The sequence below is a fragment of the Sphaerimonospora mesophila genome, from assembly GCF_001417795.1.
GTDB classification, from domain to species: Bacteria; Actinomycetota; Actinomycetes; order Streptosporangiales; family Streptosporangiaceae; genus Sphaerimonospora; species Sphaerimonospora mesophila.
Genome location: NZ_BCBX01000031.1, coordinates 169,925 through 225,293, shown reverse-complemented (window position 1 = coordinate 225,293; position 55,369 = coordinate 169,925). Strand labels below are relative to the sequence as shown.

Here is a 55,369-nt window from a genome sequence, read left to right as displayed (position 1 = left end):
GGCCCAGGACGTTGAGGTGTGCGTGGCCGAACGCCGAACCCGTCCTTGTTCGTCTCATTCGATCTGCGGCACCGCAGGTGAGAGATGCCACAGGCGTCAGATCAAACGAGACGGGACAACCGGGTTATGGTTGGGGGCGCCGACCGATCCGGCGCATCCGATCCGGCACGAGTCCCCTGGAGCGCGTCCCGCATGAGCAACGTGGAATCCGTACCAGCCGAGCTGCGCTGCCGGGCCGGCTCCCCCGCTGGCGAAGACGGCGCCGCGGCCGGCGTGGAGGTCCTGACACCGCGGCGGGTCCCCCTGGGCGGGCCCCGGGCGATGAACGTCCACCGGACCCTCCCGCAGCGGCGCCGATCACTGATCGGGGCGTGGTGCTTCGCCGACCATTACGGCCCGGACGACGTGGCCACTACCGGCGGCATGGACGTACCACCTCATCCGCACACCGGTCTCCAGACGGTCAGCTGGCTGTTCGCCGGGGAGATCGAGCATCGCGACAGCCTGGGCGTGCACGCCCGTGTACGTCCAGGCGAGCTGAACCTGATGACCGCAGGTCACGGGATCTCGCATTCGGAGGTCTCCGTGCCCTCGGTCACGACCCTGCACGGCGTCCAGCTGTGGGTGGCGCTGCCGGACGCCGCACGGGACACGGCACGGGATTTCCGGCATCACGCTCCCGAACCCGTCCAGACGGACGAGTACCTGATGCGGGTCTTCCTCGGGTCACTGGCCGGGCAGGTGTCCCCCGTTCCGACCTTCACGCCCTTGCTGGGGGCCGAGCTCACCCTCCGGCCCGGAGGCCGGGCGGAACTGGAGGTGGATCCTCGCTTCGAGCACGGGATCCTGGTCGACACCGGAACCGTGTGCGCCCGAGGCACCGAGCTGGCCCACCGCGATCTGGGCTACCTGGCGGCGGGAGCGTCGACTCTCGTGCTGCACAACACCGGTGACCGGCCGACCCGGCTGCTCCTGCTGGGCGGTGAGCCGTTCACCGAGGAGATCGTGATGTGGTGGAACTTCGTGGGGCGCAGCCACGAGGAGATCGTCGAGTTCCGCCAAGCGTGGGAGGACGGCTCCGACCGGTTCGGCGAGGTGCGCGGGTACACGGGACGGACGTCTCGTCTGCCCGCGCCCGCCCTGCCGAACGCCCGGCTGCAGCCGCGCCGGCACTCCCCCGGCTGAGCCCGATCGGGCCGTCCGGCGGGCCACCGCTTCGGAGCCGGTCCGGGCCGTGGAGGTCCGAGAACAAGGGCAAGGCCGGCTCAAGGCTGGGTGCCGAGCCACTCCTGGAAGGTGGGTCCGGCGAGCTTGGCGTGCGGGCCGGGCAGGAAGGCGCCATTGGCGGCGAGCTCGGCTACGTCACCGGCGCCTACCATGTGCGTAATCCCGAGAAGCTGTCGCGCGTGGAACGGGAGACCGCCGTGACCCGCTGAGCTTGGGCCGAACCCACACAGCCCGTGCTCCTCCTATGCCGTCGCGGTCCGGGCCGTTGCCTGTGCCGTGACCGGGTCCGACCACCGACCCCGCGTCTCTCCGCATGGATCGCCGACCGGCTGTTGCGTACGCTCAAGGACATTCCTGTAGCGGCCCGAATGAAGCGTCCGAGCGCGGGGAGGGCGAGATGTCTCGTACAGGAAAACCGAATGGGCGAGTGACGCCGAGCCTGGCGGTGACCGCGCATATCGCGGCCGGCTTCAGCCTGTTCGTGTTCTGGTTCAACTTCGTCCTGGCCGGCCTCATCGCCGTGATCGGGCTGGTTCTCGCGGGCATGGCGGCCAAGAAGAAAACTGACCGAACCGGCGTCTCCAATCGCGGGGTGGCGGCGGTCTGCGTGATTGTTCTCGTGGCTGTCGCGATTCGCTGGTACCTGTCGACGCCAGTGGAATACGTCATCGACAACACCCCGCGGCCGGGTGATCCGATTCCATAGCCCGCGAATGGCAGGCCCGGTCCGGCATCTGCCGTCACGCCCCGCCGGGTCAGGGGCAGCACTCACCCATGCACGTGGTTTTGCCATGTTGGCAATAGAGTTTGCCGCGGCGGGCGACTGGGGTGCATGGTTGCGGTGCTCGGCCACAGAGGGGAGACGAACCGTCATGTCAGCGGAATTCGGCAAGGCGTACTGGGAAGAGCGTTACCGCGGCCACACCGCGCTCCACCGGAGCGGGCCCAACCCGCAACTGGTGGCGGAGGTCGGGGATCTACGGCCGGGCACGGCACTCGACGCGGGCTGTGGTGAGGGGGCCAACGCGATCTGGCTCGCCTCACACGGCTGGCGCGTGACGGCGGTGGACATCGCCTCGACCGCGCTGCGCCATGCGCGGGAGTACGCCGAAACCTTCGGTGACGACGTCGTGAGCCGGATCGACTGGGCCGAGGCGGATCTGACCGCCTGGACGCCCGCCGAGGAACACTTCGACCTGGTCTGTGCCCACTATGTGCACCCGGCGGCATCCCGCCAGATCGTGTTCCGCCGGCTGGCGGCGGCGGTCGCACCGGGCGGCACGCTGCTCATCGTCGATCACCATCCGTCACACGAGCCGGCCCTCTCGCACGCCACGGTGCCGGCGGTGCACATCACGCCCGCGGAGCTCGCGGCCGGCCTCGACTCCGACCGATGGGACATCGCCGTCGCCGAGGCCAGGACCCGGCCGGCCACCGACTCCGACGGATGCGAGATCACCCTTCACGATGCCGTCCTTCGAGCACGCAAGCGTCCCTGACCGACGAGTGGAACACGCTTCAGCCGCGCGGGACGTCCTTCCCGGTGGGCCGGTATTCCACCAGCAGCACCCGTCCATCGAGGGTCCGGTGCTCGACCAACTCGAGGTCGGCGGAGGCGATGTCGGCGAACGCCGCCTGGCGGCCCGCGTCACCGGCGAACAGCGGGAAGATCATCAACCGGAGGCGATCCACCAGGCCGGCACCGACGAGCTGCCGGGCCAGTGACATGCTTCCCATGGTGCGCAGCGGCACGTCGCTCTGCGCCTTCAACCGCCCGATCTCCTGGATCAGGTCGTCGCTGACCCGGGTGTTGGGCCACCTGGTCTCCGTCAACGTCCTGGAGAAGACGACCTTCTCCAGCCGGGTCATCCGGTGCCACGACTCGTCCTTGGCCGCATCGGGCAGGGCCTCCAACGTCTCGTAGGTCCGCCGTCCCATGATCACCAGCTGTGGCGCGGCGCTCTCGGTCTTGATCCATTCCTCGAGTTCGGGTCCCAGATAACCGAAGTAGCCGGGCAGTCCGTCGCTTCCCGCCCACCCGTCGACCGAGAGAAAGATGTCGACGATCACGTTGCTCACCATGTTCCGCTCCCCCGTCTCGCTCGTAACTTGCCATATGCAAGCATGATTGCTACGAGCAAGTCAAAGGTAGGGTGGGACCATGCGCAGTCGTGAATATGGCCAGTTCTGCGGGTTGGCCCGCGCCGCGGAAGTCCTTGGGCAACGCTGGACGATGCTGATCCTGCGCGACCTCCTCGTAGGCCCACGCCGGTACTCTGACCTGCTGGCCGGGCTGCCCGGCATCGCCACGAACGTCCTTGCCGCCCGGCTCAAGGAGCTCGAAGCCGACGGCCTGGTGACCTGCGAACTGCAGACCGGGAACGGCGGCCGTTCCGTCATCTATCGGGCGACTCCCCGGGCCGAGGAGCTCGCGCCCGCCCTTGACGCACTCGGCCGTTGGGGGGCGGCCACGATGCGCGAGCCGCGCGAGGGAGAGGTGGTGACCGACGCCGCCCTGGTGGCCGGATTGCGGGTCGCCGCCGGTGGACGGGCTCGTCGTCCAGGCCGAGACGTCGTCTACGTCATCAGATCCGGTGCGGCGGTCGCACATGCGACGATGCGCGGCACCACCGTCGAGGTCGAGGCAGGTGAGCACCCTGAGCCCGACCTGGTCGTCGTCGCCGGTCCGGGCTTCCGCGACCTGCTCGCAGGCGTTCTCGATGCCGACGCGGCCATCGAGTCGGGGGCGGTCGAGCTCACCGGCGACGCCTCCCTGCTCACCGAGTTCACGGCGACATTCCGGGTCCCCTACAGCGAGACGGTCACCTTCTGACTGACCACGGATCGAGCACTCTGCGGCCGGGAGCGCTCGAAGCCTGAGCCCTGTGCCTGCTTCCCACCGATCCGGCCGGTGAGAGAGATCACGACTCGGCGAGGACGCTTTTGCCGTGTCAGCGCCCCTCTCATAGGGTGGCAGATGACGCATGTCGCCACGGAGGGACGCCTTTCCATGCACCGCAGCCGCACCACCCGAATGGTGCCGACGCCTGCGGTGCTGAGGCTCTCCGCGCCGGCATTGGTGCTCGTGCTGCTCGCCTTCGCGGCCTTCGCCTGCGGACTGATCTCCACGGTGAGCGTCACCGCCGGGCCCGAGCAGGCCGCGCCGCCCGTCGCCGTGACCGTCCAGGCATCGCCTGACTCGGCCGGCCTCCTCGTCGCGCACGCCACCCCGGACGACGGCGGCGATGGCGCTCCGGGCCGTGGCTGCTCGAAGAGACCGAGTGCGACCGAGGGATCGACGCCCTCCCTCCGGACCGACTCGTACGGGACGGGCCTGCTGAGCAACGCCAGGCCGCCGGCCGCAGGCCGGCTTCCGGCGGACCGGCACAGGACCGATTGCGCCGGCCCGGCCCCTCGAGCCCCCGCACCGACCCTTCTGCCCATTCTGCGGATCTAGACATGCCGGCGCCGATCACGGCGCCCATGACAGAACGTTCGACGCCGGCCGCGCCGCGGCCCCGGGGCGGCGCCCGCTCGACGGTTCACCACCCGTCCGGCCAAGCGGACCGTACGGCACAGCCGACGCCGCCTGCCGTACCGACGCCGTTCACCGGTCCCGATCAGCAGTGAACGGCGACCGATCCACCGCTTTCCTCTCGTCTCATCAGGAGCATCCCGTGTCCAGCACCACCTCCGGCGGCGGCAGAACCCGCGGAACCATCGTCGCCGCGGTCGTCATCTTCGCCGTCCTCATCCTTGGTCTAGCCTCACTCACCGCGACCCCCGGCGGTCCCTCGAACGCGCCGGTCGCCACCCCTTCCACCTCGGCGACCGACGGTGCGCAGACGCAGATGTCGCCGGAGTTGGAAAGGGCGTTGCTCGCCCTGGCCCGGCGTGACGCCGACGACGGCAGCGCCGTGGGGCGCGCGGACGCGCCCGTCGTCATGATCGAGTACGCCGACTTCCAGTGTGCGTACTGCGGAAAGTTCGCGCGAGACACCCACCCTCGGCTGATGAAGTACGTGCAGGACGGCACGCTTCGCATCGAATGGCGCAGTTTCCCGATCTTCGGTGAGGAATCGACGGCCGCCGCCCGTGCCGGATACGCCGCCGCCCAGCAGGGCAGGTTCTGGGAGTTCTACGGCATCGCCTTCGCGAAGGAGCGCAAGCTCAACAGCGGCGCCTTCGCCCCCGGCAAGCTGGAGAAGATGGCTCGCGAGGCGGGCGTGCCCGATCTCGGCCGCTTCCGCACGGACATGGAGAGCAAGGCGGCCAAGGACGCCATCGACCGCGACAGCCAGGAGGGATACGCGATCGGGGTGACCAGCACCCCGGCGTTCCTGGTCAACACGCAGCCCATCTTGGGCGCCCAGCCGCTGGAGGTCTTCGAGGCCGCCATCGAGCAGGCCAGGTCGACCGCCGGCAAGCCCACGGTGACGTCGGCGCCGGAGGCGACGGGGCAATGACCGACATCGGGTATCTGGCCGCGTTCCTCGGTGGGCTGCTCGCGCTGCTCAGTCCGTGCAGCGCTCTCCTGCTGCCCGCCTTCTTCGCCTACGCCTTCGGCACCCCGGCAAGGCTGCTCGGCCGTACGCTGCTCTTCTATGCCGGGCTGTGCACCACCCTGGTGCCCCTCGGCGCGGCCGGATCGCTGGCCGGGCGGCTGTTCTACGGCCACCGCGACCTGCTCGTGGCCATCGGCGGCTGGACGGTCATCGCCCTGGGCGTCGCCCAGGTGCTGGGGCTCGGCTTCGCCTCGCGCCGCATGCAGGAGAAGGCGGCCGGCATCCGACCCGGATCGGCGGGGTCGGTCTACGTGCTCGGCACGGTGTACGGCCTGGCCGGGTTCTGTGCCGGGCCCGTCCTCGGCAGCGTGCTGGCCGTGTCCGCGATCGGCGGCGACCCGGTGTACGGCGGGGCGCTGCTGGCCGTCTACGCGCTCGGCATGGCCTTCCCGATGTTCCTGCTCGCGCTGATGTGGGACCGGTTCCACCTGGGCGGCAGGCGCTGGCTCCGGGGGCGGGGCTTCCGCCTGGGGCCGCTGCACCTGCACACCAACTCGCTGCTGTCCGGGGTCTTCTTCATCCTCCTCGGAGTGCTGTTCTTGCTCTTCGACGGGGCCTCGGCCCTCCCCGGGCTCCTGGGGGTGGACGCGGAGTACGCCGCCGAGCAGTGGGTGAGCCGGATCTCCTCCGGTGTCTCCGACGCAGCGGTCCTCCTGCTCGCCGCCGCCGTCATCGCCGCGGTGATCCTGGTCGTCCGCTTCCGCCGCTCCGCCCCCTCGTCGGGCGGAACGGACGAGGTGACCGAGCCGGGCGAGAAATCCTCACGGTGAATCTCCTCCCCCGCTGACCGACCTGCCGGTCGGCGGGGCAGTGGTCAGAAGTCGCGCGCGGCGTACGACGAAGCCATCGAGCCGGCGGGCGACACGGCCGAGACCGGCTACCTGATCGGCCGTCGCCGTCAGCGTCGAGTTCCGCGTCCTCATTGCGGGTCGGCGCGAGCCTTGCCGATCCTCGCGTGAGCCATTGACAAAATGCTTTTTTACGTACAAGCTTGTTTTTGCGATGAGAGACGTCCTGTACCTGGAACAGATCGAGCAGGCCGAGGCACTGCTCAAGCCGCAGCGCATCGAGGTGCTGCGGCAGCTGGCCGAGCCACGCACCTGCACAGAGGTCGCGGCCCGGCTGGATCAGACGCCGCAGCGCGTCTACTACCACGTCAAACGCCTGGTCGAGGCGGGACTGGTCGAGCAGGTGTCCGAGCGGCGGGTGCGCGGCATCCACGAGGGCATCTATCGGGCCTGCGCCCGCTCGTACTGGCTGTCGCCCCGGCTGGTCGGCCGGGTCGGCGGGCTGCGCCGGCCCCAGGACGAGCTGAGCCTGGGCTACCTGCTCGACCTGGTGGAGGAGGTCCAGTCCGACATCGCGGCGCTCGACCGCGACGCGCCGGAGCTGCCCTCCATCGGCGTGTCCGGCGAGATCCGCGTCCCGGCCGAGCGCCGCCAGGAGTTCCTGGCCGACCTGAGGTCCGCACTACAGACGATCTTCACCCGTTACGGCGGAGCCGAGGGCGACGCCTTCAAACTCGCCGTGGCCTGCTACCCGAAGCCCCATCCCCAAGGAGAGACCGATGACTGAGCCGATGACGCTCCACGCCCGCCTGGCCGCCCCGGTCAAGGACGTCCACCAGGCACTCACCGACCCGGCGGCGCTGCGCGTCTGGCTGGCCGAGCACGCCGAGGTGGACCTGCCGGAGCGGTACGAGTTCTGGGGGCGCTACACCCCCGAGGGCGACGCGCCCCACCAGCGGCTGCTGCACGCCGACGACCGAACGCTGCGGCTGGCCTGGTCACTCGACGGCGTGGAGACCACCGTGGAGATCACCCTGGCGGAGGACGGTCCGGAGTCGACCATCCTGACCCTCTCGCAGAGCCACTTCGACTACCAGGAGATGATCAGCGGAAGCAGCATCCGCGGGGTCCTGCAGACCTTCTGGTGCCAGGCGCTCGCCAACCTGGCCGACTACGTGGAGGGCCGCGAGATCGGCCCCCGCTGCGACTTCACCGACCCGGTGCTGCGGGGCGAGGTCGTCATCGCCGCCCCCGTCGAGAAGGTGTACCACTCCTTGATCGACTCCGCCGAGGTCAGCGCGTGGTTCGGCTTCCCGATCGAGATCGAGCCGCAGGTCGGCGGCCGCTTCGCGATGGGCGGCATCGACAACGACCCGCAGCCCGCCAAGATCATCGATCTCGACCCCGGCCGTTCGATCTCCGTCGACTGGGGCTCCGCGGGTGTCATGTCCTGGGAGCTGGAGGGCTCGGAGGGCCACACCAGGCTCACGTTCGTGTCGAGTGGCTTCGACGAGACCCGTCCGCCGTACGCCGGCTGGGGTGGCTGGCTGGCCGGCGTGGCCGAGCTGCGCCGCTTCCACGAGCTGGACGACTGGCGCCCGATCCTGCTGGCAGAGGCGCCCTGATCCGGGCTGAACGCATAAAGACGAGCGAGAGGACCGATCACCTGGGTCCGGGGGCTCCGATTCGCGTCTCCGGCCCAGGACGTCGAAGAGCACGTGACCATCATCCGCGACGACCGCCGCTCCCTGCGGGAACGGGCCCTGTGGCGGCCGCCCGGCCCGGGCCCGCACCACGGCCGGCGGCACGGGCAACGTAGGATTTCGGGCGATCAAGGAATCTCGCCCCCAGGAGTTTCGGCTTGCCCGCTTTCTCACGTGAACGGCTCCGCACCGTGGTGGATGCTCCGGCGTTCCAACGCACCGTCATCGCCGTGATCACGCTGAACGGGATCACCCTCGGGTTGGAGTCCTCCGCCGACCCGACGGGCCGATACTCGACGGCCTTCTTCCTGATCGACCACGCCATCACGGCGATCTTCGTGGTGGAGATGGTCCTGCGGATCTCCGCGAAGGGGAAGGCGTTCTTCCGCGACCCGTGGAGCTGGTTCGACCTGATCGTCGTCGGGGCGGCGCTCGTCCCGGCCTCGCAGTCGATGTCGATCCTGCGGCTGTTCCGGTTCCTGCGCGTCCTGCGGCTGGTCTCCGTGGTCCCCAACATGCGCCGCGTGGTCTCGGCGCTGTTCACCGCGATTCCGGGGCTGGCCTCCATCCTGGTCCTGCTGCTGCTGTTGCTGTACGTCGCCGCCGTCATCGGCGAACGGCTCTTCCGTGAGGCGGCGCCGCAGCACTTCGGGAACCTCGGAAAGTCGCTGTTCACGATGTTCACGGTGCTCACCGTGGAGAACTGGCCGCAGGTCGCCGAGGACGTGATGGCCACCGAGCCGCTGGCCTGGGTCTTCTTCGCCGGCTTCATCGTGGTCTCGGCGTTCTTCGTCCTCAACCTGCTCATCGGCGTGATCGTCTCCGCGATGGAGCAGGAGGTCAACGCCGTCCGGTGGGAGGAGGACCAGGCGCTGGAGCTGGAGCAGCACATCGCGGTGATGAAAGAGATCCGGGCGCTCAACGAGAAGATCGACCGGCTGGCCGCGGTCCTGCCGGACCCCGCCGACCACGCGCGCGGGGATTGACCGGAGACCGCTGCCGGTGGACATGGCCGCGATGGCGTGCAGGTAAGGCGATCACGCCCTTGCGCGTCATCCGGAGCCGGGTTACGGTGACGCCGTCCGACGCGGGAGCCCGGTGTGACCGGGCTGAGAGGACGGCTATCGATCAGCCGCCGACCGCCAGAACCTGCTCCGGGTAATGCCGGCGAAGGGAGTTGCGCAGATGAGCGACGCGCGTTCTTCCAGGTCTCGTCCTTCCGAAGGCCGTCCTTCCGGGCCCCGTTTCGCCAAGGTCCACGTGGGTGATCTGCGGGTGCCGATGCGCGAGGTCCTGCTGTCCAACGGCGAACGGGTACGGCTCTACGACACCTCCGGGCCGTACACCGACCCGGCCGTCACCACCGACCTCGGCCGGGGACTGCCACGGCTACGCGAGGAGTGGATCCGCGAACGCGGCGACGTCGCCCCGGGCGGCCCGGGCCGGGCGCTGCGCGCGACCGGCGCGCCGGTGACCCAGCTCGCCTACGCTCGGCGCGGCGTGATCACCCGGGAGATGGAGTTCGTCGCGGTCAGGGAGGGGGTGAGCCCCGAGTTCGTCCGGGAGAAGGTGGCCGCGGGACGGGCCATCATCCCGGCCAACGTCAACCACCCCGAAAGCGAACCGATGATCATCGGCCGCGACTTCCTCGTGAAGATCAACGCCAACATCGGCAACTCGGCGGTCACCTCCTCCATCGAGGAGGAGGTGGAGAAGATGACCTGGGCCACCCGCTGGGGCGCCGACACGGTCATGGACCTGTCCACCGGCCGGGACATCCACACCACCCGCGAGTGGATCATCCGTAACTCCCCCGTGCCGATCGGGACCGTACCCATCTACCAGGCACTGGAGAAGGTGGGCGGGGTGGCCGCCGACCTGTCGTGGGAGGTGTACCGCGACACCCTGATCGAGCAGTGCGAGCAGGGCGTCGACTACATGACCGTGCACGCCGGGGTCCGCCTGGCGTACGTGCCGCTGACCACCCGCCGCAAGACCGGCATCGTCTCGCGCGGCGGGTCGATCATGGCGGCGTGGTGCCTGGCACATCACCGGGAGAGCTTCCTGTACGAGCACTTCGCGGAGATGTGCGAGATCCTCGCCGCCTACGACGTGGCGTTCTCCCTCGGCGACGGGCTGCGGCCGGGCTCGATCGCCGACGCCAACGACGAGGCCCAGTTCGCCGAGCTGCGCACACTGGGTGAACTGACCGCGATCGCCCGGGAGCACGACGTGCAGGTGATGATCGAGGGCCCCGGTCACGTGCCGATGCACAAGATCAAGGAGAATGTGGAGCTGCAGCGCGAGCTGTGCGACGACGCCCCCTTCTACACGCTCGGGCCGCTGGTCACCGACATCGCCCCCGGCTACGACCACATCACCTCCGGCATCGGCGCCGCCATGATCGGCTGGTACGGCACGGCCATGCTGTGCTACGTCACTCCCAAGGAGCACCTCGGCCTGCCCGACAGGGACGACGTGAAGACCGGCGTGATCACCTACAAGATCGCGGCGCACGCCGCCGACCTGGCCAAGGGCCATCCGCTGGCCCAGGCGTGGGACGACGCGCTGTCGGAGGCGAGGTTCGAGTTCCGCTGGGAGGACCAGTTCGACCTGTCGCTCGACCCCGACACGGCCCGGTCGTTCCACGACGAGACGCTCCCGGCCGCACCCGCCAAGACCGCGCACTTCTGCTCCATGTGCGGTCCGAAGTTCTGCTCCATGAAGATCAGCCATGACCTTCGGCGGTTCGCCGCCGAGCGGGGGCTGACGGAGTCGGAGGCGCTCACGGCGGGGATGGCCGAGAAGTCCGCCCAGTTCCGCGACCAGGGCGGCGCCGTTTACGTCCCGATCACCGATCGGCCCTGAACCGGTCGCCGTTGCCCGTCGTACGGCCCGCCGAGCCGTATGACGGGCCGTACGACGGGCCGGCCGCCGGGGGCCGTGACCGCCTCTGATAGCGTTTGCGCCTCGCAAGTGATCGTCCCGAGGAGGTGAGCCCCATTTCCGTCAGATCGGGTCGGGTGCTCCCCTCCCCTCGCCCCGCGTAGGCGATCGGAGCCCCACGGCATTCCGAAAGGCGCCCTATGTCGGGTTCCTCTTCTCCCCTGCTCCCCATGTCCGAGATCGTGGCCAGGCTCCGGTCGGCCGGCTGTGTCTTCGCCGAGGACGAGGCGGGTCTGCTCGTCCGCGCCGCGCGTACACCGGACGAGCTGGCCGCGATGGTGGCGCGGCGAGCGTCCGGTCTCCCCCTCGAACACGTCGTGGGCTGGGCGGAGTTCTGCGGCCTGCGGATGGCGGTGGAGCCAGGGGTGTTCGTCCCCCGCCGCCGCACCGAGTTCCTCGCACGCCAGGCGATCGCGCTCATCCGCGGCCTGCCCGCCCGCACCCGGCCCGTGGTGGTCGACCTGTGCTGCGGCTCCGGCGCCATAGGGGCCGCGCTGGCAGCGGCGGCGGGCACGGCTCACCCGGTCGAGTTGCACCTCGCCGACATCGATCCGGCGGCGGTGCGGTGCGCCCGCCGCAACGTCGACGGCGTGGGCGGCCGGGTGCATCGGGGCGACCTGTACGACGCGCTGCCCGGCACGCTGCGCGGCCGGGTCGACGTCCTGGTCGCCAGCGCGCCCTACGTGCCCACCGAGGCGATCGGGCTGCTGCCGCCGGAGGCCCGCCTGCACGAACCGCAGGTGGCGCTGGACGGCGGAGCCGACGGGCTGGACATCGTGCGGCGAGTGATCGCCGAGGCGCCGGACTGGCTCGCGCCGGGCGGCCACCTGCTGGTCGAGACGGGCCGGAACCAGGCGCGACCGGCCGTCGAAGCGGTGGTCGGCGGCGGGCTGACCGCGCGCCTGACCGGGTCGGACGACCTGGACGCCACCGCGGTCATCGGCACCAGGCCCGCCCCTCGCGGCTGACGCCGAGGCCGGCCGCCGTGGCCGCTGATCGTGCGGCGGTCCCGGCGCAACCGGCATGACCTGCGATCATCCATGAACCGATATCAATCGCATCTTCATTACGTATTAGACATGAGGCGGTCGATCTGTTTTGCTGCTGCCTTTCGGACGGCAGCAGCAGAACAGGAAAGAAACGGGGCGTTTCATGTCTGGACGGCGCGAGGGCCGCTCGGGGGCCGCGTCGAAGATCGTGCGCCTGGCCGCGCTGGGGACGGCGGCGGGCACGGTGCTGGCGGCGATCGCATTACCCGCCGTCGGGGGTGTGGGCTTCGGCATCGCCTTCGCGACCGACGAGCTGCAGCTCAAGCCGGTGGACCTGGCGGAGCCTCCCCCGGCCGAGGTCACGATCGTGCAGGACGCCAGGGGCCGGGAGATCGCGAGGTTCTACGAGGAGTATCGCGAGGTCGTCCCCCTCGACCGGGTCGCCGACATCATGAAGACCGCGATCATCTCGATCGAGGACTACCGGTTCTATGAGCACGGGCCGATCGACATCGAGGGGACGATCCGCGCGTTCGCGAGGAACCTGCAGGCGGGCGGGGTGAGCCAGGGCGGCTCCAGCATCACCCAGCAGTACGTCAAGCAGGTGCTGCTCAACTCCGCCGTCACCGAGAAGGAGAAGGCCAGGGCGCTGGAGGCCAGCTACGCGCGTAAGCTCACCGAGCTGCGGCACGCGATGGCGGTCGAGAAGAAGTACACCAAGGACGAGATCCTGGAGAAGTACCTCAACATCGCCTACTTCGGGGCGAGCGCCTACGGCGTGGAGGCGGCGGCCAAGCGGTTCTTCGGCGTCCCGGCGTCCCGCCTCACCCTGCCGCAGGCCGCGACGCTGGCCGGTGCCGTACAGGATCCCAACGCCACCGATCCCAACCTGGGCCGCAAGCACCGCGAACGGCTGCTGAAGCGGCGCAACGTCGTGCTGGACCGGATGGCACAGCTCGGCAAGATCACCCAGGCAGAGGCGGAGAAGGCCAAGGCCACCAGGCTCGGCTACAAGGGAACGCCGCTGCCCGGCGGCTGCGAAACCAGCGTCTATCCGTACTTCTGCCTCTATGTCCGCAACGAGATCCTGCGCAATCCCGACTTCGGCCGTACGGCCAAGGCCCGCCTCCAGCTGCTCAACCGCGGCGGCCTGACGATCAGGACCACGATCGACCCGCGCATGCAGGCGGCGGCCGACCGGGCCATCAGGAAGTGGGTCCGCCCCTCCGACGCCCCGGTCGCGGCCGAGGCACTGGTCCAGCCGGGCACCGGAGCGATCAAGGCGATGGCGGCCAGCCGCCGGTACGGCCGAGACGCGAAGAAGAACGAGATCTCCTACAACCTCGTCGCCGACGCCGCACACGGAGGCGGCATCGGCTTCCAGGCCGGCTCCACCTTCAAGGTCTTCACCCTGCTGAACGCGCTGGCCAAGGGCATGAAGACGGATGACGGCCTCACCGCGGGCGCCGGCTATCGCGCCCCCGCCTATGCCACGTTCAAGAACTGCGCCGGCGACAACATCGGCGACCCGACCCACACCGTCACCAACGACGAGGGCAGCCCCGGCTGGCAGACCCTGCGTACCGGCACCTGGCACTCGGTGAACACGTTCTTCATGGAGTTGGAGCAGCGGGTCGGTCTCTGCGACACGGTCAAGACCGCCAAGTCGCTCGGCATCCACCGATCCGACGGCCAGCCGCTGCGCGAGTACGAGACGTTCACGCTCGGCATCAACGAGATGGACCCGGTCACCGTCGCCAATGCCTACGCGGCGATCGCCGCCCGCGGCAGATACTGCGCGCCGATGGCGATCACCTCGATCAAGGACAGGAACGGCAAGGTCACCACCTACAAACCCCGGTGCCGCCAGGCACTCGACCCGGCGGTCGCCGACGCGGCGGCCGACGTGCTGTCGGGTGTGCTGACCAAGGGCACGATGCGGGGGGTCGGCGGCATCGGCCGCGACGCCGCAGGCAAGACCGGCACCACCGACGGGTACGCCGCCGCGTGGTTCGCCGGATTCACCCCGGACCTCGCCGGAGCCGTCGGCATCGGCGACCCCCGCGGCTCGCGCGACCACAAGCTGACCGGCGTCACGATCGGCGGGCGCTACTACGGCGCGGTGCTCGGCGCCGGCATCCCGGGCCCGATCTGGCGCGACACGATGCTGGGCGCGCTGCGCGGCGTCGAGCCGACCCGGTTCACCCCGATCGACACGGCCCGCTTCGGCGGCTGCGACCGCAACTGCCGCCCGGCCGACCGCCGCACCGGCCACCGGACCGGCTCGCCCGACGACACCGGCGCGGCCCGGGAGGAGGGCGCCGAATGACGGCCCCGGCCGTACGCGCCTTCGCGCAGTGACCGGCCTAGCGGGCGGCGGCGGGAGGCGCCAGGCGTCCGGCGCGTTCGCGCACCGCCTCGATCGCCTCCCAGTCGCCCGTGCTCAGACCGGCCAGCGCGGCGGGGAACACCCCGTCCTGCTCCTTGAGTATGTGCCGGCGCAGGACGTCGAGGACGTCCAGGAGCCGCCGCGGCCAGGCCGGATCCGTCGGGACGCCGTCGGCGGCGTCGACGGCCTCGCCGAGCACCGCCTCGACCAGCCGGTGCTCGGCCTCCAGCGCCGCGATCTGGTCGGGGAAGTCGCCGGCGAGCGCCGGGAACAGGCCGTGCTCCTCCACCTTGGTGTGCGGTTCCAGCACGGCCGCGATCCTGCGGGCCAGTTCGGCCATGAGACGCACGTCGCCGTGCCGGTTCGCGGTCCGCACAGCACCGATCAGGTCGACGACCGCGTCGTGCTCGCGGGTCAGCTCGTCGATGGTCGCCAGCGCCTGGCAGCCACAGTATTCGCACATCCGCACTCCCTGGACGGCGTCCGTCCGGCGGGACGCCCACCTCAGTCTCCGCCGCGACCACCGGCAGGTGGCAGGGACCTTCGTCATCGGCGACCGGGCCGTCGGTCATCGGACCATCTCGGAACGGCGTACGTACGACCAGGCCGCCCAGGAGCCGCTCGAGACGGGACCGGTGACCACGGCCGTGCTCGACGGCACCCGCGGCGACCTCGTCCAGATCGCCCGACAGCACGAGCGGTGATCAGCCGCGGTACCGCAACTGCCGCAGGGTGTAACCGCCGCACGCCGGGCGACATCGACACCGAACTGTTCACCACCTGGCTCCGCCAGGCACGCGATCTCGAAGCACCGGCCGCGTGAGCCGGCCGATCCTATGGCGACGGGCCGCCGCCGCGTTCGCGGGCGCAGAGATAGGCGTCCAGGTCGGCGGCGCCCCTGAGCATGGCGCGGCCCCGGGCGGACAGGCGGCCCCGCCACTCGCGCAGGGCCGACTCCAGCGGGGCGACGCCTCCGGCGGAGCGGACCTGATCGATCAGCGGGGCGATCTGCTCCAGCAGGTGGCCGCCGCGCCTGAGCTGGTGGACCAGCCGGGCGTCCCGTACGTCTGCCGCGCCGTAGATCCGGTAACCGGTCCGCGGATCGCGGCGCGGCCGGACCAGCCCGGCGTCCTCCCATTTGCGCAGCGTGGCGGGGCGGATGCCGAGCCTCCCGGCCAGGGGGCCGATGAAGGTGTCGCCACGCTCGGCCGCCACGGGCGCCAGATCGCGGAGTGCGACTTCGACGGCCTGGAGGGTGCGGCGGTCGTCGAGAAGTTGGCCGTGGCTTTCGTCGATGAGCCGCAGCGCGTCCTCGGTTGCGCCCCGGTTGACCGCCCGCATGATCGATGTGGCCGTCCGGTGACCATGCCCGGGCACGAGGGCGAGGAACGCGCGCAGGGCCTGCGCGTGCAGCGGCGTATAGGTGCGGTAGCCGTGGACGGTGCGCTCGGCGGCGGGCAGGATGCCGGCGTCCTCGTAGTTCCTGATCGCCTGGGTGGACAGGCCGTGCTCCCGCGCCAGATCCACCGGCCTCATGGATGTATCACCGTTTGTAGGTCCATCGCGCTGAATACGGGAATTTCCCGGAAAAGTTTACACCGAAGGTTCAACGATAGCGTTGAATGCATGGACATCAAGGACACGTCCCGTCCGCTCGACGGCCCGGGCGTCTCGGCTTTCCTGCGGTCGCTTCCCGCCGAGCCCCTGCTGCTCGGCCTGGGGGAGGCGAGACACTTCGTGGGGAAGCTGGGCGAGGTGCGCAACGAGATCTTCCGGCATCTGGTCGAGCGCGAGGGCTACCGGTCGTTCGCCATCGAGAGCGACTGCCTCAGGGGCCTGGTGGTGGACGACCACATCACGACGGGCGCCGGCACGCTCGACGACGTCATGGAACACGGCTTCAGCCACGGCTTCGGCGCCGTGCCGGCCAACCGCGAGCTCGTACGCTGGATGCGGGCCTACAACGAGGAGCATGACGAGAAGCTCCGGTTCTTCGGGTTCGACGGCCCGCTGGAGTATTGGGCCGAGAGCCCGCGTCAGGCGCTCACCTCCCTGTACGCACTCCTGGGCGGCCCGCTCCCCTGCACGGCGGAGAGCCTCGACACGCTGCTCGGCCCGGACGACCGGTGGACGAACGAGGCCACGGTCATGGACCCGTCGCAGTCGATCGGCCGATCGGCCGAGGCCCAGCGGCTGCGGCTGATCGCCGACGACCTGGTGGCGCTGCTCGACACGCAGGCGCCGCGGCTGAGCGCGCAGGACAGGGAGCGGGCGGCACTGTACGGGCGGACCGCCGTCGGCCTGCTCCGCTACCACCACTGGATGGCCGACACGTCCCCGGCGCGGATAGCGCGGCTGTCGGCCCTGCGGGACGCGATGATGGCCGCCAACCTGCGTGCCGCCGCCGAGCACGGCCCGGCCCTGGTCTTCGCCCACAACCTTCACCTGCAGCGGACCATGAGCCTCATGTCGCTCGGCGACCAGCGGCTGGAGTGGTGGAGCGCCGGGGCGATCACGGCGACGCACCTGGGCGACCGGTACGCCTTCCTGGCCTCGGCCCTCGGCACGGTCGGCGACGACGTCCCGCCCCCGGACACCGTCGAGGGCATCCTGTCCACGCTCCCGTGGGACGACTCTCTCGTCGACGCCCGTCGCCTGGCCGAGGCCATCACGGAGCCCGCCCGGCGCGTCTCCCGCGATTTCGCCTATTTCCCGCTTGACCCGCACCAGCTCGGCATGATCGACGGCGTCGTATTCCTCAAGCAGGTCACCAGAATCGACTGACACGCAGATATATCGATGCGAACGTCGCGATAAATCCGTACGAAAATCGCCAAGACATCGTTCTCCTGCTATTCCGTGAGACCCCTTCTCCGTACTTCTTCGCAGGTAGAAGTGCTTAACAAGTCCCACGGAAGGGGTTTACAGCAATCGCATCCCATGTAAGTCTCTTCCAGGTGGAGAGAAGCGACAACGAACCCGGAAGGTATTCCCCGTTCTCCTGAGACGGCTTTCAGGAGTGCTTCGGCTCCCGTGATCACCATTGGTCCCATAAGAGAGAAAGGGCTGCCGATGCGCTTCCCTCGCCCCGCTTCCGTCGTCGCCGCACTCGTCTCCGTCGCGGCCTGCGTCGCCGTCCTGCCGCTGATGCGGGCACCCGCCTCGGCCGGTGTGGCCGCCCCCTCGGCGGTGCTGCCTCTCGGCAACGCCCCGAGCTGCATCGCGGTCTGGCAGCGGACCGGCAACGTCACCAAGACGGGCTACGCCCGAAACGACTGCGGCAGCCGCATGAACATCAAAATCGTCTGGTCACACGGGGCCGACGGCCCCTGCCGCAGCGTCGCCCCGGGACAGACCCTCAAGCACCGGATCCCCAGGGGACCGCGCAATTTCGACGGTGCGAGCACCTGCTGACCCCAGCGGAGCACGACCGGAGCCGGCACCGGCTGTCGGGCGGGATCGATACCGTGTAGATCATGTTGCCCGCCCAGGTGAATCGGCTGACCGTGCAGGAGGCCGCCGACCGCTATGTGGAGCTGGTCCGGGCCAGGACGCTGACCGGCGCCCTCTCCCCCGCCACCGCCGAGGTGTACGCCCGCGACGTCGCCACGTTCGTACGGCTGGCCGGCCCGGATCGGGTGCTCGACGACCTGACCGGTGAGGACGTCGACGCCGTGCTGCTGGCCTTCGCCCGCAAGCCGGATGAACGGCGCACCAGGTCGGCCGCGCGTGAGACACCCGGGAGGTCCACGCAGAGCGCGGCCTCGCAGGCGAGGTTCCGCCGGTCGGTGTCGGCACTGTTCAAGCACGCGGCGGTCGCGGGATGGGTGCACCTCAACCCGATGGCGGCGTCCTCGGTGACGGCCAGGGAGCGGGGCGGCCTGCGGCCCGAGCGCCGGGCGCTGACCAGGGAGCAGGCCGAGGGGCTGATCCAGGCGGCCCGATCCCCGCAGGCCGGAACAGAACGCGCCGCCACCGGGCCGGGTACGGCTAAGCCGCAGCGGCGGGACCAGCGGACCGAGGTACGCGACGCGCTGATCGTGCTGCTGCTGGTCACTCTCGGGCCGAGGGTGTCGGAACTGGTGCGGGCCAACGTCGAGGACTTCTACACCAACGACGGGGTGCGCTACTGGCGGATCTTCGGCAAGGGCGGACGGACCCGCGACGTCCCCCTTCCCCGCGACGTCGCCCGGCTGCTCGACGCCTACCTGAGCGTACGGACCCCCGGTGGGGAGGAGAAGGCGCTGCTGCTGTCGTGGCGTGGCCGCAGGCTGGCGCGCGGCGACGTGCAGGCGGTGATCGACCGGGTGCAGCGGCGGGTGGAGCCCGGACAGCGGCGTGACGTCACCCCGCACGGCTTACGGCACACCACGGCCACCCACCTGCTGGCAGACGGCACCGACATGGACGCGGTACGCCGGGTGCTCGGCCACGGCGACCTGTCGACCCTCGGCCGCTACCGCGACGAGCTGCCCGGCGAGCTGGAGGCCGCCATGAACTTCCACCCCCTGCTCAGGCGGGACGCCGCCCCGCGCGACCCGGACGACGCCGGACAGAGCTGAAAACGGCGTACGGATCACCCCTGGAGGCGCGCCCGCCCCGCCGGGAGGATGACCCGGCATGAGCACTTCTCCGGCTCTGCTGTCGTTCGCCGCCGTCGCCGGATAGGTCACGGTCTCGACACGACGCCGGCGCTCACGGTGCCGACGACACAGCGGAACATTCGTTCAAGACCCCTCGGCCCTGAGCCTGCGATGGTCGACCTCCAGAGCTCCAGGCGACAGGAGAGGTGAGACGACGACCGTGGACAGCGCGCCAGAGGTTCAGGTGGCGAGTGGTCGGCTGCGGGGGCGGATGGACCGGGGAGTGGCGGCGTTCCTCGGGATCCCGTACGCCGCTGCACCCTTCGGAGCGCACCGCATGCGGCCTCCCGAGCCACCCGTGCGGTGGGAGGGCGAGCGTAGCGCCATCGACTACGGGCCGACCTGCCCGAAAGAAAACGACGATCAGGAAAGTGCCGCGCTGTTCCCGGAGGTCGTGATCCCCGGCGAGGAATGCCTCAACCTCAACGTGTGGACCCCCGACCCCGGGGGGTCCGGACTGCCGGTGCTGGTCTGGATTCATGGCGGCATGTTCACGAAGGGGTCCGGATCGGTCGCCGGCTACCGTGGCATCTCCTTCGCCCGCGACGGAGTCGTGTGCGTCACGATCAACTACCGGCTCGGCGCCGAGGGCTTTCTCCACCTCGACGACGGCACGGCCAACCTGGGGTCGCTGGACCAGATCGCCGCGCTGGAGTGGGTCCAGGGCAACATCGCCGCCTTCGGCGGTGATCCGGCGAGGGTGACCATCGCGGGCCAGTCCGCCGGGGCCATGAGCATCGTCACCCTTATGGCCATGCCCCGCGCCCAAGGCTTGTTCCGCCAGGCGATCACCCAAAGCGGGTCGGCCGCACAGACGCTGACCGCTGAGTCCGCCGCAGGCGTCGCTTCAAGGCTGGCTGAGTCTCTCGGGATCGTTCCGACCCGCGAGGCGTTCAGCGAAGTGCCGGTCGAACGGCTCGCGCGGGCGTCGTCCGCCCTTCTCCGGGAGGTCCAGACCGCCTCGGATCCGGCCAAGTGGGATAGTCTCCCCTTCGCCCCCGCCGTCGACGGCGACATCCTCCCCGACCACCCGCTCGACGCGTTGAAAATGGGCGCAGGCGGTGGCGTACGGCTCCTGGCCGGGTGGAACCGGGACGACACCCGCATCGGCCTCGTCCCCACCGGCATGATCGACGTCGTCGATGAGCCCCTGCTCTCCGCAGTGGTGAACGCCTACGGCGCACCCGACGGGACGGTCGAGCGCTACCGGGCGGCCCGACCGGGAGCGAGCAACGGGGACCTGCTCGCTGCCGTGACGACCGACTGCTTCATTCGAATTCCGGCGATCCGGGTCGCCGAGGCACACCTCGAGGCCGGCGAGGCCGGCACCTGGATGTACCGCTTCGACCACGAGTCGCCGAGCTTCGGCGGCCGCCTCGGTGCCGCCCACGCGGTGGAGATCCCGTACGTCTTCGACCTCCTCGACGAGGAGTCCAGCCACGCCCTGATCGGCGGCGAACCACCACAGGTCGTCGCCGATACGACCCACGGCGCCTGGGTCCGCTTCGTCACCGACGGCGACCCGGGCTGGCCCCGATACAGCCTGGCCGACCGATCCACCGCGCTGATCGACGAGGAGATCACCGTCGTCGGCGACCCCGATGGTGCCGAGCGCGAGATCTGGGTCGGCCGCCTCTGATCGGGAGTTGCCGTTCGGCGCCGCCCCTGTGGCTCGAAGCCGCCGCCCCACCCGCTGCCAGGCCGCCGCCCGGCAGGAGGATCCGTACCGGGCAGCGGGGGCGACGGTTGTCGCGCCCCCGAGCCGTGTCTTGAGAATCGTCGCGTTGTGGTCGCCTCGAGGCGGCTTTTACCATATCGGCATGCGATCAGGCCGACCGGCTCGCGCCGGCGCACCTCGATGGGAGATCACGGTCCCATCCCGTCCTGGTCGGCTGCCGGGGATCGTGATGGCAGGTTTCAGCGATCAAGCGAATGAGTTCCCCGACATCGCGTTGGTCCCCCACCCCGCGGTTACGGTGATCTTCGACCTCGGCGACCAGCCGTTCGTCGTCGAAGACGACTGTGGCTCGCAGCAGCGAGAACGCGTCATCGCCGGGCTCGCGCCCAACAGGGCCAGGGGACGGGGGTTGGCCAGAAGTTCCGAGTGCCTCCAGTTGCGGCTTTCGCCGATGGTCGCGCACGCGGTCCTGGGCGCCTCCTCCGAATTGTCCGGGACGGTGGTCGCCCTCGACGACCTTTGGGGACGGGAGGCCGTGCGAATCCAAGAGCGCCTGCGTGCCGCCAGGTCGTGGGAGGACCGATTCGCGATCGCGGAGGCCGTACTGGCTCGGCGAAACGATGCAGGCCGAGCCGTCGACCCGGAAGTCGCCTTCTCCTGGAGGCAACTGGTGGCCAGTCGAGGGCGGGTGCGGATCGAACGACTGGTCGCCGAGATCGGATGGAGCCGTAAACGTCTCTGGTCCCGGTTCCGCGCCCAGGTCGGCCTCACCCCCAAGCGTGTCGCCCGGCTCATCCGCTTCGACCACGCGGCCCACCGTCTCGCCGCCGGCCATGGCGCCGCCCTGGTAGCAGCGGAAAGCGGCTTCGCCGACCAGTCCCACCTGCACAGAGACGTCATGGCCTTCGCCGGGATGACACCGACCGCGGTTGCGGACTCGCCGTTTCTCGCGATCGACGATGTCGCGTGGCCTCCCCGGCGCACATCTGACAGCTGACCCGGACGAGCGCTGCGCCGTGTCCCGATGCCCGCCGCGCTGACCACTCGAGTGGAACATTTTTTCAAGACATGTCGCAACAGGCAGACGACTCTTACGGCATGTCGAAGAACAGCATGGATTCGGGCCAGGCGGCGATCGAGGTGCGCGGCCTGGTCAAGGTTTACGGTGAGAACCGAGCACTGGACGGGATCGACCTCACGGTCCGGCGCGATCAGGTGTTCGGGTTCCTCGGCCCCAACGGGGCGGGCAAGACCACCATGATCCGCATCCTGACCACCTTGACCCGGCCGGACGGCGGCACCGCCCGCGTCCTCGGCCACGACGTGATCAGCGAGCGGAACGCGATCCGGGCCCGCGTGGCCGTGACCGGCCAGTTCGCCGCCCTGGACGAGGACCTGACCGGACATGAGAACCTGACCATCCTCGGCCGCCTCCACGGCCTGTCCCGCGCCGTCTGCGAACATCGAGCCGATGACCTGCTCGCCGCCTTCGATCTGACCCCCGCAGCCGGCCGCCCGGTAGGCGGATACTCGGGCGGGATGCGCCGCAGGTTGGACATCGCGGCCAGCCTGATCGTGACCCCCGACCTGCTGTTCCTCGACGAGCCGACCACCGGGCTCGACCCGCGAAGTCGCAGCCGGGTGTGGGAGCTGGTCCGCCGGATCGCCGCAGCCGGCACCACGGTGCTGCTCACCACCCAATACCTCGAGGAGGCCGACCAGCTCGCCGAGCAGATCGCGGTCATGGACAACGGCCGGATCGTGGCCGAAGGCACCAGTGCCCAGCTCAAATCCCGAGTCGGCTCGGGCACCCTGCATGTCCGGCTCGTCGACGGCGAGCAGCGTCGGCAAGCGCAACAGATCCTCGCCGGTGTCCCGGCAGGGACGGTCCGACCCGCCGCCGATCCGCTCACCCTGTCCGTGCTGCTTGCCACTCCGGCTGACGCGGCAGACGTGGGCCGACTGGTCGGGCACGCCCTGACCCGGCTCGCCGAGGCACGGGTGGGCGTCGCCGAGATCGCTCTCGGCCAGCCCAGTCTGGACGAGGCGTTCCTCGCCCTGACCGGCCACCCGGCCGCCGACGACCAGGAGGACGCGGACGCATGAGCACCCCGGCCGCCACCCCGCGCACCGCCTCGGCGGAGGTCGACCGCATCGACGTCCTGCTCATCACAAGCCCCGCACGCCGCCGTACCGGGGCACTCGCCGCCTCCGCGACCTTCGGCCGGCGAGCCGTACTCAAGATCAAGCATGACCCCAAACAGCTTGTGGACTCGGTCGCCATCCCCATGCTGATCACCGTGCTGTTCACCTACCTCTTCGGCGGGGCTATCAGCGGCTCGCCCGGCGACTACCTCACGTTCCTCCTGCCCGGCACGCTGAGCATGAGCATCGCCATCGTCACCATGTACGGCGGTGCCCGTCTCGCCAAGGACGTGACGACCGGAGCCTTCGACCGCTTCCGTTCCCTGCCCGTCTGGCGCGGCGCCTTCGTGCTCGGTGGCCTGCTCAGCGATGCCGCCCGTTACCTTTCCGCTTCCGCCATCGTGGTGGTCCTCGGACTGATCATGGGCTATCGGCCCGATGGCGGCGCACCGGGCGTGCTCGCCGCGACAGCCCTGATCGTCGCCTTCGGGCTCTCCCTGTCCTTGCTGTGGGCCACGGTCGCCCTGTTCATTCCCGACCCGGCCGTCGTCATCAGCATCGCCAACCTCGTGCTGATGCCCCTCTCCTTCGCCAGCAACATCTTCGTCCAGCCCAGCACTATGCCCGGCTGGCTCCAAGCCTTCGTCGAGGTCAACCCGCTCAGCCACGTCACGACCGCGGCCCGGGGCTTGATGAACGACGTCGGCGGCACCGGCGGATCTGTCGCCTGGTCGCTCATCGCGACCGCTGCCATCACCGGAGTGTGCGCGCCGCTCGCCCTGTATCTCTACAACAAGCGGGGCTGACACGCGGAGAGGGCCCTCCACCTCGGAGAACTTCAGCCCGCTGCATCGGGTTCGCGGAGGGCCCTACGATCTCGGCTATGAAGGTGACCGTACTGACCGGGGCAGGGATCTCCACCGAGTCGGGCATTCCCGACTACCGGGGGCCGGACGGCCTGTGGCACCGCGACCCCGACTACGAGAAACTCGTCACCTACGACTACTACATGGCCGATCCCGACATCCGGCGTCGTTCGTGGCTGTTCCGCCACCAAAGCCCGGCCTGGCGGGCCGAACCCAACGCGGGTCACCGCGCGCTGGTGGAGCTGGCCGCCGCCGGCGCCGACGTCTGGATCGTCACCCAGAACGTCGACGGACTGCACCAGCGGGCCGGATCACCGCCCGAGCGGGTGCTGGAGCTGCACGGCAACATGTTCGGCGCGGTCTGCACGGGCTGCGGAACCCGCTCCACGACCCGAGAGGCGATCGACCGGGTGCTCGCCGGGGAGCACGACCCGTCGTGCCTCGCGTGCGGCGGCATCCTGAAGACGGCGACCGTGATGTTCGGCCAGGGACTCGACCCCGACGTCCTGGAGGGCGCGGTCGACGCGGCGCACGAGTGCGAGGTGTTCGTCGCGGTCGGCACGTCGCTGCGGGTGCAGCCCGCCGCCTCCCTCGTACGGCTTGCCGCCGGCGCCGGCGCACGGCTGGTGATCGTCAACGGCGAGGCGACGCCGTACGACCACCTGGCCGACGAGGTGATCCGCGAACCGATCAGCCGGGCCCTGCCCGAACTGGCCGAACGGCTCCGCCCGGCCTGACAGAATCACTGGTTGTGATCAGGTCCATTCTGTTCGATCTCGACGAGACCCTTTTCGACCACCGCGGCGCGGTCGCCCACGGGGTGACCCGCTGGACCGAGTCGGTCGCCCCCGGCCACGCGCTGCTGCCGGAGACGCCCTCACTGTGGCGGGAGCTGGAGGACAAGCACCTGCCGGCCTGGCATTCGGGAGAGTGCTCCTTCGAGGAGCAGCGGCGCAGACGGCTGCGGGAGTTCTGCGTACGGCTCGGCCTGCCGGTGCCGCCGGACCTCGACGAGGCGTTCGCGCGGTTCCTGGCGCATTACGAGACCGCCTGGGCGGCCTTCCCCGACGCCGTGCCGGTGCTGGACGCCCTCGACGACAGCGGCCGGGGGCTGACGCTGGGCGTGCTGACCAACGGCGTGCCGCTGCAGCAGGAGGCAAAGCTGCGCCGCCTCGGCCTGCTGGACCGGCTCGACCCGGTGCTGACGCCCGACGCGCTCGGCGGCCGCTTCAAGCCGGACCCGGAATGCTATCTGCGTGCGGCCGCCAAACTGGGCCTGTGCCCGGATGAGGTGCTGCTCGTGGGCGACAACCTCGAACTCGACGCGGTCGGCCCGACACACGTCGGCATGCACGGCGTCTGGCTGGACCGGCACGCCACCGGCCGGCCCGTGCCCGCTCCTGTCGTCACCGTCACCTCCCTGTCGGAACTGCCCGGCGTCATCGACGGCCTCACCTCCTGAGCGGTCAGGCCGGCGCGATGTCACAGGCGGGGGTCGCCATCTCGTCTACGAGGTGCACGACAATCCTCGTTAAGGAGCAGACGATGAACCTCACCTTGTGGATCGCCGCCGGGCTGCTGGCCGCGGTAGCCCTGACCGGGGGCATTACCAAGACATTCGTGCCCAGGGAGAAGTTGGCCGCGGTTCACGGTGGGGGATGGACCGCGGACGTCGGCGCCGGCTTCGTCAAGACCCTCGGCGTCCTTGAAATCCTGGCCGCCGCGGGCCTCATCCTGCCCGCCGCGCTCGGCATCGCCCCGGTTCTCGTGCCGGTGACCGCCGTCTGCTGGATCTTGCTGATGGTCGGTGCGGCGATCACCCATGGCCGCCGCGGCGAACCCATGCACGTGCTGCTGAACATGATCTATCTCGCGCTCGCGGCATTCCTCGCCTGGGGCCGCCTCGGCATCCAGCCCTTCACCGGCTGACCGCCACGGCCACAAGGAGGAGGTGACGTGACCCGAGCCGAGGAGTTCGAAAAGCTGCGGCCACTGCTGTTCTCGATCGCCTACCGGATCCTGGGCGGTGTGGGCGAGGCCGAGGACGCGGTCCAGGAGACCTGGCTGCGCTACGAGGCCTCCCCGCCCCAGCCCGGTTCGGCCAAGGCGTTCCTGTCCACCACGATCACCCGGATCTCGATCGACGTGCTGCGTTCCGCACGGGTGCGGCGGGAGGAGTACGCCGGGCCGTGGCTGCCCGAGCCGCTGCTCACCGACCCCTACGCGGATCCGGAGCGGTCGGCCGAGCTGGCCGACTCGGTGTCGATGGCGGCCCTGTTGCTGCTGGAGCGCCTCAGCCCGCTCGAACGCGCCGTCTTCGTGCTGCGCGAGGTGTTCGGGTTCGGCTTCGACGAGGTCGCCTCGGCCGTGGGCCGCTCGGAGGCGGCCTGCCGCCAGCTCGCCGTACGGGCCCGCCGCCACATGGCCGCGGGCCGGCCCCGATTCGACGCGGATCGCCGGGAGCGGGAAGAGCTCGCCGAACGCTTCTTCGACGCCCTACGCGAGGGCGACATCGAGGGGCTGCGGGAACTGCTCGCCGCCGACGTATCGGTGGTCGGCGACGGCGGCGGCAAGGCCCCGCAGCTGACCAGGGCCGTCATCGGCGCCGCTAAGGTGGCCCGGCTGCTCGCCCACGCCTTCCCCCGGATGGCCCGGATCGGCCTGACGTTCGAACGGCACGAGGTCAACGGCCAGCCAGGGGCGATCTTCCGTGACCGGGACGGCAAGGTGCTGTACGCCATGGCGCTCGACGTTCTCGACGGGCGGATCCAGACGATCCGCTCCGTGATCAACCCGGACAAGCTCCGGCACGTGGGTCCGGTGGCGGACGCCTGGGCGATCGACCGCGAGGTACGACAGGCACGCCGGTCGCCGGAATGACCGTTCAGATGTCGAGCCTGGTGGCGGCGACGCGCCTGCGGGAGAACCCGAGCCGGTGATAGACGCCCAGGGCGGTGTCGTTCCAGTCGTCCACCATCAGCGCCACCCTGCCGTGTTCGGCCAGCAGCTCCTCGGTGACGAAGCGGCAGACCCGCTCCCCCAGGCCACGCCGGCGCGCCCGTACGGCGGTCGCGACCCCGGCGATCAGGCCCACGGCCGGGGCCGACCAGGCGTCGGCGGCGACGGCGAGCAGTTCGCCCGCGCCGTCGCGGACGCCCGCCCAGCGGCGCACCCCGGCCAGGCCCGGGACGGCGTAGGAGTCGGGGTTGGCCGTCGCGAGCAGATCGGCCACACCGGGCTCGTCACCGGTGGCCAGCCAGTCCACCGGCTCACCCGGTCCCTGTGAGGCGTACGGCTCGGGCGGCTTGCGCGTCGCCATCCAGGAGAAGCCGGACGGGACGCGCAGCCCCTCGACGGCCGCCGCCACCTCATGCACGAGGACGGCGTCGCCGAACGGCCGGAACGACGGGCCGGCCTCGGCCAGGGCGTGCCGTACCAGCCTGATGGCCTGGACGGGACCGCCCCGGACGACGAGCCGATCGCCGCGGGCGATCCCCGGGGAGGCCACGGCGATCGCATCGCCGTACGTCCACGCACGCACACCGGGTCGCATGCCCTGGGCTGCCCACACGACCAGGTCGTCGTCATCGCAGGCGGCCACGACCTCCGCGGCGTCCTTCAGCTCCCGCACCACCGGCTCAGAGGATGGCGCCGGGGGTGTAGGCGGCGGCCTCCGGATGCCGGGTGACGATCTCACCGATCTGCTCGGTGAGCGCGGCCACCTGGGCGGCCGCGGCGCCGGTGAAGGAGATCCGGTCGGCGAGCAGGGCGTCCAGCTCGTCGCGGCCGAGAGGGAAGCGGGAGTCGGCCGACAGCCGGTCCAGCAGCTCGTTGGCCGCGCCACGTGACCGCATGGCCAGCGCCGAGCCCACGGCATGCTCCTTGATGATCTCGTGGGCGGTCTCCCGGCCGACGCCGGCCCGGACCGCGGCCATCAGCATCTTGGTGGTGGCCAGGAACGGCAGGTAGCGGTTCAGCTCGGCCTCGACGACGGCGGGGAACGCGCCGAACTCGTCGAGCACCGTCAGCATGGTCTCGATCAGGCCGTCGAAAGCGAAGAACGCGTCGGGCAGGGCCACCCGGCGGACCACCGAGCAGGACACGTCGCCCTCGTTCCACTGATCCCCGGCGAGCTCCCCGGCCATCGAGGCGTACCCGCGCAGGACGACGGTCAGGCCGTTGACGCGTTCGCAGGAGCGGGTGTTCATCTTGTGCGGCATCGCCGACGAGCCCACCTGGCCCTCGGCGAAGCCCTCGGTGACCAGCTCATGCCCGGCCATCAGACGGATCGTCTTGGCCAGCGACGACGGCGCAGCGGCCAGCTGCACCAGCAGCGTGAGCACGTCGTAGTCGAGGGAGCGCGGGTAGACCTGTCCGACACTGGTGAAGCGCCGGGCGAAACCGAGATGGGCGGCGACCCGGTCCTCCAGCTCCGCCAGCCGGTCCTGCGAGCCGAGCAGGTCCAGCATGTCCTGGGCGGTGCCGACCGGGCCCTTGATCCCGCGCAGCGGATAGCGCTCCAGCAGCTCCTCCAGCCGCCGCGACGCCACCAGCAGCTCGTCGGCAGCGGTCGCGAAACGTTTGCCGAGGGTGGTCGCCTGCGCGGCGACGTTGTGGGAGCGGCCGGCCATGACGGTGGCGGCGTGCTCGCCGGCCAGCCGCCCCAGCCGGGCGAGCAGCGCGACGACCCGGTCGCGGACCAGCAGCAGGCTGTCGCGGATCTGCAGCTGCTCGACGTTCTCGGTCAGGTCGCGGGAGGTCATGCCCTTGTGCACGTGCTCGTGACCGGCGAGCGCGTTGAACTCCTCGATGCGGGCCTTCACGTCGTGCCGGGTCACACGTTCGCGTTCGGCGATCGAGGCCAGGTCGACGTGGTCGGCGACCTTCTCGTAGTCGGCGATCACCTGGTCGGGCACGTCGATCCCGAGGTCGGCCTGGGCCCTGAGCACCGCCAGCCAGAGCCTGCGCTCCAGCACGATCTTGTGCTGCGGGGACCACAGGCGCGCCAGCTCCGGGGAGGCGTAGCGGGCGGCCAGGACATTCGGGATACGCGGCTTGGCACTCACGTTGGGTCAGTCTATTTCCGCATGAGCGCGTCCACACCGCCGAGTCCCGGTCGAGGCCGGAAGGCGGACGCGGCAGGGGACAGATCGCGAAGACGGCCCGGGAAGCGGCCGACGCGCGTGATGGCGCCGGCCGCTTCCCGGGCAGAACCGGAGGTCACCCGGCCGGGGTGAGGGACTCCTCGTCGTAGACCTTCACCTCGGGACCCTCCACCCTGCTCTTCGGCCTGCGACGCCCGCCCAGCCGCTCCTTGGTCCGTTCGACCATCGTGTAGAGGGTCGGCACCAGGACCAGCGTGAGCAGTGTCGAGGACACCAGGCCACCGATGACGACGATCGCCAGCGGCCGGGAGATGAACCCACCGGAACCGGTCACGCCCAGCGCCATCGGGGTCAGCGCGCAGATCGTGGCGATCGCGGTCATCAGGATCGGGCGCAGCCGTCGCCGTCCGCCTTCCAGCACGGCCTCGACCACCCCCATGCCCCGCTCGCGATACTGGTTGATCAGGTCGATCAGCACGATCGCGTTCGTCACCACGATGCCGATCAGCATCAGCATGCCGATCAGCGCCGACACGCCCAGGGCCGTGTCGGTGACCAGCAGCAGCCCGATCGCGCCGGTCGCCGCGAACGGGATCGACACCAGCAGGATGAGCGGCTGCACGAGACTCCGGAACGTCGCAACCATGATCACGAAGACGATCGCCACGGCCAGCAGCATGGCCAGCCCGAGATCGGCGAACGCCTCATCCTGGTCGGCGCTCACCCCGCCGATCTTGTAGGAGATCCCGACCGGGAGCGTCACACCGTCGAGCTTGTCGGTCACCGCGGCGGTGACCGCGCCCAGGTTAGCCGCGTCGGCCTTGCCGGACACGGTCGCGGTGCGATCCCCGTCCTGGCGAGTGATCTGCGTCGGGCCGTCCGCCTGCACCACCTCGGCGACCGAGCCGAGCTTGACCAGGCCGGCGGCCGTGGGCAGCGTGATGTTCTCGACCTCGGCCAAGTCGGCGGGAGCACTGCCACCCCGCAGGACAATGTCACTGGACCGGCCGTCCAGGCTGAGCGACCCGATCGGGGCGCCGCGGAACGCCTGCGCGACGAGCTGCCCGATGCCGGTCTCGGTCAGCCCCCTGGCGGCAGCCTTCTCACGGTCGACGTGCACCTCGATGCGCGGCGCGCTCTCCTGCAGGTTCGACGTCACATCACGCAATCCGTCGATCCCGCCGAGCGCGTCGCGCACGGTGGTCGCGGCCGACTTGAGCGCGGCCGGGTCGGCTCCCTTGAGGATGACCTGGATCTGGTCGGAGCTGAAACCGGTGCCGCCGCCGCCGATCGTGACCTCCCCCACGTCGGTCAGGTCGGCGAGCCGCGTCCGCAGGGACTCCTGCAGTGCGATGGCGTCCGCCGCCTCGTCGAGGGTCACCGAGTAGGACGCCCGGTCGGAACTGCCGCCGAGCCCGCCCATGAACTGGTTACCGCCGCCCACCGTCACCTGGTAGGACTCGACCTCCCGGAACTCCCCCAGCACGGCCTCGATCTTCTTGGCGGCCGCGTCCGTGCTCGCCAGATCGGTGCCGGCCGGCATCTGCTGCGTCACCTGAATCGTGTTGTTGCCGGAGTCGTCGAGGAAGTTCGTCTTCAGGCTCGGCGCGAGCCCCATCGTTCCCATGAAGACCACGAGTCCGATCAGCAGGGTGACGAACCGCCGCTTGGTCGCGAAGCGCAGAACGGGCAGGTAGACACGCTGCAGCGGGCTGCGCAGCTCCCGCAGCTCCGCCTCCTCCCGTACGGCCTCGGCCTCGGCCCGGCTCAGATCGGGCGTCTTGAGGAACCAGTAGGCCAGCACCGGGATCACCGTCAGCGACACCAGCAGCGAGGCGAGCAGCGCCACGGTGACCGTGATCGCGAACGGGCTGAACAGCTCGCCCACCATGCCGCCGACGAACGCGATCGGCAGGAACACGGCCACCGTCGTCAGCGTCGAGGCGGTCACCGCGCTCGCCACCTCACGCACCGCCGTCAGGATGGCCTGCCGCTTCTCGGTCCCGTACCCGAGGTGCCGCTTGATGTTCTCCAGGACCACGATCGAGTCGTCCACCACACGGCCGATGGCGATGGTGAGCGCGCCCAGCGTCAGCATGTTGAGCGAATGGTCACCCGCCCACAGCGCGATCAGCGCGATCACCACGGAAAGCGGGATGGACACGGCCGTCACGATCGTCGACCGCACCGACAGCAGGAACACCAGGATGATCAGTACGGCGAAGGCCAGGCCCAGCAGGCCTTCCGTCGTGAGGTCCTCGATCGACCGCTCGATGTAGGGCGCCTGGTCGAACACCACGGTCACCTCGGCGGCTTCGCCGAGGGCGCGGGTCAGCTCCGGCAGCGCGGCACGCACGTCGTGGGAGATCTGCACCGCGTTGCCGTCGGGCCGCATGGTGATCGACACGCCGAGGCTCGGCCGGCCGTTGGTGCGGGTGAGCGTGCTGGCCGCGGCCTCCTCGACCTTGACGTCGGCGACGTCCGAGAGCTTGACCGGTCCCGGCCTGGCGGTCCGGGCCTGGGACCGGCCCGCCGGGTCGGTCATGGCGCCACCCGCACCGGCAGACGCGGCCGGGGTCAGGTAGAGGTTCTCGAGGTCGTCGACGGTCTCGATCCGGTCGCCCACCTGGACGGTCAGGGTCCTGCCGTCCTCGGTGAGACTGCCGGCGGGGATCGCCATGCCGTTGGCGCGCAGCAGCTCGGGGATCTGCGCGGCCGACAGGCCGCGCATGGCCAGCTTGCCCTGGTCGGGAGTGATCACGATCTCACGGGCGCGTGCGCCCGTGACGGCCGCCTCGCGCACCCCCTCGATCGACTGCAGCCTCGGCACCATGACCTGCTGCAGCCGGTCGAACAGCACATGCTGGTCACCGGAATCGCCGACCGCGATGACGAGCACCGGAATGTCGTCGGTGCTACCGGCCACCACCTGCGGATCCACGTCCGCCGGCAACTGCCCGCGGATCCGGGAGACGGCCTGCTGCATCTTGGCCACCGCGTCGTCGATGTCGGTGCCGAAGTCGAAGGCCACCTGGATCTGCGCCAGGCCCTCCTTCGAGGAGGAGGTGATCTCGGTCGTGCCCGCGATGCCCTGGAAACTGTTCTCGATCGGCTTGGTGACCTGCTCCTCGACGATCTCAGGGGACGCGCCGGGGTAGGCGGCGACCACGAACGCCCCGGGGAACTCCAGGGAGGGGAACAGCTGTTGTTTGAGGGAGGGAATCGCGAAGGCGCCGAGCGCACTGAGCACCACGGTCACCATCATCACGAGAGCGCGGTTCCCGAGGCTCAGCCGAGCCAGGGAGGTCATCTACGGCCCCTTCGTCATCGACGATCTTCGATGGATCTTCCTAAGCAAAGTATTCGAGCCACAATAACACTTCGGGCGAGGCGAACAATTTCTCCCATTCGTACCAACTGATAGCCTGCCGTCCCGGCGAGAGGTGGACGTGAGCGACAACGTGACGACAGCATGGCAGCAGGCGGACGACGACCACGGCGGGAGCGACAGGCGGGAGCAGAGCGAGCGGCGCGCCCTCATCGGCCGACTGTTCGAACTGCAACGTGAACTCACCCGCCTGTTCACTCACGACCGATCCAACCCCCTGCTCGTCTCGACGCTGACGATGCAGCAGTTGAAGGTCGTCATCGTGCTCGTGCGGGAGGGGGCGACCCCCGGGCAGACGCTGGCCAGGGCCCTCGGCACCGGGCTCGGCACCGTCACCGGGATCGTCGACCGGCTGGTGGCCCAGGGACTCGTCAGTCGCAGAGAGGACCCCGCCGACCGCCGTGTCCGGCTGGTCGAGCTCACCCCGCGCGGACGCGTCCTCGCCGAAGAACTCCTCGACGCCAGCACCGCCGGCTATCTGCGCCTGCTCGACCGGCTGGACACCGAGACGCTCCAGTCGATGGAACGGGTGATGCTGAAGATCCAGACCGCGGCCGCCGAGATGTACGCGGAGGAGACCCGCCTCGCACCCTGAACCGCCCCCCGGAGTGCGCCTGAACCGAACGCGTCCGGCATTTCGCCGAGATATGTAGGATGATCGGCTGTGTCAAGCTACCTCGATACTCTCTTCTCCCTCCACGGACGGGTCGCACTCGTCACCGGCGCCAGCTCAGGCATCGGATACGCGATGGCCGAGGCGATCGGCCGGGCCGGCGCCGCGGTGATCCTGGTGGCCCGGCGTCCAGAAGATCTCGCCAAGGCCGTACGCGCCCTGCAGGGACAGGGCGTGCGCGCCGCCGCCATCAGCGCCGACCTCGGCGACCGCGCGGCCGTGGCCCGCGTGTGCGCCGAGGCCCCACGCGCGTTCGGCGAGATCGACATCCTGGTCAACGACGCGGCCAACAACATACGCAAGCCGATGGCCGAGCTCACCCCCGACGACTACGACCAGACCATCGCCGTCAACCTGACCGCGCCGTTCCTGCTCGGGCAGCACTTCGGGCCGCGCATGGCCGAGCGCCGCTGGGGCCGCATCATCAACATCGGCTCCCAGCAGTCGATCAGCGCGTTCGGCGACAGCGGCGTCTACGGCGCGGCCAAGGCCGGCATCTGCGGGCTCACCCGTTCCCAGGCCGAGGCATGGTCGCAGTACGGAGTGACCAGCAACACGATCATCCCCGGGTTCGTGCTCACCCCGATGACCGCATCGGTCCAGGCCGTGCCCGGGCGGGTCGAGGCCCTCGCCGCGCGATCCATGATCGGCCGCAACGGCGTCCCCACCGACTTCGCCGGCGCCGCCGTCTTCCTGTCCGGCGACGCCTCGGCCTACATCACCGGCCAGACCATCTGCGTGGACGGCGGCTTCAGCGTCCACTGAGATCACCAGATGCACGCCGGCGGCGGCCTGACCTCGCGGCCGAAGCCGGGGACCCGGCAGCGCCGGCGCCGGCAGGGTGAGCTCCCACGTGCCGCAGCCGGCCACGAAGAGCATGAAGCCTGACGCACGATTGCGGCCCCTCCGCGAGCCGTCGACGGTGGTCGGAGCTCTCGTGGCGGTCGGTCCTCGTGTGCAGAGTCGCCCGACCGGCTCCGGCCGACACATCAGTTCCGACGGTTGATCAGCGACTCGACGCCGTCAAGGATGCACTGCAGACCGAAGCCGAGTGCCTGGTCCTTGCCGGCCGGGTCGGCCAGGGCGGCGACCAGTGCGGGGAATCGGTGTTCGCGGCCGGTCAGCAGCGCACCCATGGTGTTGCCCATCGCCTGTTCGGGGGCGTCAGCAGGCGCCGGCGCGGCCTGCTGCGCGATCGTCCGTACGTGCCCGATGATGGTGACGGCCACATCGAGCATCTCGGAGCCGGCCAGGCCGGTACCGGTCAGCGCGGCCGTGGCCTGCTCCAGCCAGCCGAGTTCGTTGGGCCCGATCGCGCGCGCTCCGACGGTGGCCTCCAGTGCCCACGGATGCGCCCAGAACCGGTCGAACATCTGCCGAGCCCACGTGTCGAGCTTCGGCCGCCAGTCGTCGGCGACCGCAGTCAGTGGCGGCGGTTCACCGAGAGCGAGTTCGACCATCAGTGCGACCAGCTCGGTCTTACCCGGCACATAGCGATACAGGGCCATCTTCGTGACGCCCAGCCGCTCGGCGACCCGTTGCATGGTCACGGCCGCGAGTCCGTCGGCATCGGCGATCTCGATGCCGACGGCCGCGATCGTGTCCAAGCTCAGCGTCGGCTTCGGCCCGCGCTTCGGCGCGGTCCGCTGTCCCCACAGCAGCGTGATCGCCGTCGTCTCGGCCGCCATTGGCACTCCCTTGCGACGAACATTTAACTGCGTCTATTGTAATCTGTATCCATTGGACACAGTTAAGCTTGAAGGGAGCATGATCATGATCAAGCCCGTGCTGCCCGGCCTGCGAGTCCTGATCTCCGGTGCCGGCATCGCAGGCCCCGCCCTGGCGTACTGGCTATCCCGGCATGGGGCCGACACCACCGTCGTGGAGATCGCGCCCGAGCTGCGCACCTCCGGCTTCGCGGTTGACTTCCGTGGCCCCACCCATCTGGGTGTGCTGTCGAAGATGGGCGTCCTGGAGGAATTGCGCGCGCTGCAGACCCACGGCGGCGCGATGCGCTGGGTGAACGAGCACGACCGCCAGATCTTCGAGTTGCCCGCCGAGTTCGCCGGAGGTGAGATCGAGATACTCCGCCGCGATCTGTCCCGGGTGCTGTACGAGCGCAGCGTCGAGCGCACCGAATACCTGTTCGGCGACGTGATCGCCGACGCCGCGGAGACCGCCGACAGCATCGAGGTGGAGTTCAGCCGCCACGGTACGCGCACGTACGACATGGTGATCGGCGCCGACGGGCTGCACTCGGGTGTGCGCCGCATCGCGTTCGGGCCTGAGCAGCGCTATGTGCGGCACCTCGGCTACTACGTGGCCGGTTGGCAACTGCCCAACTCGCCGGCGGTGGATGCCACGCCCCAGCTGTACAACGTGCCCGGACGGATGATCAGTGTCTCCGCCGACCAGCACGATCCAGACCGGGCAGATGTCTTCGCGATGTTCGCCTCACCACGGCTGGACTGCGACTGGCACGATCTCGAACAGCAGAAGGAGTTCATCGCCGATGCGTTCCATGGCCTTCGCTGGCATGTACCGCGCTTGCTGGCCGGCCTGCGCGATGCCCCCGAGTTGTACTTCGACTCGATCAGCCGGGTCCGCGTCCCCACCTGGTCATCCGGCCGGGCAGCACTGCTCGGCGACGCCGCTTGGGGGCTGACGCTCGGCGGAATGGGCGTGGGCACCAGCATCGTCGGCGCCTACGTGCTCGCGGGCGAACTCGCCGCCGCCGGTGGTGATCACCGTACCGGCTTCGCCGCTTACGAGAGCCGGATGCGCTCCTACGCCGCCCGCTGGCAACGCGGCGCCAACCCCGGCACGTTTCTCGCCCCAGCCAGCGCCCTCGGCCTCCGGTTCCGAAACACGCTGTTCAGTACCCGCCTGGTCCAGAAGCTCCTGATAAGCAGCACCAAGTCGGTGGCCACAGGCGCCGACCTGCCTGAGTACACATTGACCTGATTTCCCTTCTGGAAGACGAGGTGTGTCACCACGGGGATCACCTGAGCGTGATGGCCGCGCTCAGAAGGAAAGGCGTGAACACCGGCGGGTTGTATCGGCTCGGCCCGACTCATCTGCGGCGGACCACGCGGTGCCCGGCGCCCTCGTGCCACATCTCGATCACCAGGTGCTCCCCCGCCTCGTCCACGCCGGTGACCACCACCTCACGCACGTCGACTCGGAAAAGGTGGAAATCCCGCTCGGCCGTAGCCCCGTGGGCCGCCTTGACCTCCGGGTCGGTGACCTCGACCGCCAGCCCGGCCAGTTTCGCGTCGCCGATCCACCCGCCAGGGTTCGCCTCATCGGGCTCCTCCGACGCGCTGTGGATCGCCACCCTCGGGTCACGGCACAGATCGAGCGCCTTCACCGCGCCCGGCATCGAGCCGATCCAGACCTCGCCGGCCTCGAACTCGACCTCGGTGCCGCTGATCCGCGGCGAACCGTCCCTGCGGAGGGTCGCCATGGTCTTGTGCTTGTTCCTCCCCATGATCGCCAGCACGCGGGCGGCCAGCTCGGGGATCTCCTTCTCGATGTCCTGCCACGTCGCCATGACGGCATCCTGCCGTCCGCCACCGACATTTCATGGCTGTCCCGGTCGACGGCTTCCGCCGCCCTCATCGGCGCGGCCTCAGCTCCCGGCGGCGATCTCCCTAGAGGCCCGGCTTGCGCGCCTCGATGAGCACGCGGGAGGAGTGGGCGACGAACCGCCCCTCGGACAGGATGATCTCGTGTAGTTCGCGCAACCTCTCGGCATAGCGCTCCACCGTGAAACCGGGCACAATCCAGATGACCTTGCGCAGGAAGTAGACCACCGCGCCGATGTCGAGGAACTCCATCCGCAGACGCTCCATCCGCAGGTCGACCACTTCCAGCCCGGCTGCTTCGGCCGCCGCCCTCTCGACGTCCGGATGACGTTTCTCCCGCGCCTCGGGCTGGGGCCCCATGAAGTGCTCCACCAGCTCCCACACCGAGGCCGGTCCCACATGCTGGGCGAAGTAGGTGCCGCCCCTACGCAGGATGCGGGCGATCTCCGTCCACCACACCGTGGCCGGATGGCGGCTGGTCACCAGGTCGAACGCCTCGTCGGCGAACGGCAGCGGCGGCTCGCCCCGACCGGCGACCACCACCACGCCCAACGGGTGCAGCAGCCGGGTGGCCTTGACGACGTTCGGCGGCCACGACTCGATGGCGACCATCGTGGGCGGGAACCGCTCGGCCCCGGCGAGAACCTCCCCGCCGCCGGTCTGGACGTCCAGGGCGGCCGTCGCGGCGGCGAGCCGTCCGCTCATCAGCCGCTGATATCCCCAGGACGGCCGCTCTTCGGTGGCCCGGCCCGCCAACCAGGAGAAACCCCACCCCTCCACCGGTGCCGCCTCGGCCTCCGCCACCAATTCCTCGAACGTGCGGGGCATGTCGGCCATCACCGTCTCCTTACGGGATCCGCCGGAGCGGCTGCCGCCGCTGCCGAGGATCGGAAGAGCTCAAGCGTCGCGGGTAGCTGGGAGTGCAGCGGATGCGGCAGCGCGTCCAACGTGAACCAGCCGAGCCCGTCGAACTTGTGGGGCTCCCCGAGCCTGACCGCCGCGGGATCCACCTCCACCGCGAAGACCACCGCGACCCAGTGAGAGGGCGGCTCCCGCCTGACGACGTTGCGTACGCCGATCTGACGAAGTTCCAGCACGTCGGCCCCATACTCCTCACCGACCTCGCGCGCGACCGCCGTCTCGAACGACTCGCCGAACTCCAGCGCGCCCGCTCCGCTGTCCCAGCTCCCCGCCTCATCCCGCGCCCCGGATCCACGACGTGCCAGCAGGATCCTCCCCCGGCCGTCGTGGCAGACGAACACGCACGAGACCCTGGGCGCAGGTGATGTTTTGGGGGTTTCGGCTGTTGAAGGGATCATCATTTGCCCATGGACTTTACAAAGTAAATTTCTCAGAGGAGTCGGAGCAGCAGCGCGGCGACCTCGTCGGGGCGTTCCAGACTCGGCAGATGTCCAGCCCAGTCCAGCTCCACCAGCGTCGCGTTCGCCACGCCGCCCGCGATGTGCCGGGCACTCTCCCGGAAGTAGGGCAGGTCGTGTGCGCCGGTCACCACGACGGCGGGCGCGCCGATCAGTGACAGGTCGATGCGGCCGCGGCGACGTTCCGGCCGGGGATCGGCCGCGAGCTGCGTCTCGAACGCGTGCCGCTGCATCTCGGCCAGCCACTCGCGTGTCGCCTCGTCGGCCTCCGGCCCGAGCCAGGTCCGCACGTTCAACTCGACCGCTCCCCCGATGTCGCCCGCCTCGATCAGACGGTCCTCCGCCGCGTCGAACCCGGTCAGGTCCGGCGTCGGGGGCAGGCCGCAGCCCGCGTTCAGCAGCACGAGCCGCGCCACGAGGTCGGGGCGTTCCGTCGCGAGCTCCAGTGCCACCCGCCCGCCGTACGACGATCCGACCAGCGTGACCTCCCGCAGGTCCAGCGCGTCCAGCACCGCCGCGACGTCCGCTGCGTCGCCGTACGGACCGTTCGCCCGGTACGGCGTACGCCCGTGACCTCGAAAGTCCGTCCGCACCACGTGGAAGGCCCCGGTCAGTGCCGCCCACTGCGGGTCCCACATCCGCGCGTCGGCCACACTCGAGTGCAGCAGGACCACCGGGTCGCCCACGCCCCCGTGCTCGTGCCAGATGACCTCGTCAGCCACGTGCCCGTACTCGATCGTCATCGTGCCTCCATGGCCACGCGCACGCCGAGACCGATCAGCACCGTCCCCGACACCTGCTCCAGGCGGCGCCGTACGGCGGGACGGCTGAAGACGGCCCCGACCCGGCCCACCATCCAGATGAAAGCGAGGTACCAGAGCGTGTCGACCACGACCCAGACCACCGCCAGCAGCGTCAGCGTCGCCGGGACGTTCACGCCCGCCGGGACGAACTGCGGGAGGAAGGACATGGCGAACACGGCGGCCTTCGGGTTGGCACCGCAGGTCGCCAGCCCCAGGACATACGAGCGCCGCCAGCCGCGCGCGGCCTCCTGCTCGCTCTCCGGCGGTCCCGCGTCCCGTACGGCCTGGCCGCGCCGAGCCTGCCACAGCGACTGGACGCCCATCACCACCAGCAGCACGGCGCCGACCGCCTTCATGACGCCGTAGGCCACCTCCGAGGCCAGGACCAGGGCCGACAGCCCGAACACGGCGGCCATCGCCCACAGGAAGATGCCGGTCTCGTTGCCGGCGGTGGCGGCGACGCCGGAGGCGCGGCCCGACCTGATCGTCTGTCGCAAGATCACGGCAGTGCTGACCCCGGGGATCATCGCGAGCAGGATGCAGGATCCGACAAAAGCTACAAGGAACACCCGGTCAGCCTGGCGATCCGCGCATCACCGCGCAACCGGTTTACGCCGGGTGGATCACGGCCGCCGCCGCAGGCGCCGCAGGGCCCTGCCGATGACCGCCACCCCCTCTCCGACGTCGCTCGGCGTGCTCGCGGCGTAGCCCAGAACGAGCCCGGGCGGGCCGGGCCGCTGCCGGTGCCAGGAGAGCGGCTGCGCCTTGACGCCCAGCTCCAGCGCCGCGGCGGCCAGGTGGGCGTCGTCGACGTCGTCGTCGAAGGTGACCATGAGGTGCAGGCCGGCCGCGGCCCCGTGGACGACCGCGCCCGGCAGGTGGGTCCCGATCGCGTCCACCATCGCGTCCCTGCGGCGGCGGTGTCGCCGGCGCAGGAAACGCAGCTGCCGTTCCAGCTCGCCCGACTCCATCAGATGGGCCAGGACGAACTGCGGCAGTACGGCGTTGCCCAGGTCGGCGAACCGTTTGGCCTCCACCATGGCGTCGCGCAGCCGCGGCGGCGGCAGCACCCACCCGATGCGTACCGCGGGGGCGAGCAGCTTGGAGACGCTGCCGGTGTAGCAGACCCCCTCCGGCAGCATCGCCCGTACGGCCGGCACGGGAGGCCGGTCGTACCGGTGCTCGGCGTCGTAGTCGTCCTCGATCACCAGCCCTCCGGCATCGGCCCAGCGCATCAGCTCGCGGCGCCGTTCCCCGCCGAGCACGACCCCCGTCGGGAACTGATGCGCCGGGGTCAGCAGGACGGCCGGGGCGTCGGTGGCACGCAGGGCGTCGACGCGTACCCCTTCCGAGTCGACCGGGATCGGCAGCACGTCGAGCCCGTGGCCGCGCAGGTGCTGGCGTTCCCCGAGCGAGCCGGGCTCCTCCACCGCCACCTCGCGGACGCCGTGCCTGCGGAGCACCTGCGCGAGCAGCCCGAGCGCCTGGGCGACGCCGGAGACGATGATCACCTCGTCCGGTTCCGCCCTGATCCCGCGGTTGCGCGCCAGCCAGTTCGCCACGGCGAGCCGCAGCGCCGGCGCCCCGCGAGCGTCGCCGTATCCGAGCTCGGCCGCGGGCAGGTCGCGCAGCACCACGCGCACGGCACGCAGCCACGCCGTACGCGGGAACGCGGCCAGATCGGGCCGGCCGGGCGTCAGATCGATCCTGGCGGGGAAGGCGCGCAGCGTGTCGAAGACGTCCGGGCCGGGCGCCCCCGCGAAGAGCGCGTCAGCCGACGACGGCTCGGCCGGCCGTGGGTCCGGCGGCCGACGCGGGTCGGCGGCCACCGGTGGCGCCGGAGCCGCCACGACGATCGTTCCGCGCCGGCCCTGGCCCGCTACGTGCCCGTCCTCGATGAGCCGCTGGTAGGCCTCGGTGACGACACCTCTGGAGACACGCAGCTCCGCGGCCAGCACCCTGGTGGGCGGCAGCCTGGCGCCGACCGGCAGCCGGCCGTCCGAGATCGCCTTGCGCAGGCGCCGGGCCAGCCAGTCGGACAGCCCGCCGACCGGCGCCTCGTCCATGTTCAGTTGCAGGAAGTCGGCCCCCGGCGTTATGGACCTGTCGACTTGCATCTCTTTGGACCTGTGCACAGGACCATTGTCCCAGAAAAGGTTGGAGGCATGGATCTTCGTTTCCGACCGACGATCGCGGCCCGTGCCGTACCGGCGCCGCGCGCGGCGCACCCCGAGCGGCCGCGACGGACATATGCATCCGCCCGCACGGGAGGCGAGCGGTGAGCCTCCCCGTTACGCTTCCGTTCCTGATGACCACGCTCGTCGTGGTGGCCACGCCCGGCACCGGCGTGATCTACACCCTGTCCGCGGGCATCTCCCACGGCCGCCGGGCGAGCCTGATCGCCGCGTTCGGCTGCACGCTCGGCACCGTGCCGCAGCTGGCCGCGACGATCGCCGGGCTGACGGCCGTGCTGCATGCCGGCACACCGGCGTTCCAGGTGCTGAAATATCTGGGCGTCGCCTATCTCCTCTACCTGGCCTGGGCGGCGATCCGGAGCCGGAAGAGCGACACGGCGGCGGCGGAGGCCGCGTCCGGGCCGGCGCACCGGGTGATCGTCAAGGCCGTCCTGATCAATGTGCTCAACCCGAAGCTGGCGATCTTCTTTTTCGCGTTCCTCCCGCAGTTCGTGACCCCCGGCGCGCCGGACTCGGTCGTACGGATGCTCTGGCTGGGCATCGTGTTCATGCTGGTCACGTTCGTGGTGTTCGCCGCATATGGCCTGTTCGCCGCGGGGGTGCGCGAGCATGTGCTCTCACGCCCACGCGTGACGGCGTGGCTGAACCGCGCCTTCGCCTGCTCCTTCGTCGCGCTCGGGGCCGGGCTCGCCTTCGGCGCCGGCTGATGCTCGTGGTGATCTCCGAGAGCGCCTTTACAATGTAGATTTTGTTGCTCGCGGAACATCTGCTGTGTTCGAATGCACAAATGGAAAGTTCCGACCGAATTCGCGCGATCATGAACGCGCTGCGGACGTCCGACAGCGTGTCGGTGACCGAGCTCGCCGCCGAGCACGGCGTCTCGGAGATGACGATCCGCCGCGACCTGGACGAGCTCGCCCAGCAGGGCGTGGTACGGCGGGTGCGCGGCGGCGCGCTGAGCCTGCTGCTGCGCGGTGAGGAACCGCCGTTCGGGGTCAGGGAACGCGAGGCCGTCGAGGCGAAGCGCCTGATCGGCGCGGAGGTCGCGAGCCTGCTCGCCGACGGGGAGGCCGTGCTCCTGGACAGCGGAACGACCACGCTCGAGGTCGCCCGGGCCGTACGCGACCGCCGCCTCACCGTGCTGCCGCTGGCGATGCAGGCGGCGCAGGAGCTGGCCGGCGCTCCCCGGGTCCGCCTCGTCCTGCCCGGGGGCGAGGTGCGGCCGGGCGAGCTGAACTTCGTGGGCCCGCTCACCGAGACCTCGATCGAAGCGCTGCGTTTCGACACCGCGGTGATCGGCTGCTGCGGGCTGTCGGCCGAGCACGGGCTCACCGCCCACGATCTGCCGGAGGTCGCCGTCAAACAGGCCGCGATCGCCTCGGCCCGGCGCGTGATCATCGCCTGCGACTCCGGCAAGTTCGGCCGCACCGCGTTCGGCGCCGTCTGCCCGCTGGATCGGCTGGACGTGGTGGTGACCGACGACGCGATCCCCCGCGATCAGCACGACGCCCTCGCCGCCGCCGGCGTCGCCGTCCGCACCGTCGCCCTCCACCCCGCCACGGCCCGGGCCGGCTCGTGAGCGTCACGCTCGCGCCGTCCGCGCGGCAGCGGGCCCGCATCGCCGTCTACGGACTGTTCCTGCTGTCCGGGATGGCCATCGGCGCCTGGACCGCGCGCATTCCGGCCATCAAGTCGGGTCTCGGCCTGAGCAACGGCGAGCTGAGCCTGGGGCTGCTCGGGATCGCCGCCGGCGCCATCACCGGCATGCAGTTCGTCGGCCGCATGGTCGACCGGTACGGCAGCCGCCGCGTCGCGGTCCCGATGGCCCTCGCCGTGGGCGTCGTGCTGGTGCTCCCCGCCTATGCCCCCAATCTGGCGACACTCGCCCTGGCCCTGTTCGCCTTCGGCGCGGCCAACGGCACGCTCGACGTCGCGATGAACGCCAACGCCGTCGTCGTGGAGCGCGCGTACGGCAGGCCGCTCATGTCGTCGTTCCACGCGGTGTTCAGCGTGGGCGGGTTCGCGGGCGCGGCGGTCGGTGGTCTGTTCGCCCACCACGGGGTGAGCCCGGCGATCACGTTCGCCGCGGTCGGCGTGCTGATCGCCGCGATCGCGCTGCTCTGCGCCCGCTGGGCCGTACGGGACGAACCGGACCGGCGTCCCGCCGACGGGGCGGGGTCGAAGGGGTCGCGGCGGCCACGCGTCGGCAAGACCGTGCTGCTGCTCGGCGTCCTCGGGTTCTGCGGCATGATCGGCGAGGGTGCGGCCGCCGACTGGAGCTCGGTCTACCTGCGCGACAACCTGGGCTCCTCCCCCGGCTTCGCGGCCGCCGCCTATGCCGCTTTCTCGATCACGATGACCGCCGGACGGTTCGCCGGGGATCGGCTCGCCGCCTGGCTCGGCCCGGTCACGCTCGTCCGCGGCTGCGGGGTCCTGGCCGGCGCGGGGCTCGGGGTCTCCCTGCTGATCGACGTTCCGGTGGCCGGCGTGATCGGGTTCGGCCTGTTCGGCGCCGGGCTCTCGTGCATCGTCCCCCAGGTGTTCTCCGCCGCGGGCCACCGCGATCCCGCCCAGGCGGGACGGGCCCTGGCCGCCGTGGCCAGCCTGGGTTACGCCGGGTTCCTCGCCGGGCCCGTCCTGATCGGGGCGCTGGCGGAACTGGTCACCCTCCCCCGCGCCCTGTTCGCCCCGGCCGTGCTGGCGCTGTTCGTCGCGCTCACGGCGACCGCGCTCCGGCCCCCGGCACCCCGCCGGGATCACCCAGAGACGGACCCGGAGACGGAGCCGGGGGCGGTTCAGGCCCGGGTGACGTCGACGCCGCCGAACACCCCGTAGCCGGATCGCCGACCCGCGGCACGTGCCCACGGCATACCCCCGCACGGGGTGAGGGCTTTCCCCCTCGCGGGGGAGTGATGCCCGACCCGCCATGTCTACGGTCGAACCATGCTTGATTTCGCTCACCCACGACGCTGGCCTGCATACACGCTGGCGGTGTCGTTCCTCGGCTACGCCGCGGGGAAGGCCGCCTTCGCCCTGCAGGCCCGGCTCGGCTTTCCAGGCGGCCCGCCCGTGTCGGCCGCCGAGACGCAGGGTTACTTCATGGACGCGGCCGCCGCGCAGTGGCTCGCGGCCGCCTCCGGCGTGGTGGGCGCCGGCGTCGCCCTCGCCACGGTCACGCCGCTGGGACTACGCAAGGTGCCGAGGACGGTGATGCTGGTCGTGCTGGCCGGGATGCTGCTGGCCGTCGGAGGCGGCGCGATGATCATGATCGTGGACGGATTCGTCGGCATCGGCGTGGGCTGGACGTGGTACCACGGCGTTCTCGGCCTCGCCGTGATCGGGCTGTCCGTGGAGATGTCCCGGTCCTACGCGATGGCGACGAGACGTGTCGCGGGCTGACCGGATGCGGCTGGGCGGGTACGGCGCGGCGGCCGCCTGCGCGGTCTACGGATCGATGAAGCTCGCCCAGGCGCTGGGGGCCAACGCGCTGGCCGACAAGGACCCGCTGCCACCGGAGCTGCACGAGCGGCTGCTCGCGCGCGATCCGCTGTTCGTGACGAGCCACTGGGTGCTCGCCGGTGCCGCGGCCGTGGGTGTCGTCGTGGCGCTGGCCACCGTCCGCCCCTGGGGGGCCGCCGTTCCGCGCGGGCCGCTGCTGGCGATCACGTGGACGCTGGGGATCTTCATGATCGCCCGGGCGGGCGGGGTGCTGGGGTTCGGTTTCGTCGGCGACGCGTTGGTGCTGGCCGGGGTCGTCTCGGTGCCCGCCGAGCACGCCGCGCCGGCTCGCGACCTGGCGTGGTGGGACCTGCTGCTGTGGTCGCCGTTCTTCTTGTTCTGGGGTGCGTGCTGGACGACGGCCGCAGTGCGGCTCGGCCGTGTTTCGAAGTCGGGGCCACCTGTGAGACCCGGGACGGGTCACGGGGCGGCGAACTGGTCGTAGGCGAGTTTCGCGATCAGGGCGGTGACGACGCACAGCAGGACGATCCGTACGAACCCGGAGCCGCGGTTGAGCGCCATGCGAGCGCCGAGCTGGGCCCCGGCGATGTTGCAGACCGCCATGCCGAGGCCCAGGGCCCACATCACGTGCCCCTGCAGGCCGAAGACGATCAGGGCGCCGAGGTTGGTGCCGGTGTTGATGACCTTCGCGGTCGCCGACGCCTGGACGAAGTCCATGCCCAGGATCGAGGTGAACGCGATGAGCAGGAACGTCCCGGTGCCCGGCCCGAGGATGCCGTCGTAGTAGGCGATCGCCACACCGCCGGCGGCGACCGCCGCGATCACCCGCCACCGGGTGCGCAGATGCGGGTGCGGCATCCGCCCGAAATCCGGGCGCAGCGTGACGAACGCGGCGACCCCCAGCAGCACGACCATGACCAGCGGCTTCAGCACCCCCGCGTCGAGCAGGGCGGCCGAGGCGGCGCCCAGGCCGGCGAAGGCCACCGCGAGCGCTCCGGCCGGTGCGGCGACCGCCCGGTCGAACTTCGTCCTCCGGGCATAGGTGACGGCGGCGGACGCCGTACCGAAGATGGCGGCTGACTTGTTGGTGGCGAGCGCCTGCACCGGCGTCAGCCCGGCCAGGAGCAGCGCGGGAAGCTGGAGCAGCCCTCCCCCGCCGACGACGGCGTCCACCCAGCCCGCCGCCAGCGCCGCCAGAAGCAGCACCGCGATCTGGCCCGCCTCCACGCGGTGCGCCCCTTTCTCGCCGTCGCCCGGCCCAGAGCCTATCGGGCCGGCGGCCGCCTCCCGCTTTCGCCGTTCTCCCTCTCAAGGGGGAGGCGGTTCCCGCCGGCCGGGGAGGTTCTCCGGCCCGCGGAACGCGACGGTGGAGTCATGGTCACGAACACGAAACCGGACGCCGAGAGAACCGATGCCCCCGGCACGACTTCGCGCGCCGTCATCGCCGCCGGGGCGGCGGGCAGTGCCGTGATGATCGGCTTCGCGGCGTACGGCATCGCCTTCGACATCGTCGGCGCGATCATGGCGGCCATCGCGGAGATCAGCGGGACAGAGCAGCTCATCGACCTCGGCGTCGACTGGGTGATGGCCGCGGTGCGCGTCGCCGCCCTCGTCGCCGGTGCGGCGCTGGCCGTCGCCACGCTGCGGCGCCGCCGCCGCGCGCGGGGGGCCTGCCCCCGCTGCGGCCGTACGCACCGGCGGACCGAGCGGGCGGCGTGGGACCGGTCGAGCGTCCACGCGGGGTACGCCGCCGCGGCGCTCGCCCTCGGCTACGGTGCGCTGAAGGCGGGGTGGGGCCTCGGCTGGACCTTCGGCCTCGCCGATCCCCACGCGTTCGGGGAGGTCCGGCTGTGGACCCCGGGACTGGGCGACACGGCCGTGCTGGCGCTGATCGGCATCGCGCTCGGCCTCGGGTTCGCCCGCACCTGGCGGCCTCCGCTGCGCATGCCGCGCTGGATGCCGCTGACCGCCGCGTTCACCGGCTGTGTGATGCTGATCCCGGTCGGCATCATGGGCACCGGAGGCACAGTGGCCGTCCTGCTCGGCCTGGCGGAACGGTCCGGCGGAGGCGCGACCGGCGGGATCTCACCGTGGGTGTTCACAGTGATCTATCCGTGGTTCCTCTGCTGGGGGGTGGCGATGGCGGTCGCGGCCGTCGGATATCACCTCAGGACCAGGGGCGTGTGCCGTTCCTGCGGCCGTGGCCGCCCCTTCCCCCGCCGGGAGACAATCGCATCGTGAACCGCCTGCTCGGCGCGCTCGGCGCCCCTGTCACCTACCGCCGGTGGGCGGGCCTGATCCTCGGCGGAGCGCTGCTCATGCCGTACATGATGGCCGGGCAGGTCGTGAGCGCGCTGTGGCGTCCCGGGCAGCCGCAGGGAGACCCGCTGCTGGCGACGCAGCCGATCGTCTTCGTCTCGGTGCTGCCGCTGATCGCGGTGACCGGCCTGTTCCTCCCCGTACGCGCGTTCGAGACCGCGGCGGCCCGGACGCTGCTGGGTGTGTCCGTCGAGACGCCGCCGGCCCGGCGCCGGCGGACCTGGTCGGAGCGGTGGCGCACCACCACGTGGTTCACCCTCCACCTCGCGGTGGGCGGTGTGATGAGCGGGCTGACGCTGGCCCTGCCGCCGTTCGCGGTGTGGTTGGCCGTGCTGCCGTTCACGGGCGGCCGGTGGACCTTGGCCGACTCCCGGCTCCTGCCCGACTGGGATCGCGGGTGGGGGCCCCCGCTCGCGCTCGCGGTCATGGCCGGCCTGCTCGCCGCCGTGGTGGCGGCCGGTACGCTGCTCGCCCGGCTGGCGCCCGCGCTGCTGGGCCCATCGCCCGCCGACCGCCTGGCCCTGGCGGAGGAGCGGTCCCGGCGGCTGGCGGCGCGCAACCGGCTGGCCAGGGAGTTGCACGACTCGGTCGGTCACGCGCTGAGCGTGGTCACCGTGCAGGCGGTGGCGGCGGGCCGGGTGCTCGACCGCGACCCGGAAGCGGCGCGCAACGCCCTCGGTGCGATCGAGGCCTCCGCGAGGAACGCGCTGGAGGAGCTCGATCACCTGATCGGCGTACTGCGGGACGGCGACGACCACGGCGGCGTCCGGAGGAGGGGCACAGAACGGAAGGGCCCAGAGCCGACCCTCGACGACCTCGGCGCGCTCCTGGACGCCTCGGGTGCGACCGTGATCTCCCGGGAGGCCTACCGCGTCGTCCAGGAGGCCCTCACCAACGCCATCCGTCACGGCACGGGCCCGGTGACGGTGCGGGTCGCCGTACAGGAGCGGGGTCTCGAGGTGGAGGTGGCGAATCCGGCGGGTTCGGCCACGGGGCGGGCGGGGCGCGGCCTGGACGGCATGCGCGAGCGGGTGACGCTGCTTGGCGGCGGCTTCCAGGCAGGTCTGTCCCGAAAGGGCGGGGAGTGGCGGGTGCGTGCGCGCATCCCCCTGCCGGGTGGTGAGACTGGAGAGATCCAGGGCGGAGAGATCGAGGCCGGGGGACGGCGATGAGCGTGCGTGTGGTGCTGGCGGACGACGAGGAGTTGATCCGTACCGGCCTGCGGATCATCATCGACGGCGAGCCCGATCTCGAGGTGGTGGGCGAGGCCGCCGACGGCGCGGCCCTCGTGTCGCTCGTCCGGGAGGTCGGGCCCGACGTCGTGCTGGCCGACGTGCGCATGCCTGCGGTCGACGGGATCCAGGCGACCCGGGCGATCGTGTCCGGTGTGGATCCGCCGAAGGTCATCGTGGTGACGACGTTCGAGAACGACGACTACGTGTACGAGGCGCTGCGCGCGGGCGCGAGCGGGTTCCTGCTGAAACGGGCGCGCGCCGAGGAGCTGCTGCAGGCGATCCGGGTGGTCGCCACGGGCGACTCGCTGCTGTTCCCCTCCGCCGTCCGGTCGCTGCTCGCCGCCCATCGTGTGGCCCGTCAGGTGCCGGGGATCGCCCGGCTCACCTCGCGTGAGGGCGAGGTGCTGCGGCTGATGGCGCGCGGCCGGTCGAACGCGGAGATCGCGCGGGAACTCGTCGTCGGCCTGGAGACGGTCAAGACCCACGTGGGCAACGTGCTGGCCAAGCTCGGCGCCCGCGACCGCACCCAGGCGGTGGTCGCCGCCTACGAGTCAGGGTTCGTCTCCGGCAACGGCTGAGCCCGATGCCGCCGGAACCCGGCGCGGCCGGGGCAGAGCGGCCGGTTCAGATGGGCTCGCCCTCGTCGTCGGGGCCGCCGGGCCGGGGCGAGACCGCGGGGGACGGCTGTCCCGGCCGGGGCGTGGTCGACTCCTGCGGCGCCTGCGGCTGTGGCACGGTGGGCTCGGGCGGCGGCGTGGGCACGAAGTGGGTCGCCGGCAGCGGCGACCGCGGCCGTGGGTCGTCCCCGCCGCGGAACAGCAGCTGCCACACCACGGTCGCCAGCGTGAGCGTGAGCGCGGCCAGCAGGGCCGAGGCCAGCACCACCGATCTGCGGGTGGCGATCGGCGGCGGCGGGGGCCCCGGCGGGGCGGGCAGTGCCGGGTCGCGGTCGCCCAGCCAGTAGGGCGCGAAGTCGGGGCCGCTGCGCCGGCCGGTCAGCATGCCCGAGACCATGATCCGGTCGAGGAAGCGCTCGGCTCCGGGGCCGCCCGGCACGTACGGCACCGCCACCCACGGGGCCTGCCCGTCGTGCATGGCCACGATCGGCGGCAGGTCGCCGCGGCTCCGGCGGGCCGCCGCCCTGATGGCGGTGACGAACCGGTCCCTGGCGGCGCCGTCGAGAGCGGCGCCGGTCGTGAGGACCGCCACGGAGACCGCCCGGCCGTCGGGCCCCTGGCCGAGGTACACCAGCCCGGCGGGTGCCACGCCCAGGCGGGCCTGCAGCACGAACGGCCCCAGACGGGGCGGGTCGTGGTGCTGCAGCGGCCTGCTCATGGTCCTCCTCACGTCACACCTCATCAAAACACAGCGGTCAGCGCGGGTGGCGTCGCGGCGGGTGTGGTCGCCCGGCGGCGTGGGCAGATGGGAGGGGATGGAACCTCGCACTCAGTCACGATTGAATAACCTTCATGACCGTTGCCAGTGAACGTCCCGAGCCCGGCAGGGCGGAGGGTGAGCGAGACGATGCCGTAGGGGCCGATCTGGAGTCGCTGCGCGACGCGTTGAACGAGGTCAGACGGGTGATCGTCGGGCAGGACCACATGGTCGAGCGGCTGCTCGCCGCGCTGCTGGCGCGCGGGCACTGCCTGCTGGAGGGCGTGCCCGGCGTGGCCAAGACGCTGGCCGCCTCGACGCTGGCCACGGTGGTGGGCGGGACGTTCGCCCGGGTCCAGTTCACCCCCGACCTGGTGCCGAGCGACATCGTCGGCACGCGTGTCTACCATCCGGGCACCGAGCGGTTCGACGTCGAGCTCGGGCCGGTGTTCGTGAACTTCCTGCTGGCCGACGAGATCAACCGGGCGCCGGCGAAGGTGCAGTCGGCGCTGCTGGAGGTGATGGCCGAGCGGCAGGTGACGCTCGCGGGGCGCACCCATCCGCTGCCCAGACCGTTCGTCGTGCTGGCCACGCAGAACCCGATCGAGTCCGAGGGCGTCTATCCGCTGCCGGAGGTGCAGCGCGACCGGTTCCTGTTCCGGGTGCGGGTGGCCCATCCCAGCGCGCACGAGGAGCTGGAGATCCTGAACCGGATGAGCGTCCGGCCGCCGGTGCCCGAGGCGGTGCTCGACCCGGGGCGGCTGCTGCGGCTGCAGGACCTGGCCGACGCGGTCTCGGTGCACCAGCTCGTCGCCGACTATGTCGTACGGCTGGTCATGGCCACGCGCATGCCCGCCGAGTACGGCCTGCCCGAGCTGGCCGAGACGATCGAGATCGGGGTGAGCCCGCGTGCGACGCTGGGCCTGATCGCGGCAGGCCGGGCGCTCGCGCTGCTGCGGGGGCGTGACTACCTGCTGCCCGACGACGTGCGCGACGTGGCCGTCGACGTGATGGCCCACCGGCTGATGCTGACCTTCGACGCGCTGGCCGACGACGTCGACCCCGCCGAGGTGGTGCGCCGGATCCTGCAGGTCGTGCCGCCTCCCCTTGTCGTGTGGAACCGGGACCGGCGGTGAGCCGATGAGTCTCGAGGTGAGTCCCGAGCGGGCGCTGCGGCGGCTGGAGCTGACCGTGCTGCGCCGCCTCGACGGGCTGCTGCAGGGCCGCCACCAGGGGCTGATCCCCGGGCCCGGCAGCGAGCCCGGAGACACCAGGGTCTACGTCCCGGGCGAGGACGACGTGCGCCGGATGGACTGGGCGGTGACCGCGCGCACCACCGTTCCGCACGTGCGCGATCTGATCGCCGACCGGGAGCTGGAGACCTGGGCCCTGGCCGACCTGTCGGCCAGCATGGACTTCGGCACCGCCGACATGGCCAAGCGCGATCTGGTGGTGTCGGCCGTGGGCGCCATCGGGTTCCTGGCCGGTCGCGTGGGCGACCGGTTCGGCGCCTATGTCCTGCACGGCCACGACGTCCACCGCTATCCGGCCCGGCCCGGCCGGCCCGCGTTGTACGGGCTGCTGCACACGCTGCTGGCCGCCCCCGAGGCCGCGGGGTCGGCCGATCTCGGGCAGGCGATCGAGACGATGGCGGCGGCGCATCTCAAGCGGGGCCTGCGGGTGATCGTGTCGGACTTCCTGAACGGCTCCTCGGCCGAGACGCGGGAGTGGGAGCGGCCGCTGCGCCGCCTGGCCGCCCGCCAGCAGGTGCTCGCCGTGGAGGTGATCGACCCGCGCGAGCTCGACCTGCCCGACATCGGGCTGGTCACGTTCACCGATCCGGAGACCGGGCGCTCGCGCGACGTGCACCTGTCGCGGCGGGTGCGGGAGCGGTACGCCGCGGCGGCGGCCGCCCAGCGTGCGGCCAACCGGGCCGCGCTGCGCCGCGCCGGCGCCGGGCATCTCGTCCTGCGCACCGACCGCGACTGGGTCGCCGACCTCGCCAGGTTCGTGCTGGGGCAGCGGCGCAGCGCGCGGCGGTCGCTCTCCGGGCGGGGGGCGGTGCGGTGAGGTTCCTGTCCCCCGGCTGGCTGTGGCTGTTCGTGGCGCTGGCCGCGCTGGCGGCCGGATATGTGGTGCTGCAGTTCCGGCGCCGCCGCTACACGGTGCGGTTCACCAACCTGGCGCTGCTGTCGCTGGTCGCCCCCGACCGGCCGGCCTGGCGGCGGCATGTCCCGGCCGCGCTGTTCCTGGTGATGATGAGCCTGCTGATCGTCGGGGCGGCGCGGCCGAGCGGGGAGGTGCGGGTGCCGCGTGACCGCGCCACGATCATCATCGCGGTGGACATCTCGCTGTCGATGGACGCCGGGGACGTGCCGCCGAGCCGGCTGGTCGCGGCCAAGCAGGCGGCCCAGCAGTTCGTCGCCGACCTGCCCGAGCGGTTCAACGTGGGAGTGGTGACCTTCGCCAGGTCGGCGGCCGTGGTCGTCTCCCCCACCACCGACCACGCGGCGGTCACGGCGGCGATCGCCAACCTGACCACCCGGCCGGGCACGGCGATCGGCGAGGCGGTGTTCAACTCGCTCGACTCGATCAGGTCGTTCGACCAGCGCGCGGTGACCGATCCGCCGCCGTCGGCGATCGTGCTTTTGTCGGACGGGGACAACACCTCCGGCCGGTCGGTCGCCGACGCGATCGAGGCGGCGCTGCACGCGAAGGTGCCGGTCTCCACGATCGCGTACGGCACGCCCGAGGGCACGGTGAACATCGACAACCGGCCGGTGCTCGTGCCGGTGAACAAGAGCACGCTGAAGTCGCTGGCCGAGGGCACGGGCGGCCGGGCCTACGCCGCGGAGTCGAGCACCCAGCTGCGGGAGGTGTACGCGCAGATCGGAACGTCACTCGGCTACCGGCTGGTGCATCAGGAGATCACCCAGCGGTTCATCCTGGGGGCGGTCGCGGCCGGGCTGCTGCTCGCCGGGGCCGCCATGCTCCTGGGCTCCCGCATTCCGTAGCGTTGGTACGTTTGCCCCGTGGCGCATTACTTCGAGGAGAGTCCGGAGGCGGCCGGCCGGCCCGGCGTGGTCACGCTGGTCCTGCCGGATCTGCATCTGCGGCTGGAGACCGACAGCGGGGTGTTCTCACCGGGCCGGGTCGATCCCGGCACCCGGGTGCTGCTGGAGACCGTGCCGCCACCGCCGGAGGAGGGCGACCTGCTCGATCTGGGCTGCGGCTACGGCCCGATCGCGCTCACCATGGCCGCACGCGCGCCACGGGCGACCGTGTGGGCCGTCGACGTGAACCGCCGGTCGATCGACCTGTGCGCGCGCAATGCCCACGGCGCCGGCCTTGACAAAGTAAGGTCGGTGCACGTGGACGAGGTTCCCGACGATGTCCGGTTCCGCGCCATCTGGTCCAACCCGGCGATCCGGATCGGCAAGCAGGCCCTGCAGGAGATGCTCACCCGGTGGCTGGACCGGCTCACCCCCGACGGCGCCGCCTTCCTCGTCGTGCAGAAGCATCTGGGCTCCGACTCGCTGCAGCGGTGGCTGAACGACCAGGGCTGGCCCGCCGTACGGCTGGCCTCCCGCTCCGCCTACCGCGTGCTGCGGGCCGGCGCCCGGCCGGTGGAGGCCCGATGACCGCCGAACCGACCGCCGGTGGAACGAGCGCCGGCAAGCAGTCCACCGGGCGCAGGCAGCTCAGGCCGACCGACGTGAAGCGGCTCAACCGCACCTGGCGGCGCGGCACGCAGGGCCGGCTCGCGCTGATCCTGGAGTCGGTCACCGGGCCGTTCAACATCGGATCGATCTTCCGTACGGCCGCCGCCTTCGGCGTGGAGACGATCTGGCTGGCGGGCAACGCCACCCCGCCGACCAACCCCAAGGCGCAGAAGACCGCCCTCGGCACCGACCGGCTGGTCGAGTGGCACGAGGCGGTCCCGGCCGTCGAGGCCGTCGGCGCCGCCAGGGAGCAGGGCTTCCGGGTCGTCGCCGTGGAGCTGACCGGCGACGCCGTACCGCTGCCGCAGGCCGCGCTGGACGGCGATGTGTGCCTCCTGCTGGGCGGGGAGGACCACGGCTGCTCCCCCGCCGCGCTGGAGGCGGCCGATGCGGTGGTCTACATCCCCCAGGTGGGCCGGGTCGGGTCGGTCAACGTGTCCATCGCGGCGGGGATCGTGATGGCCGAGGCCCGCCGCCAGGAGTGGGCCGCGCCGTCCCCGTCCCCTGCCTCCGGGGCCCCCTCATGATGCGGGGCTTCGACTTCCTCGACCACCCCGGGCCGCTGGCGTTCGCGCACCGCGGCGGCGCAGCGGAGGGCCACGAGAACACGATGCCCGCCTTCGCCAGGGCGGTCGAGCTCGGCTACACCTACCTGGAGACCGACGCCCACGCGACCGCCGACGGAGTGCTGCTGGCGTTCCACGACCACACCCTGGACCGGGTCACCGACCGCAGGGGACGGATCTCCGCGCTGCCCTACCGGGAGGTGCGCCGGGCGCGCATCGCCGGCCGGGAGGAGATCCCGCTGATCGAGGACCTCCTCGGCACCTGGCCCGACGTGCGGTTCAACATCGACGTCAAGGAGAGCCCGGCCATCCTTCCGCTGGCCCGGGCCATCCGGCGCACCCGCGCCTACGACCGGGTGTGCCTGACGTCGTTCTCCGACGTGCGGCTGGCCCAGGCGCGCCGGGCGATCGGCCGGGAGGTCTGCTCTTCGCTGGGCCCGCGCGGGATCGTCGCGCTGCGCGCGGCGTCGGTCGGCAACGGGTACGGCCGGCTGCTCGCGCGGCTCGCCCAGGCGGGTGTGCCGTGCGCGCAGGTCCCGCTCGGGCTGTTCGGGCTCCGTTTCATCACCCGGCCCCTGGTTCGTACGGCCCACGCCATCGGCATGCAGGTGCACGTGTGGACCGTGAACGACCCCGCCGTCATGGGGCGGCTGCTCGACCTCGGCGTCGACGGGGTGATGACCGACAACATCACGGGCCTGCGCGAGGTGCTGAAGTCGCGCGGCCAGTGGCACCTCGACGGCGACCGTCCGGGCCGCTGACCGGTATCGCCCGCAGGGAGAGCAGGGCGGCGGCGGCCGCGACGGCGATCGTCAGCGTCATGGACAGCGCGGTGGCGCCGCCCAGGGAGACCAGCGGGGGCACCACCGCGCCGGCGAGCCACCCCAGCACGCCCATGAGCGCCGAGGCGGTGCCGGCCCGCTCCCCGTGCGGGGTGAGGGCGAGCGCGCTGCCGTTGGGCGAGACGACCCCGCCGCTGGAGACCATGAGGAACAGCCCGGGCAGCAGCACGGGCAACCCCCAGCCGGCCGCCACACCGCCGAGCGCGACCACGCTGCCCACCGTGCAGACCAGCAGTCCCGCCGCCAGCATCCCGCGGGGGCCGAACCGGCCCACCAGCAGACCGTTGACGTTGCCGGCGAGGACGATCCCGACGGAGTTCACCGCGAAGATCACCGAGAAGAGCCGCGGATCGACCCCGTACTCCTGCTGGAACACGAACGAGCTGAGCGCGATGTAGGTGAACAGCGTGCACGACGACAGCGACATCATCAGGCAGAACCCGATGAAGCTCCGGTCGCGGGCGAGCACGGCGAACTGCCGTCCGGTCGCGCCCAGGCCGCCGGAGTGGCGGGCGGCGGGCGCGAGCGTCTCCCGGACGCCCAGCGCCACCAGGAACAGCAGGACGCCGATGACGGAGAGGGAGACGAACAGCCCGCGCCAGTCCATGAAACGGGACAGCTGAGCGCCGGCGAGCGGCGCGGCCACCGGGGCCAGGCCGCTGACGATCATGAGCATCGAGTAGACCCGGGCGGCGGCCGCGCCGTCGAAAAGGTCACGGACGATCGCCCGGGCGATCACCAGTCCGGCGGCGCCGGCCAGCCCCTGCACCAGCCGCAGGCCGA

59 protein-coding genes and 1 riboswitch (1 of these 60 only partly in view) are annotated in these 55,369 nt (G+C 71.1%); of the genes, 43 read left to right on the top strand and 16 right to left on the bottom strand.

Annotated elements, in window-relative coordinates; all coding sequences use genetic code 11:
- Nucleotides 1-192: 192 nt before the first annotated feature.
- The 3 genes from AP234_RS05400 to AP234_RS05390 all read left to right on the top strand — a co-directional run bounded on the left by AP234_RS05400 (nt 193) and on the right by AP234_RS05390 (nt 2,726).
- Nucleotides 193-1,185: a pirin family protein gene (locus tag AP234_RS05400; RefSeq protein ID WP_055478430.1), complete on the top strand. Its 993-nt coding sequence runs from the start codon at nt 193-195 to the stop codon at nt 1,183-1,185.
- 469 nt (nt 1,186-1,654) lie between these two features.
- Nucleotides 1,655-1,933 carry a hypothetical protein gene (locus AP234_RS05395; protein ID WP_055478429.1) on the top strand — a complete coding sequence of 93 codons (279 nt, stop codon included), beginning with the start codon at nt 1,655-1,657 and terminating at the stop codon, nt 1,931-1,933.
- Nucleotides 1,934-2,099: 166 nt separating this feature from the next.
- Nucleotides 2,100-2,726, top strand: a complete 627-nt coding sequence (locus tag AP234_RS05390) for a class I SAM-dependent methyltransferase (RefSeq protein ID WP_055478428.1) — start codon at nt 2,100-2,102, stop codon at nt 2,724-2,726.
- Nucleotides 2,727-2,745: 19 nt separating this feature from the next.
- On the opposite strand, the gene AP234_RS05385 is transcribed toward AP234_RS05390, so the two are convergent.
- Nucleotides 2,746-3,309 (bottom strand): dihydrofolate reductase family protein, encoded by a 564-nt coding sequence (locus tag AP234_RS05385; protein WP_055478427.1) that lies wholly within the window; start codon nt 3,307-3,309, stop codon nt 2,746-2,748.
- Nucleotides 3,310-3,388: 79 nt separating this feature from the next.
- Here AP234_RS05385 and AP234_RS05380 point away from each other — a divergent pair, with 79 nt between their 5' ends.
- From AP234_RS05380 to AP234_RS05335, 11 genes are all read left to right on the top strand, one after another.
- Complete coding sequence (locus AP234_RS05380) at nt 3,389-4,060, top strand: winged helix-turn-helix transcriptional regulator (RefSeq protein ID WP_055478426.1); 672 nt, start codon at nt 3,389-3,391, stop codon at nt 4,058-4,060.
- 177 nt (nt 4,061-4,237) lie between these two features.
- Nucleotides 4,238-4,684 carry a hypothetical protein gene (locus AP234_RS05375; RefSeq protein ID WP_055478425.1) on the top strand — a complete coding sequence of 149 codons (447 nt, stop codon included), beginning with the start codon at nt 4,238-4,240 and terminating at the stop codon, nt 4,682-4,684.
- A gap of 26 nt (nt 4,685-4,710) precedes the next feature.
- Complete coding sequence (locus tag AP234_RS37065; RefSeq protein ID WP_160330380.1) at nt 4,711-4,857, top strand: hypothetical protein; 147 nt, start codon at nt 4,711-4,713, stop codon at nt 4,855-4,857.
- 47 nt (nt 4,858-4,904) lie between these two features.
- Entirely contained in the window at nt 4,905-5,693 is a 789-nt protein-coding gene (locus tag AP234_RS05370; RefSeq protein WP_055478424.1) for a thioredoxin domain-containing protein, read from the top strand.
- Entirely contained in the window at nt 5,690-6,562 is an 873-nt protein-coding gene (locus tag AP234_RS05365; protein ID WP_055478423.1) for a cytochrome c biogenesis CcdA family protein, read from the top strand. The genes AP234_RS05370 and AP234_RS05365 overlap by 4 nt, the downstream gene beginning before the upstream one ends.
- Before the next feature lie 232 nt (nt 6,563-6,794).
- Nucleotides 6,795-7,367 carry an ArsR/SmtB family transcription factor gene (locus AP234_RS05360; protein ID WP_055478422.1) on the top strand — a complete coding sequence of 191 codons (573 nt, stop codon included), beginning with the start codon at nt 6,795-6,797 and terminating at the stop codon, nt 7,365-7,367.
- Complete coding sequence (locus AP234_RS05355; RefSeq protein ID WP_055478421.1) at nt 7,360-8,205, top strand: SRPBCC family protein; 846 nt, start codon at nt 7,360-7,362, stop codon at nt 8,203-8,205. Before AP234_RS05360 ends, AP234_RS05355 begins: the two co-directional genes overlap by 8 nt.
- Before the next feature lie 236 nt (nt 8,206-8,441).
- Nucleotides 8,442-9,269 carry an ion transporter gene (locus AP234_RS05350; RefSeq protein WP_055478420.1) on the top strand — a complete coding sequence of 276 codons (828 nt, stop codon included), beginning with the start codon at nt 8,442-8,444 and terminating at the stop codon, nt 9,267-9,269.
- Between the two features lie 91 nt (nt 9,270-9,360).
- Nucleotides 9,361-9,476: riboswitch (TPP riboswitch) on the top strand.
- 88 nt (nt 9,477-9,564) lie between these two features.
- Nucleotides 9,565-11,151, top strand: a complete 1,587-nt coding sequence (gene thiC / locus AP234_RS05345) for a phosphomethylpyrimidine synthase ThiC (protein ID WP_431998251.1) — start codon at nt 9,565-9,567, stop codon at nt 11,149-11,151.
- 218 nt (nt 11,152-11,369) lie between these two features.
- The gene (locus AP234_RS05340; RefSeq protein ID WP_055478418.1) at nt 11,370-12,197 is read left to right on the top strand and encodes a putative protein N(5)-glutamine methyltransferase; all 828 of its coding nucleotides are present in this window, start codon (nt 11,370-11,372) and stop codon (nt 12,195-12,197) included.
- A gap of 184 nt (nt 12,198-12,381) precedes the next feature.
- Nucleotides 12,382-14,547: a transglycosylase domain-containing protein gene (locus AP234_RS05335; RefSeq protein ID WP_083501806.1), complete on the top strand. Its 2,166-nt coding sequence runs from the start codon at nt 12,382-12,384 to the stop codon at nt 14,545-14,547.
- A 37-nt stretch (nt 14,548-14,584) separates the two neighbouring features.
- Here the strand turns inward: AP234_RS05335 and AP234_RS05330 are convergent, their stop codons facing one another.
- Entirely contained in the window at nt 14,585-15,070 is a 486-nt protein-coding gene (locus AP234_RS05330) for a hemerythrin domain-containing protein (RefSeq protein ID WP_055478417.1), read from the bottom strand.
- A 67-nt stretch (nt 15,071-15,137) separates the two neighbouring features.
- Here AP234_RS05330 and AP234_RS38390 point away from each other — a divergent pair, with 67 nt between their 5' ends.
- On the top strand, nt 15,138-15,311 hold the full coding sequence (locus AP234_RS38390) for a hypothetical protein (protein ID WP_235557971.1): 174 nt from the start codon (nt 15,138-15,140) through the stop codon (nt 15,309-15,311).
- A 130-nt stretch (nt 15,312-15,441) separates the two neighbouring features.
- Here AP234_RS38390 and AP234_RS05325 read toward each other — a convergent pair whose 3' ends face one another.
- On the bottom strand, nt 15,442-16,143 hold the full coding sequence (locus AP234_RS05325; protein WP_055478416.1) for a TioE family transcriptional regulator: 702 nt from the start codon (nt 16,141-16,143) through the stop codon (nt 15,442-15,444).
- A 90-nt stretch (nt 16,144-16,233) separates the two neighbouring features.
- On the opposite strand from AP234_RS05325, the gene AP234_RS05320 reads away from it, so the two are divergent.
- The 11 genes from AP234_RS05320 (at nt 16,234) to AP234_RS05270 (ending at nt 26,819) form a co-directional block, all read left to right on the top strand.
- Nucleotides 16,234-17,391: an erythromycin esterase family protein gene (locus AP234_RS05320; RefSeq protein ID WP_055478415.1), complete on the top strand. Its 1,158-nt coding sequence runs from the start codon at nt 16,234-16,236 to the stop codon at nt 17,389-17,391.
- A 288-nt stretch (nt 17,392-17,679) separates the two neighbouring features.
- Nucleotides 17,680-18,021 (top strand): hypothetical protein, encoded by a 342-nt coding sequence (locus AP234_RS05315; RefSeq protein WP_055478414.1) that lies wholly within the window; start codon nt 17,680-17,682, stop codon nt 18,019-18,021.
- A gap of 62 nt (nt 18,022-18,083) precedes the next feature.
- Entirely contained in the window at nt 18,084-19,169 is a 1,086-nt protein-coding gene (locus AP234_RS05310; protein ID WP_055478413.1) for a tyrosine-type recombinase/integrase, read from the top strand.
- A 241-nt stretch (nt 19,170-19,410) separates the two neighbouring features.
- Nucleotides 19,411-20,889: a carboxylesterase family protein gene (locus AP234_RS05305; protein WP_083501805.1), complete on the top strand. Its 1,479-nt coding sequence runs from the start codon at nt 19,411-19,413 to the stop codon at nt 20,887-20,889.
- 268 nt (nt 20,890-21,157) lie between these two features.
- Entirely contained in the window at nt 21,158-21,925 is a 768-nt protein-coding gene (locus tag AP234_RS05300) for an AraC family transcriptional regulator (RefSeq protein ID WP_200926236.1), read from the top strand.
- A 101-nt stretch (nt 21,926-22,026) separates the two neighbouring features.
- The gene (locus AP234_RS05295) at nt 22,027-23,034 is read left to right on the top strand and encodes an ATP-binding cassette domain-containing protein (RefSeq protein ID WP_055478822.1); all 1,008 of its coding nucleotides are present in this window, start codon (nt 22,027-22,029) and stop codon (nt 23,032-23,034) included.
- Complete coding sequence (locus AP234_RS05290) at nt 23,031-23,879, top strand: ABC transporter permease (protein ID WP_055478411.1); 849 nt, start codon at nt 23,031-23,033, stop codon at nt 23,877-23,879. Before AP234_RS05295 ends, AP234_RS05290 begins: the two co-directional genes overlap by 4 nt.
- 77 nt (nt 23,880-23,956) lie before the next feature.
- A complete protein-coding gene (locus tag AP234_RS05285; RefSeq protein WP_055478410.1) occupies nt 23,957-24,676 on the top strand; it encodes an SIR2 family NAD-dependent protein deacylase in 720 nt (239 codons plus the stop codon).
- A 14-nt stretch (nt 24,677-24,690) separates the two neighbouring features.
- On the top strand, nt 24,691-25,401 hold the full coding sequence (locus AP234_RS05280) for an HAD family hydrolase (RefSeq protein ID WP_055478409.1): 711 nt from the start codon (nt 24,691-24,693) through the stop codon (nt 25,399-25,401).
- Nucleotides 25,402-25,484: 83 nt separating this feature from the next.
- On the top strand, nt 25,485-25,868 hold the full coding sequence (locus AP234_RS05275) for a DoxX family protein (protein WP_055478408.1): 384 nt from the start codon (nt 25,485-25,487) through the stop codon (nt 25,866-25,868).
- A gap of 27 nt (nt 25,869-25,895) precedes the next feature.
- Entirely contained in the window at nt 25,896-26,819 is a 924-nt protein-coding gene (locus AP234_RS05270; protein WP_055478407.1) for an RNA polymerase sigma-70 factor, read from the top strand.
- Between the two features lie 4 nt (nt 26,820-26,823).
- On the opposite strand, the gene AP234_RS05265 is transcribed toward AP234_RS05270, so the two are convergent.
- The 3 genes from AP234_RS05265 to AP234_RS05255 all read right to left on the bottom strand — a co-directional run bounded on the left by AP234_RS05265 (nt 26,824) and on the right by AP234_RS05255 (nt 32,354).
- On the bottom strand, nt 26,824-27,573 hold the full coding sequence (locus AP234_RS05265; RefSeq protein WP_200926235.1) for a GNAT family N-acetyltransferase: 750 nt from the start codon (nt 27,571-27,573) through the stop codon (nt 26,824-26,826).
- 4 nt (nt 27,574-27,577) lie between these two features.
- Nucleotides 27,578-29,005 carry an adenylosuccinate lyase gene (gene purB / locus AP234_RS05260; RefSeq protein ID WP_055478406.1) on the bottom strand — a complete coding sequence of 476 codons (1,428 nt, stop codon included), beginning with the start codon at nt 29,003-29,005 and terminating at the stop codon, nt 27,578-27,580.
- Between the two features lie 154 nt (nt 29,006-29,159).
- A complete protein-coding gene (locus AP234_RS05255; RefSeq protein WP_055478405.1) occupies nt 29,160-32,354 on the bottom strand; it encodes an efflux RND transporter permease subunit in 3,195 nt (1,064 codons plus the stop codon).
- A gap of 139 nt (nt 32,355-32,493) precedes the next feature.
- On the opposite strand from AP234_RS05255, the gene AP234_RS05250 reads away from it, so the two are divergent.
- Nucleotides 32,494-33,027, top strand: coding sequence for a MarR family winged helix-turn-helix transcriptional regulator (locus tag AP234_RS05250; RefSeq protein WP_235557970.1), 534 nt, complete (start codon nt 32,494-32,496; stop codon nt 33,025-33,027).
- A 69-nt stretch (nt 33,028-33,096) separates the two neighbouring features.
- Nucleotides 33,097-33,870 carry an SDR family oxidoreductase gene (locus AP234_RS05245; protein ID WP_055478404.1) on the top strand — a complete coding sequence of 258 codons (774 nt, stop codon included), beginning with the start codon at nt 33,097-33,099 and terminating at the stop codon, nt 33,868-33,870.
- 224 nt (nt 33,871-34,094) lie between these two features.
- Here AP234_RS05245 and AP234_RS05240 read toward each other — a convergent pair whose 3' ends face one another.
- Nucleotides 34,095-34,793: a TetR/AcrR family transcriptional regulator C-terminal domain-containing protein gene (locus AP234_RS05240; protein WP_055478403.1), complete on the bottom strand. Its 699-nt coding sequence runs from the start codon at nt 34,791-34,793 to the stop codon at nt 34,095-34,097.
- Between AP234_RS05240 and AP234_RS05235 the strand changes: the two genes are divergently transcribed.
- Nucleotides 34,768-36,069 (top strand): FAD-dependent monooxygenase, encoded by a 1,302-nt coding sequence (locus AP234_RS05235; RefSeq protein WP_200926234.1) that lies wholly within the window; start codon nt 34,768-34,770, stop codon nt 36,067-36,069. The genes AP234_RS05240 and AP234_RS05235 overlap by 26 nt on opposite strands.
- A 109-nt stretch (nt 36,070-36,178) precedes the next feature.
- On the opposite strand, the gene AP234_RS05230 is transcribed toward AP234_RS05235, so the two are convergent.
- From AP234_RS05230 to AP234_RS05205, 6 genes are all read right to left on the bottom strand, one after another.
- Nucleotides 36,179-36,658, bottom strand: coding sequence for a hypothetical protein (locus tag AP234_RS05230; protein ID WP_055478402.1), 480 nt, complete (start codon nt 36,656-36,658; stop codon nt 36,179-36,181).
- Between the two features lie 100 nt (nt 36,659-36,758).
- Entirely contained in the window at nt 36,759-37,520 is a 762-nt protein-coding gene (locus AP234_RS05225; protein ID WP_055478818.1) for a class I SAM-dependent methyltransferase, read from the bottom strand.
- 8 nt (nt 37,521-37,528) lie between these two features.
- A complete protein-coding gene (locus tag AP234_RS05220; protein ID WP_235557969.1) occupies nt 37,529-37,954 on the bottom strand; it encodes an NUDIX domain-containing protein in 426 nt (141 codons plus the stop codon).
- Nucleotides 37,955-38,043: 89 nt separating this feature from the next.
- Complete coding sequence (locus tag AP234_RS05215; protein ID WP_055478401.1) at nt 38,044-38,814, bottom strand: alpha/beta fold hydrolase; 771 nt, start codon at nt 38,812-38,814, stop codon at nt 38,044-38,046.
- Nucleotides 38,811-39,401 carry a LysE family translocator gene (locus AP234_RS05210; protein WP_055478400.1) on the bottom strand — a complete coding sequence of 197 codons (591 nt, stop codon included), beginning with the start codon at nt 39,399-39,401 and terminating at the stop codon, nt 38,811-38,813. The genes AP234_RS05215 and AP234_RS05210 overlap by 4 nt, the downstream gene beginning before the upstream one ends.
- A gap of 96 nt (nt 39,402-39,497) precedes the next feature.
- Nucleotides 39,498-40,991, bottom strand: a complete 1,494-nt coding sequence (locus tag AP234_RS05205) for a PLP-dependent aminotransferase family protein (RefSeq protein WP_055478399.1) — start codon at nt 40,989-40,991, stop codon at nt 39,498-39,500.
- Between the two features lie 161 nt (nt 40,992-41,152).
- Between AP234_RS05205 and AP234_RS05200 the strand changes: the two genes are divergently transcribed.
- The 5 genes from AP234_RS05200 to AP234_RS05180 all read left to right on the top strand — a co-directional run bounded on the left by AP234_RS05200 (nt 41,153) and on the right by AP234_RS05180 (nt 45,012).
- Nucleotides 41,153-41,776, top strand: a complete 624-nt coding sequence (locus AP234_RS05200) for a LysE family translocator (protein ID WP_235557968.1) — start codon at nt 41,153-41,155, stop codon at nt 41,774-41,776.
- Between the two features lie 80 nt (nt 41,777-41,856).
- Nucleotides 41,857-42,648: a DeoR/GlpR family DNA-binding transcription regulator gene (locus AP234_RS05195; RefSeq protein WP_055478398.1), complete on the top strand. Its 792-nt coding sequence runs from the start codon at nt 41,857-41,859 to the stop codon at nt 42,646-42,648.
- The gene (locus tag AP234_RS05190) at nt 42,645-43,904 is read left to right on the top strand and encodes an MFS transporter (protein ID WP_083501802.1); all 1,260 of its coding nucleotides are present in this window, start codon (nt 42,645-42,647) and stop codon (nt 43,902-43,904) included. Before AP234_RS05195 ends, AP234_RS05190 begins: the two co-directional genes overlap by 4 nt.
- A 108-nt stretch (nt 43,905-44,012) precedes the next feature.
- On the top strand, nt 44,013-44,468 hold the full coding sequence (locus AP234_RS05185; RefSeq protein ID WP_055478397.1) for a hypothetical protein: 456 nt from the start codon (nt 44,013-44,015) through the stop codon (nt 44,466-44,468).
- Nucleotides 44,455-45,012 (top strand): DUF3995 domain-containing protein, encoded by a 558-nt coding sequence (locus AP234_RS05180; RefSeq protein WP_083501801.1) that lies wholly within the window; start codon nt 44,455-44,457, stop codon nt 45,010-45,012. Before AP234_RS05185 ends, AP234_RS05180 begins: the two co-directional genes overlap by 14 nt.
- On the opposite strand, the gene AP234_RS05175 is transcribed toward AP234_RS05180, so the two are convergent.
- Nucleotides 44,988-45,755, bottom strand: a complete 768-nt coding sequence (locus AP234_RS05175; RefSeq protein ID WP_055478396.1) for a TSUP family transporter — start codon at nt 45,753-45,755, stop codon at nt 44,988-44,990. The two genes, AP234_RS05180 and AP234_RS05175, sit on opposite strands and share 25 nt — an antisense overlap.
- Nucleotides 45,756-45,902: 147 nt before the next feature.
- Here AP234_RS05175 and AP234_RS05170 point away from each other — a divergent pair, with 147 nt between their 5' ends.
- From AP234_RS05170 to AP234_RS05160, 3 genes are read left to right on the top strand one after another with little or no spacing between them, the layout of a single operon-like run.
- Entirely contained in the window at nt 45,903-46,769 is an 867-nt protein-coding gene (locus AP234_RS05170; protein ID WP_055478395.1) for a hypothetical protein, read from the top strand.
- On the top strand, nt 46,766-48,019 hold the full coding sequence (locus tag AP234_RS05165) for a histidine kinase (protein ID WP_055478394.1): 1,254 nt from the start codon (nt 46,766-46,768) through the stop codon (nt 48,017-48,019). The genes AP234_RS05170 and AP234_RS05165 overlap by 4 nt, the downstream gene beginning before the upstream one ends.
- Complete coding sequence (locus tag AP234_RS05160; RefSeq protein WP_055478393.1) at nt 48,016-48,660, top strand: response regulator; 645 nt, start codon at nt 48,016-48,018, stop codon at nt 48,658-48,660. The genes AP234_RS05165 and AP234_RS05160 overlap by 4 nt, the downstream gene beginning before the upstream one ends.
- A 46-nt stretch (nt 48,661-48,706) precedes the next feature.
- On the opposite strand, the gene AP234_RS05155 is transcribed toward AP234_RS05160, so the two are convergent.
- Nucleotides 48,707-49,417, bottom strand: a complete 711-nt coding sequence (locus AP234_RS05155) for a hypothetical protein (protein ID WP_063842789.1) — start codon at nt 49,415-49,417, stop codon at nt 48,707-48,709.
- A 134-nt stretch (nt 49,418-49,551) separates the two neighbouring features.
- Here AP234_RS05155 and AP234_RS05150 point away from each other — a divergent pair, with 134 nt between their 5' ends.
- From AP234_RS05150 to AP234_RS05125, 6 genes are read left to right on the top strand one after another with little or no spacing between them, the layout of a single operon-like run.
- Nucleotides 49,552-50,592, top strand: coding sequence for an AAA family ATPase (locus tag AP234_RS05150; RefSeq protein WP_055478391.1), 1,041 nt, complete (start codon nt 49,552-49,554; stop codon nt 50,590-50,592).
- Between the two features lie 4 nt (nt 50,593-50,596).
- Nucleotides 50,597-51,526: a DUF58 domain-containing protein gene (locus AP234_RS05145; RefSeq protein WP_055478390.1), complete on the top strand. Its 930-nt coding sequence runs from the start codon at nt 50,597-50,599 to the stop codon at nt 51,524-51,526.
- The gene (locus tag AP234_RS05140) at nt 51,523-52,470 is read left to right on the top strand and encodes a VWA domain-containing protein (protein WP_055478389.1); all 948 of its coding nucleotides are present in this window, start codon (nt 51,523-51,525) and stop codon (nt 52,468-52,470) included. Before AP234_RS05145 ends, AP234_RS05140 begins: the two co-directional genes overlap by 4 nt.
- A gap of 18 nt (nt 52,471-52,488) precedes the next feature.
- Nucleotides 52,489-53,097 (top strand): methyltransferase, encoded by a 609-nt coding sequence (locus tag AP234_RS05135; RefSeq protein ID WP_055478388.1) that lies wholly within the window; start codon nt 52,489-52,491, stop codon nt 53,095-53,097.
- Complete coding sequence (locus AP234_RS05130; RefSeq protein WP_055478387.1) at nt 53,094-53,705, top strand: TrmH family RNA methyltransferase; 612 nt, start codon at nt 53,094-53,096, stop codon at nt 53,703-53,705. Before AP234_RS05135 ends, AP234_RS05130 begins: the two co-directional genes overlap by 4 nt.
- Complete coding sequence (locus AP234_RS05125) at nt 53,702-54,505, top strand: glycerophosphodiester phosphodiesterase (protein ID WP_055478814.1); 804 nt, start codon at nt 53,702-53,704, stop codon at nt 54,503-54,505. The genes AP234_RS05130 and AP234_RS05125 overlap by 4 nt, the downstream gene beginning before the upstream one ends.
- Here AP234_RS05125 and AP234_RS05120 read toward each other — a convergent pair.
- Nucleotides 54,435-55,369: the 3' portion of a multidrug effflux MFS transporter gene (locus AP234_RS05120; protein WP_063842788.1), read on the bottom strand. Its footprint extends 313 nt past the window's final position; the window shows 935 of its 1,248 coding nt (coding positions 314-1,248); the start codon falls outside the window, past its right edge — the gene reads right to left on this strand; the stop codon is at nt 54,435-54,437. The genes AP234_RS05125 and AP234_RS05120 overlap by 71 nt on opposite strands.

What these genes read in the sequence shown, in the direction of transcription:
- AP234_RS05400 (WP_055478430.1), top strand. Translation starts at nt 193, where the DNA reads ATGAGCAACGTGGAATCCGTACCAGCCGAGCTGCGCTGCCGGGCCGGC.
- AP234_RS05390 (WP_055478428.1), top strand. Translation starts at nt 2,100, where the DNA reads ATGTCAGCGGAATTCGGCAAGGCGTACTGGGAAGAGCGTTACCGCGGC.
- AP234_RS05385 (WP_055478427.1), bottom strand. Translation starts at nt 3,309, where the DNA reads ATGGTGAGCAACGTGATCGTCGACATCTTTCTCTCGGTCGACGGGTGG.
- AP234_RS05380 (WP_055478426.1), top strand. Translation starts at nt 3,389, where the DNA reads ATGCGCAGTCGTGAATATGGCCAGTTCTGCGGGTTGGCCCGCGCCGCG.
- AP234_RS05375 (WP_055478425.1), top strand. Translation starts at nt 4,238, where the DNA reads ATGCACCGCAGCCGCACCACCCGAATGGTGCCGACGCCTGCGGTGCTG.
- AP234_RS37065 (WP_160330380.1), top strand. Translation starts at nt 4,711, where the DNA reads ATGACAGAACGTTCGACGCCGGCCGCGCCGCGGCCCCGGGGCGGCGCC.
- AP234_RS05365 (WP_055478423.1), top strand. Translation starts at nt 5,690, where the DNA reads ATGACCGACATCGGGTATCTGGCCGCGTTCCTCGGTGGGCTGCTCGCG.
- AP234_RS05360 (WP_055478422.1), top strand. Translation starts at nt 6,795, where the DNA reads ATGAGAGACGTCCTGTACCTGGAACAGATCGAGCAGGCCGAGGCACTG.
- AP234_RS05355 (WP_055478421.1), top strand. Translation starts at nt 7,360, where the DNA reads ATGACTGAGCCGATGACGCTCCACGCCCGCCTGGCCGCCCCGGTCAAG.
- thiC (WP_431998251.1), top strand. Translation starts at nt 9,565, where the DNA reads ATGCGCGAGGTCCTGCTGTCCAACGGCGAACGGGTACGGCTCTACGAC.
- AP234_RS05340 (WP_055478418.1), top strand. Translation starts at nt 11,370, where the DNA reads ATGTCGGGTTCCTCTTCTCCCCTGCTCCCCATGTCCGAGATCGTGGCC.
- AP234_RS05335 (WP_083501806.1), top strand. Translation starts at nt 12,382, where the DNA reads ATGTCTGGACGGCGCGAGGGCCGCTCGGGGGCCGCGTCGAAGATCGTG.
- AP234_RS05330 (WP_055478417.1), bottom strand. Translation starts at nt 15,070, where the DNA reads ATGTGCGAATACTGTGGCTGCCAGGCGCTGGCGACCATCGACGAGCTG.
- AP234_RS05325 (WP_055478416.1), bottom strand. Translation starts at nt 16,143, where the DNA reads ATGAGGCCGGTGGATCTGGCGCGGGAGCACGGCCTGTCCACCCAGGCG.
- AP234_RS05320 (WP_055478415.1), top strand. Translation starts at nt 16,234, where the DNA reads ATGGACATCAAGGACACGTCCCGTCCGCTCGACGGCCCGGGCGTCTCG.
- AP234_RS05315 (WP_055478414.1), top strand. Translation starts at nt 17,680, where the DNA reads ATGCGCTTCCCTCGCCCCGCTTCCGTCGTCGCCGCACTCGTCTCCGTC.
- AP234_RS05310 (WP_055478413.1), top strand. Translation starts at nt 18,084, where the DNA reads ATGTTGCCCGCCCAGGTGAATCGGCTGACCGTGCAGGAGGCCGCCGAC.
- AP234_RS05300 (WP_200926236.1), top strand. Translation starts at nt 21,158, where the DNA reads ATGGCAGGTTTCAGCGATCAAGCGAATGAGTTCCCCGACATCGCGTTG.
- AP234_RS05295 (WP_055478822.1), top strand. Translation starts at nt 22,027, where the DNA reads ATGTCGAAGAACAGCATGGATTCGGGCCAGGCGGCGATCGAGGTGCGC.
- AP234_RS05290 (WP_055478411.1), top strand. Translation starts at nt 23,031, where the DNA reads ATGAGCACCCCGGCCGCCACCCCGCGCACCGCCTCGGCGGAGGTCGAC.
- AP234_RS05285 (WP_055478410.1), top strand. Translation starts at nt 23,957, where the DNA reads ATGAAGGTGACCGTACTGACCGGGGCAGGGATCTCCACCGAGTCGGGC.
- AP234_RS05275 (WP_055478408.1), top strand. Translation starts at nt 25,485, where the DNA reads ATGAACCTCACCTTGTGGATCGCCGCCGGGCTGCTGGCCGCGGTAGCC.
- AP234_RS05255 (WP_055478405.1), bottom strand. Translation starts at nt 32,354, where the DNA reads ATGACCTCCCTGGCTCGGCTGAGCCTCGGGAACCGCGCTCTCGTGATG.
- AP234_RS05240 (WP_055478403.1), bottom strand. Translation starts at nt 34,793, where the DNA reads ATGGCGGCCGAGACGACGGCGATCACGCTGCTGTGGGGACAGCGGACC.
- AP234_RS05230 (WP_055478402.1), bottom strand. Translation starts at nt 36,658, where the DNA reads ATGGCGACGTGGCAGGACATCGAGAAGGAGATCCCCGAGCTGGCCGCC.
- AP234_RS05225 (WP_055478818.1), bottom strand. Translation starts at nt 37,520, where the DNA reads ATGCCCCGCACGTTCGAGGAATTGGTGGCGGAGGCCGAGGCGGCACCG.
- AP234_RS05215 (WP_055478401.1), bottom strand. Translation starts at nt 38,814, where the DNA reads ATGACGATCGAGTACGGGCACGTGGCTGACGAGGTCATCTGGCACGAG.
- AP234_RS05210 (WP_055478400.1), bottom strand. Translation starts at nt 39,401, where the DNA reads ATGATCCCCGGGGTCAGCACTGCCGTGATCTTGCGACAGACGATCAGG.
- AP234_RS05205 (WP_055478399.1), bottom strand. Translation starts at nt 40,991, where the DNA reads ATGCAAGTCGACAGGTCCATAACGCCGGGGGCCGACTTCCTGCAACTG.
- AP234_RS05195 (WP_055478398.1), top strand. Translation starts at nt 41,857, where the DNA reads ATGGAAAGTTCCGACCGAATTCGCGCGATCATGAACGCGCTGCGGACG.
- AP234_RS05185 (WP_055478397.1), top strand. Translation starts at nt 44,013, where the DNA reads ATGCTTGATTTCGCTCACCCACGACGCTGGCCTGCATACACGCTGGCG.
- AP234_RS05170 (WP_055478395.1), top strand. Translation starts at nt 45,903, where the DNA reads ATGGTCACGAACACGAAACCGGACGCCGAGAGAACCGATGCCCCCGGC.
- AP234_RS05160 (WP_055478393.1), top strand. Translation starts at nt 48,016, where the DNA reads ATGAGCGTGCGTGTGGTGCTGGCGGACGACGAGGAGTTGATCCGTACC.
- AP234_RS05155 (WP_063842789.1), bottom strand. Translation starts at nt 49,417, where the DNA reads ATGAGCAGGCCGCTGCAGCACCACGACCCGCCCCGTCTGGGGCCGTTC.
- AP234_RS05150 (WP_055478391.1), top strand. Translation starts at nt 49,552, where the DNA reads ATGACCGTTGCCAGTGAACGTCCCGAGCCCGGCAGGGCGGAGGGTGAG.
- AP234_RS05145 (WP_055478390.1), top strand. Translation starts at nt 50,597, where the DNA reads ATGAGTCTCGAGGTGAGTCCCGAGCGGGCGCTGCGGCGGCTGGAGCTG.
- AP234_RS05130 (WP_055478387.1), top strand. Translation starts at nt 53,094, where the DNA reads ATGACCGCCGAACCGACCGCCGGTGGAACGAGCGCCGGCAAGCAGTCC.
- AP234_RS05125 (WP_055478814.1), top strand. Translation starts at nt 53,702, where the DNA reads ATGATGCGGGGCTTCGACTTCCTCGACCACCCCGGGCCGCTGGCGTTC.